This is a genomic window from Christiangramia marina (assembly GCF_048285865.1).
Classification (GTDB): domain Bacteria; phylum Bacteroidota; class Bacteroidia; order Flavobacteriales; family Flavobacteriaceae; genus Christiangramia; species Christiangramia marina.
On sequence record NZ_JBLVTK010000001.1, the window covers coordinates 1,220,008 to 1,263,385 of the forward strand.

Annotated in this window: 36 protein-coding genes, 1 tRNA gene and 1 pseudogene; 25 read left to right on the forward strand and 13 right to left on the reverse strand. The window is 39.9% G+C overall.

Annotated elements, in window-relative coordinates; genetic code table 11:
- Positions 1 to 218: pseudogene (locus ACNKXS_RS05705) on the forward strand (hypothetical protein); the annotation flags it as partial.
- Positions 219 to 533: 315 nt separating this feature from the next.
- Entirely contained in the window at positions 534 to 1,892 is a 1,359-nt protein-coding gene (locus tag ACNKXS_RS05710; RefSeq protein WP_417920008.1) for a sigma-54-dependent transcriptional regulator, read from the forward strand.
- On the opposite strand, the gene ACNKXS_RS05715 is transcribed toward ACNKXS_RS05710, so the two are convergent.
- On the reverse strand, positions 1,882 to 4,317 hold the full coding sequence (locus ACNKXS_RS05715; protein ID WP_417920009.1) for a hybrid sensor histidine kinase/response regulator: 2,436 nt from the start codon (positions 4,315 to 4,317) through the stop codon (positions 1,882 to 1,884). The two genes, ACNKXS_RS05710 and ACNKXS_RS05715, sit on opposite strands and share 11 nt — an antisense overlap.
- 280 nt (positions 4,318 to 4,597) lie before the next feature.
- Here ACNKXS_RS05715 and ACNKXS_RS05720 point away from each other — a divergent pair, with 280 nt between their 5' ends.
- Positions 4,598 to 6,979: a TonB-dependent receptor gene (locus ACNKXS_RS05720; protein ID WP_417920010.1), complete on the forward strand. Its 2,382-nt coding sequence runs from the start codon at positions 4,598 to 4,600 to the stop codon at positions 6,977 to 6,979.
- Positions 6,980 to 7,046: 67 nt separating this feature from the next.
- Here the strand turns inward: ACNKXS_RS05720 and ACNKXS_RS05725 are convergent, their stop codons facing one another.
- Positions 7,047 to 7,475: a Rieske (2Fe-2S) protein gene (locus tag ACNKXS_RS05725; protein WP_295178685.1), complete on the reverse strand. Its 429-nt coding sequence runs from the start codon at positions 7,473 to 7,475 to the stop codon at positions 7,047 to 7,049.
- Positions 7,476 to 7,724: 249 nt separating this feature from the next.
- Here ACNKXS_RS05725 and greA point away from each other — a divergent pair, with 249 nt between their 5' ends.
- The 3 genes from greA to ACNKXS_RS05740 all read left to right on the forward strand — a co-directional run bounded on the left by greA (position 7,725) and on the right by ACNKXS_RS05740 (position 9,108).
- Positions 7,725 to 8,201 carry a transcription elongation factor GreA gene (gene greA / locus ACNKXS_RS05730; RefSeq protein ID WP_299152314.1) on the forward strand — a complete coding sequence of 159 codons (477 nt, stop codon included), beginning with the start codon at positions 7,725 to 7,727 and terminating at the stop codon, positions 8,199 to 8,201.
- A 101-nt stretch (positions 8,202 to 8,302) separates the two neighbouring features.
- Positions 8,303 to 8,698 carry an HIT family protein gene (locus tag ACNKXS_RS05735; protein ID WP_295178679.1) on the forward strand — a complete coding sequence of 132 codons (396 nt, stop codon included), beginning with the start codon at positions 8,303 to 8,305 and terminating at the stop codon, positions 8,696 to 8,698.
- On the forward strand, positions 8,695 to 9,108 hold the full coding sequence (locus ACNKXS_RS05740; RefSeq protein ID WP_417920011.1) for an acyl-CoA thioesterase: 414 nt from the start codon (positions 8,695 to 8,697) through the stop codon (positions 9,106 to 9,108). The genes ACNKXS_RS05735 and ACNKXS_RS05740 overlap by 4 nt, the downstream gene beginning before the upstream one ends.
- Here the strand turns inward: ACNKXS_RS05740 and ACNKXS_RS05745 are convergent.
- On the reverse strand, positions 9,105 to 10,253 hold the full coding sequence (locus tag ACNKXS_RS05745; RefSeq protein WP_298526619.1) for a sensor histidine kinase: 1,149 nt from the start codon (positions 10,251 to 10,253) through the stop codon (positions 9,105 to 9,107). The genes ACNKXS_RS05740 and ACNKXS_RS05745 overlap by 4 nt on opposite strands.
- Before the next feature lie 112 nt (positions 10,254 to 10,365).
- On the opposite strand from ACNKXS_RS05745, the gene ACNKXS_RS05750 reads away from it, so the two are divergent.
- The 3 genes from ACNKXS_RS05750 to aat all read left to right on the forward strand — a co-directional run bounded on the left by ACNKXS_RS05750 (position 10,366) and on the right by aat (position 12,334).
- A complete protein-coding gene (locus ACNKXS_RS05750) occupies positions 10,366 to 11,238 on the forward strand; it encodes a flavin reductase family protein (protein ID WP_417920012.1) in 873 nt (290 codons plus the stop codon).
- Between the two features lie 7 nt (positions 11,239 to 11,245).
- Positions 11,246 to 11,617, forward strand: a complete 372-nt coding sequence (locus ACNKXS_RS05755) for a DUF3127 domain-containing protein (RefSeq protein ID WP_295178663.1) — start codon at positions 11,246 to 11,248, stop codon at positions 11,615 to 11,617.
- A gap of 78 nt (positions 11,618 to 11,695) precedes the next feature.
- Entirely contained in the window at positions 11,696 to 12,334 is a 639-nt protein-coding gene (gene aat, locus ACNKXS_RS05760; protein ID WP_417920013.1) for a leucyl/phenylalanyl-tRNA--protein transferase, read from the forward strand.
- Between the two features lie 13 nt (positions 12,335 to 12,347).
- Here aat and ACNKXS_RS05765 read toward each other — a convergent pair whose 3' ends face one another.
- From ACNKXS_RS05765 to ACNKXS_RS05790, 6 genes are read right to left on the reverse strand one after another with little or no spacing between them, the layout of a single operon-like run.
- Positions 12,348 to 12,941, reverse strand: a complete 594-nt coding sequence (locus tag ACNKXS_RS05765; RefSeq protein WP_417920014.1) for a DNA-3-methyladenine glycosylase I — start codon at positions 12,939 to 12,941, stop codon at positions 12,348 to 12,350.
- 3 nt (positions 12,942 to 12,944) lie between these two features.
- A complete protein-coding gene (locus ACNKXS_RS05770; RefSeq protein WP_417920015.1) occupies positions 12,945 to 13,658 on the reverse strand; it encodes a hypothetical protein in 714 nt (237 codons plus the stop codon).
- Between the two features lie 21 nt (positions 13,659 to 13,679).
- Positions 13,680 to 14,396 (reverse strand): tRNA pseudouridine(55) synthase TruB, encoded by a 717-nt coding sequence (truB, locus tag ACNKXS_RS05775; protein WP_417920016.1) that lies wholly within the window; start codon positions 14,394 to 14,396, stop codon positions 13,680 to 13,682.
- Positions 14,386 to 15,180 carry an undecaprenyl-diphosphate phosphatase gene (locus ACNKXS_RS05780; RefSeq protein WP_417920017.1) on the reverse strand — a complete coding sequence of 265 codons (795 nt, stop codon included), beginning with the start codon at positions 15,178 to 15,180 and terminating at the stop codon, positions 14,386 to 14,388. Before ACNKXS_RS05780 ends, truB begins: the two co-directional genes overlap by 11 nt.
- A 6-nt stretch (positions 15,181 to 15,186) precedes the next feature.
- Positions 15,187 to 15,450, reverse strand: coding sequence for a DUF3098 domain-containing protein (locus tag ACNKXS_RS05785; RefSeq protein WP_026914657.1), 264 nt, complete (start codon positions 15,448 to 15,450; stop codon positions 15,187 to 15,189).
- Between the two features lie 3 nt (positions 15,451 to 15,453).
- Positions 15,454 to 16,332, reverse strand: a complete 879-nt coding sequence (locus tag ACNKXS_RS05790) for a cell division protein FtsX (protein ID WP_295178636.1) — start codon at positions 16,330 to 16,332, stop codon at positions 15,454 to 15,456.
- 167 nt (positions 16,333 to 16,499) lie between these two features.
- On the opposite strand from ACNKXS_RS05790, the gene ACNKXS_RS05795 reads away from it, so the two are divergent.
- The 3 genes from ACNKXS_RS05795 to ald all read left to right on the forward strand — a co-directional run bounded on the left by ACNKXS_RS05795 (position 16,500) and on the right by ald (position 21,590).
- The gene (locus ACNKXS_RS05795) at positions 16,500 to 17,429 is read left to right on the forward strand and encodes a ketopantoate reductase family protein (RefSeq protein WP_417920018.1); all 930 of its coding nucleotides are present in this window, start codon (positions 16,500 to 16,502) and stop codon (positions 17,427 to 17,429) included.
- Between the two features lie 144 nt (positions 17,430 to 17,573).
- Entirely contained in the window at positions 17,574 to 20,387 is a 2,814-nt protein-coding gene (gene leuS / locus ACNKXS_RS05800) for a leucine--tRNA ligase (protein WP_417920019.1), read from the forward strand.
- A gap of 102 nt (positions 20,388 to 20,489) precedes the next feature.
- Positions 20,490 to 21,590 (forward strand): alanine dehydrogenase, encoded by a 1,101-nt coding sequence (gene ald / locus ACNKXS_RS05805; RefSeq protein WP_417920020.1) that lies wholly within the window; start codon positions 20,490 to 20,492, stop codon positions 21,588 to 21,590.
- Here ald and rimM read toward each other — a convergent pair.
- Positions 21,587 to 22,114, reverse strand: a complete 528-nt coding sequence (gene rimM, locus ACNKXS_RS05810; protein WP_417920021.1) for a ribosome maturation factor RimM — start codon at positions 22,112 to 22,114, stop codon at positions 21,587 to 21,589. The genes ald and rimM overlap by 4 nt on opposite strands.
- An 11-nt stretch (positions 22,115 to 22,125) precedes the next feature.
- On the reverse strand, positions 22,126 to 22,722 hold the full coding sequence (locus ACNKXS_RS05815; protein WP_295178626.1) for a 30S ribosomal protein S16: 597 nt from the start codon (positions 22,720 to 22,722) through the stop codon (positions 22,126 to 22,128).
- Positions 22,723 to 22,983: 261 nt separating this feature from the next.
- Here ACNKXS_RS05815 and ACNKXS_RS05820 point away from each other — a divergent pair, with 261 nt between their 5' ends.
- The 7 genes from ACNKXS_RS05820 (at position 22,984) to ACNKXS_RS05850 (ending at position 33,525) form a co-directional block, all read left to right on the forward strand.
- Positions 22,984 to 23,430, forward strand: coding sequence for a ferritin-like domain-containing protein (locus ACNKXS_RS05820; RefSeq protein WP_295178735.1), 447 nt, complete (start codon positions 22,984 to 22,986; stop codon positions 23,428 to 23,430).
- A 269-nt stretch (positions 23,431 to 23,699) separates the two neighbouring features.
- Positions 23,700 to 28,085: a DNA polymerase III subunit alpha gene (gene dnaE, locus ACNKXS_RS05825; RefSeq protein WP_417920022.1), complete on the forward strand. Its 4,386-nt coding sequence runs from the start codon at positions 23,700 to 23,702 to the stop codon at positions 28,083 to 28,085.
- Between the two features lie 206 nt (positions 28,086 to 28,291).
- Positions 28,292 to 28,609 carry a thioredoxin gene (gene trxA, locus ACNKXS_RS05830; RefSeq protein WP_026914648.1) on the forward strand — a complete coding sequence of 106 codons (318 nt, stop codon included), beginning with the start codon at positions 28,292 to 28,294 and terminating at the stop codon, positions 28,607 to 28,609.
- A 79-nt stretch (positions 28,610 to 28,688) separates the two neighbouring features.
- Positions 28,689 to 29,618, forward strand: coding sequence for a DUF58 domain-containing protein (locus tag ACNKXS_RS05835; protein ID WP_417920023.1), 930 nt, complete (start codon positions 28,689 to 28,691; stop codon positions 29,616 to 29,618).
- Positions 29,619 to 29,704: 86 nt separating this feature from the next.
- Positions 29,705 to 29,778: transfer RNA gene (locus ACNKXS_RS05840), tRNA-Asp, on the forward strand.
- A 268-nt stretch (positions 29,779 to 30,046) separates the two neighbouring features.
- A complete protein-coding gene (locus tag ACNKXS_RS05845) occupies positions 30,047 to 31,243 on the forward strand; it encodes a GAF domain-containing sensor histidine kinase (RefSeq protein ID WP_417920024.1) in 1,197 nt (398 codons plus the stop codon).
- A 281-nt stretch (positions 31,244 to 31,524) separates the two neighbouring features.
- Entirely contained in the window at positions 31,525 to 33,525 is a 2,001-nt protein-coding gene (locus ACNKXS_RS05850; protein WP_417920025.1) for a protein-disulfide reductase DsbD family protein, read from the forward strand.
- A gap of 282 nt (positions 33,526 to 33,807) precedes the next feature.
- Here the strand turns inward: ACNKXS_RS05850 and ACNKXS_RS05855 are convergent, their stop codons facing one another.
- On the reverse strand, positions 33,808 to 34,044 hold the full coding sequence (locus tag ACNKXS_RS05855) for a hypothetical protein (RefSeq protein WP_417920026.1): 237 nt from the start codon (positions 34,042 to 34,044) through the stop codon (positions 33,808 to 33,810).
- A gap of 28 nt (positions 34,045 to 34,072) precedes the next feature.
- Positions 34,073 to 34,804 carry an SDR family oxidoreductase gene (locus ACNKXS_RS05860; protein WP_417920027.1) on the reverse strand — a complete coding sequence of 244 codons (732 nt, stop codon included), beginning with the start codon at positions 34,802 to 34,804 and terminating at the stop codon, positions 34,073 to 34,075.
- Positions 34,805 to 34,936: 132 nt separating this feature from the next.
- Here ACNKXS_RS05860 and ACNKXS_RS05865 point away from each other — a divergent pair, with 132 nt between their 5' ends.
- From ACNKXS_RS05865 to porM, 6 genes are all read left to right on the forward strand, one after another.
- Positions 34,937 to 35,947, forward strand: coding sequence for a hypothetical protein (locus ACNKXS_RS05865; RefSeq protein WP_417920028.1), 1,011 nt, complete (start codon positions 34,937 to 34,939; stop codon positions 35,945 to 35,947).
- Between the two features lie 150 nt (positions 35,948 to 36,097).
- Positions 36,098 to 38,662, forward strand: a complete 2,565-nt coding sequence (topA, locus tag ACNKXS_RS05870) for a type I DNA topoisomerase (RefSeq protein ID WP_417920029.1) — start codon at positions 36,098 to 36,100, stop codon at positions 38,660 to 38,662.
- Positions 38,663 to 38,665: 3 nt separating this feature from the next.
- A complete protein-coding gene (locus tag ACNKXS_RS05875) occupies positions 38,666 to 39,826 on the forward strand; it encodes a formimidoylglutamase (protein WP_417920030.1) in 1,161 nt (386 codons plus the stop codon).
- A gap of 117 nt (positions 39,827 to 39,943) precedes the next feature.
- The gene (gene porK / locus ACNKXS_RS05880) at positions 39,944 to 41,308 is read left to right on the forward strand and encodes a T9SS ring complex lipoprotein PorK/GldK (RefSeq protein ID WP_417920031.1); all 1,365 of its coding nucleotides are present in this window, start codon (positions 39,944 to 39,946) and stop codon (positions 41,306 to 41,308) included.
- 54 nt (positions 41,309 to 41,362) lie between these two features.
- On the forward strand, positions 41,363 to 42,010 hold the full coding sequence (gene porL / locus ACNKXS_RS05885) for a type IX secretion system motor protein PorL/GldL (RefSeq protein ID WP_295180752.1): 648 nt from the start codon (positions 41,363 to 41,365) through the stop codon (positions 42,008 to 42,010).
- A gap of 47 nt (positions 42,011 to 42,057) precedes the next feature.
- Positions 42,058 to 43,378 (forward strand): type IX secretion system motor protein PorM/GldM (gene porM, locus ACNKXS_RS05890; protein WP_417920032.1); only part of this gene is annotated, 1,321 nt, incomplete at its 3' end.

Consider the following 43,378-nt stretch of genomic DNA (forward strand, 5'->3'; position numbering starts at 1 on the left):
CAAATGAATTTGAGTCTATCGATGTGATTTCTTTACCACAAAATATCAAAGATGCGGTCATGACAGATTATATTGACGCAGTAGCCAGCGAAGCATGGGTAATGACCAAAGATGATGAAACTAAGGTTTACAAACTGAACCTGGATGTAAAAGGCGAGCAAAAGCAAGTTTTTATAGATTCTGATGGAAACTGGCTAAAAGAAGAAGATATTGATTAAAAAGTTCTGTCTGTTATATGAGATCCCAACTCGAGACAGATTGGATCACCTATGAAGATTGAAAACTTAAAGTTTACAGAATTGGTAGCAGTCGGCTCCATCCGGATGCAACAACCATAACAACTAACACTAGATCCATTTCTGTAAATTTGAAAGTTCACGATGAAGATCTGATCAAATGGAAACCAGTTACTTGCAAAGTTGAAATTTTGCAGGCTACCTAAAGAGGCTTTTTCAAAGCCTCTTTTTTTATGCTTTCTTTTAAAACCATATGAGTTAAAGATTCTTACCTTTGCAGCTCACTAAAGTTATTCTATGTCTAAAGTTCTGGTCGTTGAAGACGATGTTGCCTTCGGTACTATGCTTAAAACCTTTCTTGAGAAAAGAGAGTATAAAGTTGAGCTGGTATTTTCTGCTTCAGAAGCATTCAATAAAATTGAAAAAAGCAATTTTGAACTTGTACTTACCGATGTTCGCCTACCAGATCATGATGGTCTTGAAATCCTGAAAAAAGTTAAGACGAAGGATGCCGCGACCCAGGTTATTGTGATGACCAGTTATGCTGAAATAAGTATGGCGGTAAATGCCATGAAAGAAGGAGCCTTCGATTATGTTTCAAAGCCATTTCGACCAGAATCCATCTTACAGACTATAGAAAATGCACTACGAACCAAGGTGGTAGCGCCAAAAGAAGTTGCTTCGAAACCAGTGAAGAAAGCCAGCAAAGCCAGTTCAACAACACAAAGACTTGATCTTGTTGAGGGCGTTAGTGAACCTTCCCGAAGACTTGCCGATTATGTCGAACTGGTATCCCCAACAAATATGTCGGTTTTGATCACTGGTGAAAGTGGTACAGGAAAAGAGCAGGTCGCGAAAAGCATTCACCTGGAAAGTAAAAGACGAGATGCGCCTTTTATCGCCGTAGATTGTGGGGCAATCCCTAAAGAGATCGCTTCCAGTGAATTCTTTGGTCATATTAAAGGTTCCTTTACTGGCGCGATAAACGATAAAACTGGTCATTTTGAAGCCGCTAACGGAGGAACTTTGTTTCTTGATGAGATCGGAAATCTTAGTTATGAACTTCAGGTACAATTATTACGTGCGCTTCAGGAAAGACGTGTAAAGCCTGTTGGTAGTAATAATGAGATAGAAGTAGACATTCGTGTGGTAACAGCAACTAATGAAGATCTCTCGAATGCAGTAAAAGAAGGTGATTTTCGTGAAGATCTTTACCATAGACTTAATGAATTTTCTATAAAGATCCCGGCACTTCGCGAGCGTAAAGAAGATTTGATGCTATTTGCGAATCATTTTCTTGATGAAGCTAACAAAGACCTGGAGAAAAATGTGCTTGGCTTTACAGATAAAGCGATAGATGCATTTAAGAATTATAACTGGCCTGGTAATCTTCGTGAACTTCGGAACATGGTGAAAAGAGCCGTACTGCTAACCCAGGAAGATCTAATTCCGCTAAAAGTTTTACCTCATGAGATCGCAACTTCCAGTCGTTCTACGGAAAATGATTACGGCTTGTTTAAGAATAAGAATGAGGAACAATTAATTCTTGATGCTCTTGAGAAAACCGACGGTAATAAAAGTAAAGCCGCCAGAATGCTTTCTATAGATAGAAAGACGCTTTATAATAAGCTGAAGCAGTACGGGATCAAGCTATAATTTTCCCTTCGATCTCTTTTACTAGCCGTTCAAGCTGTGCCTGAAGGCTTATGAATTCAGTTTCATTTATATTTTTCCTTTCTTCAAGTTTTAGTAGATCTGGCGTGATAGTAAGTGCCTGCATTTGTTTAAGCATTGGTAGCATTCTATGAGCAGTTTTGCCCAACTCATCCTCGTTCTGAGTCTCCCATGCCGATTTTAACTGAACCATACTTTCTCTGGTTCCCTCAATAAAGGCCCGAAGTATTTCTTTAAAGGCATGATCATCTTTACCAGCAAATTCATAAATCTCAGAAAGATCGTAAAGTCCTGTTTGTAGCTCTTTAGATCCTTCCTGTACATTACTGGAAACTGTTTCTTTGTGTTCCAAGTCCAGCACTTCAGCAATGGTATCTTTTAAAGTTGAAGATTTATAGGGTTTAAGTAATTTTTCATCGAAACCGGCATCCATATAGACTTGTTTCTCAAGATCTGTACGACCCGATAAAGCGATAACAGGCAGATGCATGATCTCATCGGTACCGCGAATAGTCTTAATTAGTTCAAAACCATCCAGCACTGGCATTTGAATATCGGTAAGAATAAGATCATATTCTTTCCCATTTATCTTTTCCAGCGCGATCTTACCATTTGCCGCCGTATCAATTTCGAATCCCATAGCTCTGGATAGTTCTACGGTAAGGGATAATTGTCCAGGTTCGTCATCTACTACCAGCGCCTTTAATCCTGAAGCAGCATAATTTTTTTCTGCAATAATATCAGCAGATTCTTCGAGCACTTCATTGGTAGACTGGTATTTTTCTACAGGAATGTTAATGATAAATTCACTTCCTTCTCCGGGTTCACTTTCTACTCTTATATCACCTTCTAACAAATGTGCCAGTCTTCTGGTTATGGCCAGGCCTAGACCGGTGCCGCCAAATTTCTTTTCAATGCTATTATCTTCCTGGGAGAATTCCTCGAAAATACTATCCTGTTTTTCTTTAGAAATTCCGATACCTGAATCCCTGACTCTTAGTTCAAGAATTTCCTGATTCTTCTTTGGTTTTACGAGACTTGCAGCGATGACAATGCTTCCTTCTTCAGTGAATTTCCAGGCATTGGAGATCAGGTTTGCCAGGATCTGTTTTATCCGGAATGGATCGCTTACCAGCTGTACCTGCGCTTCCGGAGCAACATTCATCTCAATGGAAACATTCTTGGTTCTTTCCGCAGGAATGATATTATTTACAGTATCCTCGATGAGTTTTTCGGGCAGAAATGCGAGTTTTTCTATCAGCATTTTTCCCGCTTCAAGCTTAGAGAGATCCAGTAGATCATTGACCAGTCTGAGAATAAATTCTGAAGATTTTTTGATCTGCTTTAAGTAATATGCCTGCTTTTCATCAAGATCAGTTTTTTGTATAAGATCTGTATATCCCATCACGGTGGTCAATGGGCTACGCAGATCGTGAGTGATCGCGGCCATGAACTGTTCCCTGCTGGCCAGTAATGATTCTGCAAAATTCTTGGCTTCTTCCAGCTGCACCCTGTAACGCTGACTTCTGGTGATATCACCAATAATATTGATGATAAAATAGAGAATGATCAGGATGATTATACAGCTCCCAATTAGAATGATCGTGGAAGTTTTGTCCAGCATATTCTGGAATGTCTCTGCACGTTCTAGGGAATTTTCCCGTTCCGTTTTCTCTAAATTAGATAGCAATTCCTGTAATTGCTGATTCAGAATCATGTCATTATTAAGCAACTCATTTTCCTTCTGAACCACCTCATTTTGAAACTGTCGGTTAGCGAATTCAAGGTCGGTTAGTACTCTCTTTACAGATCTAACCAGCGAATCCAAACGTTGAGTAGTAATATTTTCGGCATTATCTTCTCTTGAATATTCCAGCCACTTTACCAGCACATCCTTCTGGTAAGATTTTAAATTTCTGAATCTGTTCTCGTAATTGTAATCCTGAAAAGACTGGTCAATATTCCGAAGTTCTCCAAGTGCTTTCCGGTAATAATTGGTATTCCTGTCGGTATCTCGTAAAGCAACCAGTTCCTTCAGGTTTTCTGTTTTTTGTTCCAGAAGTTGGTAGATACTGTCGGCTTCATCTTCAAAATCAAGCTCAGTATAACTTTTCTCCAGTTCATCGATCTTGGATTTAATACTAGCAATTTGAGTATTGTAAAGCTGTAGCTCTTCCTCATTCCCGGTTTGTATCAAACGCCGGCTTGTATTTTCAGATTCATTGAGGTTGGTGGAAATCTCGGATACCAGGATGAGCTGTTGTGTATTTTCAGTATTTGTCTGGGCAATTTCAGAATAGGTGAGCACCTGGTTATAAATATACCAGACGGCAAGCCCGGCGAGAATGGAAACAATCACATATCCTGCAACAACCTTTACTGTTAAAGAGCGTTTCGTATTTAGCATAAATTTCCTGTGTGCTTAAAAATCTTTATTCCCAATTTTCTTCAAATGTATTGCATTTCTAAAAAAGCATATTACATTTGCGGCATAATCTCATAAGGGGTGCCTTTACGGGCTGAGATCATACCCAATGAACCTGGGCAGGTAATGCTGCCAAGGGATACGCATGAAAGTGCGATGTATGTACTCCTGTTATTACCATGTTGGTGATCTCAGGATTTTTTATTTTATAACTAAATCAAGAAAGAATAATTGCCCCTTTTATTCGTAGAAAATTTTGCGAATGAAACATTTATTATCTTTTGTGGCGCTGCTGGCAATTTCTCTTCAGGCCTATGCACAGGATTACAAACTTAGTGGTATCGTAACTGAAAATGGAAATCCTATCGATGGAGCTTCAGTTTATCTGCAAAGCACAGGCTCTGGAACTTTAACCAACGAAAATGGTTATTATGAGCTTCAACTTTCAGAAGGAAATTATACGCTTATCTTCTCCTTCGGAAATCAGAGAAATAGAACTGTAAATCTAACCGGAGACACAACTTTAAATATTGATCTTGCCGGAGCGCAGGAATCTCTGGATGAAGTATTTTTATCCTCTGTAAGGGTGACCGATGAATCTCCAATTACCTATAGCAATTTAAGCAACGAAGAAATTGCCGACAGGAATCTTGGACAGGATATCCCAGTACTTATGAGCTATATGCCCAATGTGGTTACCACAACCGATGCCGGGAATGGGGTTGGTTACACGGGAATTCGTGTTCGTGGTAGTGATGCTACCAGGGTGAATGTAACCATTAACGGCGTGCCATATAACGATTCTGAAAGTCAGGGAACTTTCTGGGTGAACCTGGGAGATTTTGCTTCTTCCGTAGAAAATTTACAGCTACAGCGTGGTGTGGGAACATCCACCAATGGAGCCGGAGCCTTTGGTGCTAGTCTTAACATCCTTACAGATGCTTACAAAGAAGAAGCTCAGGGTGAGATCGCGAACAGTATCGGCTCTTACAATACATTTAAGCATACTGTCAAATTTAGCACTGGTCTTATTAATGATCATTTCAGTTTTACGGGACGTGCTTCAAAAATTAGAAGTGATGGTTATATAGACCGTGCAAGTAGCGATTTGAAATCATACTTTCTTCAAGGATCTTTTGTAGATGATAACACACTTATTAAAGCACTTACATTTGGTGGTAGCGAAAGAACATATCAGGCCTGGTATGGTATCGATGCTGAAACACTAGAAAATGACCGCACTTTCAATCCGGCAGGAATCTATACCGATGAGGATGGGAATACGAAGTTCTATGACGGGCAGACAGATAATTATAAACAGGATCATTACCAGTTACTATGGAACCAGGATTTTGGATCTAACTGGTCTACAAACCTTGCCCTGCACTATACCTATGGTCGTGGATATTATGAGGAATATGAAGAAGATGCCGATCTTCAGGAATTTGGTCTTCCCTTATTCATGTCTAATGGAGAGGAAATTTCATCTTCAGATCTTGTAGGAACCAAATGGCTGGATAATAATTTCTACGGAACTGTTTTTAGCGTGAATTATGAGAATACAAATTGGGATCTTACTCTTGGTGGAGGATGGAACAAATATGAAGGTGATCATTATGGCGAGGTGATCTATACCAGATTTGCGAGAAATAATGACCCTTACGCACCATACTATTTCAACCAGGCAGATAAAACCGACTTCAATATCTACGGAAAAGCAAACTTTGCAATTACTGAAAAACTTGGAGGTTATTTAGATCTTCAGTTAAGAACCGTGAACTATGAAACCGATGGACTTCTGGATGACCAGACCCGATTTTTAAACGATGATAACTTTAGTTTCTTTAATCCGAAGGCTGGGTTAACCTATCAACTAAATGAAGGTGACCAGTTCTACCTATCTTACGCGCGTGCTCATCGTGAGCCAAGTCGTGGCGATTACGAAAATGGAGATCCGGAACCTGAGGAATTGAATGATTTTGAACTTGGATGGAGACATCAAAGTACCAATTTCGTTTTGAACACTAACCTTTATTATATGGATTATCAAAATCAGCTGGTGCTTACCGGTGGTCTTGATGATGTTGGGGCGTTTATTCGCCAGAATAGCGGAAATTCTTACCGACTGGGACTAGAGTTAGATGCAACAGTTAGAGTGACAGACAATTTTAATATTCGACCAAATGTTGCCTTAAGCCGGAATAAGAATGTGGACTTTGTTTCTCCTTTCGATGGAGAACTGGTAGTCTATGGAGATACAGATATTTCTTATTCACCAGAAATCGTTGCCGCGAATATGCTGGAATATTCACCGGTTAACGGGCTGGAACTTAAATTTCTCTCTAAATATGTTGGGGAGCAGTTTATGAGTAACGTGGAAGCAGAAAATTCTAAACTGGAGAGCTATTTTGTGAACGATTTTAATGTTCAATACACCTGGGATAAGGCCTGGATGTTCCGTGAGATCGTGCTTACAGGATTGGTAAATAATATATTTGGAGAAGAATATGTGTCTAACGGGTATTATTACACCTATGATATTTCCAGCGATACTAATCCATCTGGAGTGCAAACCTTTGACGGAGCCGGATATTATCCACAGGCAACAACAAACTTCTTACTTGGCCTTACATTGAAGTTCTAAATCAACTTTAATGCATTTTTGCAGCCTTCTTTTCAAATTGTAGGGGTTTGAAGAGAAGGCTTTTTTTTTAGTTGAAGATCTGCAGTACGTTGCCAGACCGCTCAACTCTATATGGTTTCATACCATATTCACCTTCTCCTTCTGAAAGTTGTCCTGTGATCACATTATAAGAATTATCATCACAGTTACAATTTGCGATCACTCCATTCAGGGTCATGGCAGAACAGGATCTTGGCGGGTGATTTGGATCACTTAGTTCAAAAGCGACAAATTGATCGTTGTTGATATTGTATATAACCACACCTTTCACTCCATAATTGTAGGTTGCGTAAGCGTTTCCTGGAAACTGCAGATTGTTATATTCAGGTAAAGATAAATTCACCTGAAACCTGAAATTTAGATCGGCAAGATTTGGGTTGTTATTAAAGGAATCATCAGACCCGGAACAGGCTGTAAGTAGTACATAAACAGTCAATAGACTTAGTAGTTTCTTCATGTAAATTGTATTGAGGCGAAAATAATATAATTGCTCCAAAAGATTAAATTTCTTACATTTGTTCAAAGAAATCCCGTTATTCATGGGATTTTTTTAATTAATAATGTAATAGTTTGAACCCGGAGCACTAAAAATTTGTAGATCCGGGCTTTTCCACGTCGTGGAACCATAAAAATTACCAGATCATTAAGCTATTAATTCCGCAATCTAACCATGGTTATTTCCGCGGAATTTTAAAACGATAAAGTTATGAGTAAAGTATCTTATTACACCCCTGAAGGCTTGAAAAAACTCAGAGATGAGCTCAACCACTTAAAAGATGTAGAAAGACCAAAGGCATCAAATGCAATTGGTGAAGCGAGAGATAAGGGAGACCTTAGTGAAAACGCTGAATATGATGCTGCCAAGGAAGCCCAGGGATTATTGGAATTGAAAATTTCCAAACTGGAAGAAGTTATGGCTAACGCACGAGTGATCGATGAATCTCAACTGGATACTTCCAAAGTGCTGGTGCACTCGCATGTAAAGATTAAAAACCAGACCAACGGAGCAGAAATGACTTATAAGCTGGTCGCACAAAGCGAAGCCGATCTTAAATCTGGAAAGATCTCTGTAGATTCTCCAATTGGTAAAGGTTTACTTGGTAAAAAAGTAGGTGATACTGCTGAAATTCAGGTGCCTAACGGTACAGTTACCTTTGATGTAATCGAGATCTGGAGAGAGTAATAGTTCACTACAGTTAAAATATAGTCCTTTTCTTTCATCTTATTTTTAAGATTTAAGAAAAGGATTTTTTAATTTTAAGGCAAATCAACCATTCTAATATTATGTCAACCTTATTTACAAAGATCGTTAGAGGAGAAGTGCCAGCTTATAAAGTAGCAGAGAACAGTCAGTTTCTTGCATTTCTCGATGTGAATCCTAATGGAAAGGGGCATACCCTCTGCATTCCGAAGAAGGAAGTGGATAAGATCTGGGATCTTGAGGAAGAGATCTACCAGGAATTAATGCGTTTCTCCAGAAGTGTTGCTCTTGCACTTGAAAAAACCGTTCCCTGCAAAAGAGTGGGAATGGCCGTTATTGGACTTGAGGTACCACATACCCATGTTCATCTTATTCCTTTAAATACCATGGATGAAATGAACTTTTCCAACAAAGTGAAAATGACTGAAGAGGAATTTCAGGAACTTGCAGATAAAATTCATGCGAACGTAGAGCTTTGAAAGAAATCGCAGATTATAAACTGAGTCTTGAACTTAGGATTGACTGGAGCGATCTGGATATGTATCAGCATGTGAATAACATCACGTTCATGCGCTTTCTGCAAAGCGGAAGAGTCAATTTCTGGGAGTCTACCGGTATCCACGAGTTCTATCAGAAAACAAATAAGGGAACCATGCTGGTGTCTACGAATTGCGATTTCAAGCGACCTTTACATTATCCGGGAGTTGCCCGAGTTCTAACCAAACTTGATAAGGTAGGGAATAGCAGTTTCTCTCTAAGCCACTTGATAATGAACAATGAGGATCAGATCTGTGCTGAAGGTCTGGACACAGTAGTCTGTTATGATTTCGATAAGAACTGCACTTTCCCGGTTCCAGTTTGGTTAAGAGAAAATATAAGCCAGTATTAGATCTTTTTGAGACTTATCTGGAAAGTCGTGCCTTTCCCAAGCTCACTTTTAGCAACCTTGATCTTACCCTGGTGATATTCCTCTATAATTCTTCTGGCTAAGGATAAACCGAGTCCCCAACCGCGTTTTTTGGTGGTTTGTCCAGGCTCGAAGATCACTTTAAATTTGTTCTTGTCTATTCCTTTTCCGGTATCTGTAATATAGATATGTGCCTGCTTCATATCCTGCTTGATCTCGATCAAGAGTTCTCCTTTTCCACGCATGGCATCTATCGCATTCTTGACCAGGTTTTCTATGGTCCAGCTATACAATTGTTCGTTGAGCATAACCCAGATTGGTTGCCTTGGAGTTTGTATGCTGAAATCAATAAGATTGGAACTTCTCAATTTCAGGTAGTCAAAACTTTCGCGGGTAGCTTCTACAATGTTTATCTCCTTTAAGTTTGGTGCAGAGCCAATTTTTGAAAATCTCTCAGTAATTGTTTGTAAGCGGTCAATATCCTTTTCCATCTCCTTGATATAAGAAGGATCCACATCTTCAGATTTTAAAATTTCAGTCCAGCCAATTAATGAGCTAAGCGGAGTACCGATTTGATGGGCGGTTTCCTTGGCCATACCCGCCCACAACTTATTCTGTTCACTATTCTTTGTAGTGGTATAAAAGAAGTAAACGACCCCAATAAATAGAAAGCCTATAAGCGTAAGCCCAATAGGGTAGTATTTGAGTTTATTAAGTGCGGGTGAATTTCCGTAGTATAAATTCTGGATCTGCCCTTCTCCAAGATCTACGGCGATTGGTTCATTCTCTTCTTTTAACTCAATTAGATATCCCTCCAATCTTTCACGATCTTCCAGGATCACCGGGTCAATATTCGTGGTGTATGCGATCGCTCCATCCTCATTGGTGTGTATGATGGGTATCGTGGTATTATTGTTCAGGATCTCAAGGATGAGGCTAAGATCAGCATCTTCAGGAGCGGCACTTAGTTCTTCCTGCGCCTGGGCCCAGATATTCATTTTAGCTCTTTCGTCTTCCTTAAGCCGTTGAAAAAAGATGCTGGTGTTCCAAAGGACCAACGCGGTAACCACAAGACAGGAAAGAATGATAAACCAGCGATTAAAGCTGCGTTCGTCGGGTAGATTCATGTATTACTACGGCTTTATAGAATAAATATAAGCGTTTTAAAATGATTTTTATTGTAATGCTTTGGCTTTTCATTCCCTCTACATTTCTTTATCTTTGGCGAAAATAAAGTATATGTTCAGTATAGAGCCAAAAGATATAGGAACAGGTAAATTACATCAGTATTTACTTGGGTCTATTGGACCAAGACCTATTGCTTTTGCAAGTACCATAGACGAGGAGGGGAAACCAAATTTATCTCCTTTTAGTTTTTTCAATGTTTTTGGCGCAAATCCTCCGGTTCTTATTTTTTCTCCTGCAAGACGGGGACGGGACAATACGACCAAGCATACTTTTGAGAATGCAAAAAAAGTAGATGAGGTGGTCATCAATGTGGTAAATTACGACATTGTTCAGCAAATGTCACTTTCCAGTACGGAGTATGGGGAAGGTGTAAATGAGTTCGAGAAAGCCGGGCTTACAATGCTAAAATCTGATCTGGTGAAGCCATTTCGTGTTGCAGAATCTCCGGTCCAAATGGAATGTAAGATCGTTGATATCATAGAAACCGGGACTGAAGGTGGAGCGGGAAATCTTGTGATCTGTCACGTGGTCAAGATCCATGTGAAGGAAGAAGTTCTGGATGAAAACGGTTATATTGATCAGTATAAGATAGACCAGGTAGCCCGTATGGGTGGCAATTGGTATTCAAGAGCCAGAACGGGAATGTTCGAAGTTCCAAAACCGCTTTCAACTTTAGGAATTGGTGTCGATGCAATGCCGGAAGAGATCAGAAACAGTAAAGTTCTAACTGGTAACGATCTTGGGAAACTTGGAAATGTAGAATCCTTGCCAGATGAAGCCGAAATTCAGAATTTTAAGAAGCACGAAGCTGGAGTAGCTGAATTAGTTGAAAAAAAGGATCAGGATAAAATTCATAAACAGGCGCAGCGCTATCTTGACCAGGATGAGCCAATGAAAGCCTGGAAAATATTATTAGCAAAATAGAGATAAAATGGAAGTACAGGGAAAAATCAAGTTAATAGGAGATACAAAGACCTTCGGAAATAATGGATTTCAGAAGAGAGAAATGGTTGTGACGACAGAGGAGCAATATCCTCAGCATATCATGATCGAATTCGTTCAGGATAAATGTAGTCTTCTGGATGCTTTTAAGGTAGGTCAGCCAGTAAAGGTTGGTATCAACCTTAGAGGTAGAGAATGGGTGAGTCCACAAGGGGAAACTAAATACTTTAATTCTGTACAGGGTTGGAGAATTGAGAACCTTGCCGCGCAACAGCCATCTGGAGGTAATGTGCCGCCACCAGACCAGTTCGAGCCAGCAAGTGATTTGAACGAAGAGGATTACGACGATCTACCTTTCTAAGGAGAAGTCTTATAAAAATTAAAAGTCCGGTGATTATTTCATCGGACTTTTTTAATTTCATCAAACAATTTTGAGTAGGTGTATTTTATAGGTCCGGGACAAAAATTTCCTCCAGTAGAGCTGGCAGATGAAGATGGTTTTCTTGCAGTCACGCGGGAACTCAGTATTGATCGAATACTGGAGGCCTATCACTTAGGGATCTTTCCATGGTATAGTGAAGGGCAGCCTGTTTTATGGTGGTCACCAGATCCCAGAATGGTGCTGTTTCCTGAAGAGCTGAAGATTTCCAAAAGTATGCGTCCTTACCTGAATAAAAACAAATTTCAGGTCACTTTCAATCAGGATTTTGAGGCGGTCATTGATCACTGCGGAAAAGTTTTCAGAAAAGATCAGGATGGTACCTGGATCACTCCTGAAATCAAGAGATCTTACTTGCAGTTACACCGAATGGGAATAGCCATTTCAGCTGAAGTATGGGATGAGAATAATCTGGTTGGAGGTTTATACGGAATTTATCTTCGGGAGAAAAAATTATTCTGCGGTGAAAGTATGTTTGCCAATGTGAGCAATGCTTCCAAGTTTGGGTTTATAAAAATGGTTCAAAAACTTCAGGAAGAAGGCGTACGTCTAATAGACTGCCAGGTGTATACAGATCATCTTGCCAGCCTGGGAGCACAGGAGATCCCGAGAGAAGAGTTTCTTAGTTATCTAAAGTAGCAACTAATAGTTTCTAAGTTTTCATCTTTTCACCAAGTTTCCTGATCTCATCATAACGAAAACAATCGATTTCATGATCATTCACCATTCCGGTTGCTTGCATATGTGCATAGATTACCGTGGAGCCGGTAAACTTAAAACCGCGTTTCTTCAGGTCTTTTGATAACTTGTCGCTGATAGTCGTGGTCGCAGGTACTTCCCTATAATTAATCACTTTATTCTGTATTGGAGTACCATCCACGAAGTTCCAGATATACCTACTAAAACTGCCAAAATCATCATGAATTTTGATGAATTGTTGTGCATTATTCACGGTGGCTCTAATTTTCAATTGGTTCCTGATGATTCCGGTATTTTCCATTAGTTCCATGATCTTAGGTTCTTTATACAAAGCGATCTTTCTATAATCGAAAGCATCAAACGCTTCCCTGAAATTCTGCCTTTTTCTTAATACTGTGATCCAGCTCAATCCCGCCTGAAAGGTTTCAAGGCTAAGAAATTCAAATAAATTTTGGTCATCAAGAACCGGAACTCCCCATTCCTGGTCATGATAAGCTTCATAGAGCGCATCTCCTTCACACCAGCCACATCGTTTTGGTTCTGCCATTTTCTAAGATCTAAAATAATAGGTGATGGTCCCTGGCTGCTCGTTCCTGCCGGCAAGCTTACTAAACCTTGCGCCTGCCGCATATTCCATCGCTCTTTCAACAAGACACTCATTGCCTGATGTAGAACTACCTTTATTCAGGCTGGTGTCAATAACATATCCGTTCGCATCCACACTAATGTTGATCACGATCTTACCTGCGACGTCACAGGTATAAACAGGATTCGGAATCTTAACTGCACGGCGGCCCTGTAAGGAGAATGATATACTGCTATAATCATACACTGCCGATTTTTGTGAGCTCTCTTCAGAGGAATCATCACCGTTCGAAGCATCTTTCTTCCTCTCAGCAGTTTTCTTATTAACCTGGTAGTTTCCGTCGCCCTGGGTGTCTTCGCTTTCCTCGGCTTCCTGGCTGGCACTATTCTTCTTGAAAATTTCGTCCAGCTTGTTCTTCATGTCTGCATCCCGGGCTTCCTTATCTTCATTGTAAGCCTTATTGGTCTGGATGTTTCTTCGTTGTTGCTGAGGTTGTGTTTCCTGTTCTTCAGGTTCCTCTTCCGGAGCCTTTTCCTTCTGAAATTGTTCAAGATCCACGAGCATTTCTCCGGCTGCTTTTTTCTTGTTGGCCATGTTGAGATTGTACAGCGCCAGGAATAGCACAGCAAATAGCAGCGAAGTAATAATAAGAGCTTTGTGTTTGTCGAAAAAATCCATGGGATTAGAGTTCCCTCTATCTTAAATGTTCTCCCGTGAAGGTAAGAATTTTTCGAAAGATTCAATATCCATCGCATTTTCTACGGAATACTCCCCAATACCGGTTCTTCTTAAAGCTGAAAGATGTGCTCCACTGTCTAAAGCCATCCCGAATTCGTGAGCCAGGCTGCGAATGTATGTTCCTTTACTACAAACTACTCTGAAATCTATATCTGGAAATTTACCAGAGTCGATATCAAAAGCGTTTATTTCGATCTCTCGTTTTTTGACTTCAACATGCTCACCTTCCCGGGCGTATTCGTAAAGTCGCTTTCCATCCTTTTTCAAAGCTGAAAAAACCGGTGGTGTCTGTTCGATCTTTCCAATAAATTTTTTACAGGTTTCCAGCAACTTTGCTTCAGTAATATGGGAAGTTTCAAAAGTAGCATCAAATTCGGTTTCGAGATCAAAAGAAGGTGTCGTTGCACCGAGACTAATGGTTCCAGTATATTCTTTGATCTGTCCCTGTAGATCGGGAATGGTTTTGGTAAACTTTCCTGTACAAATAATCAATAGTCCAGTAGCTAGCGGATCTAAAGTTCCAGCATGACCAACTTTGATTTTCTTGATATTACAACTTCTTCTAATGAGCCATCTTACTTTGTTCACCAGCTGGAAAGAGGTCCAGTTCAAAGGTTTGTCAAAAAGCAGTACCTGTCCGGCTTTGAATTCTTCCGCAGTAATTTGTTTATTGAGCATAGGCAAAAATAATCGCTGCGATTCCCACTACAAAACAATAGATGGCAAACCAGGAGAGCTTGCTTTTTCTAACGAGCGTGATCATCCAGGTGCAGGCAACCAAACCGGCGATAAAAGCCGCTATGAAACCTACTGCAAGGGCCGTCAGGTCTGTGGAACTGGAAGTTAATTCTCCTCCTAAAAGATCCTTTGCGATCTTTCCGAAGATAAGAGGTACTACCATTAGGAATGAAAATCTTGCAGCTTTCGTTTTGTCGTTTCCAAGCAAAACAGAAGTGGAAATGGTTGCACCACTTCTTGAAATTCCTGGGAGCATAGCGATCGCCTGGGCTACTCCAATTACGAACGCATTAGAATAGCTTACTTTTTTCCCGGTATCTTTAGCTTTATCTGCAAGCCATAAAAGCAATGCAGTCACAAGAAGCATAAATCCAACGAACAATATATTTCCTCCAAAAAGAGCTTCAAGCTGTTCTTCAAATAGTAATCCTACAATTACAGCAGGAAGCATAGAAATAATGATCTTTAATGAAAACTGGGTTTCTTCGTTCCATTTAAAACTGAATAGACCTGTGAATATTTCAAGAACATCTTTTCTGAAAATTACAAGGGTGCTTAATGCGGTAGCAAAATGGAGTACCACGGTAAATAATAGTGATTCTTCAGGTACACTGGTATCCCCAAGAATTGCTTTTCCTAATTCTAAATGTCCGCTTGAGGAAACTGGTAAAAATTCAGTAAGTCCCTGGATGATCCCTAGGATCACCGCATCTAATAGATCCAAATTCGATTATTTTTTATGTGGGTTCAACAGGATGGCATAGACTTCGATCGCAAAGCCAATTAGAACGAGGGTTGGTGCAAGTCTTATGCGTTGAAAGTTGTAAATAGCATCATTAAATTCGTTCGGATCTTCGCTACCACCACCAGACATGAGTATAAAGCCAAGTGCGATCACAGCAAGACCAATGAACATGAACATATAGTTTCTTTTCCCGAAAACGAATCCGGTATTAAAACTTCCTCCCTGGTGAATTTCTTTCTCTTTTTTCATGGTCTAATAATAAAGTTCATCTGTTTTAAGATTCAGAAAACGAGATGTCGCAAAATATGTGCTTATCCAGGTAATGACTATACCCATAAGGAAAATTCCAGAGAATAGTATTACAAGCATTTTTACATCTCCCAGAAGATTCAATTCCTGAAAACTGTTGTTGAGATAGAATAGCACTGCGGCCATTCCAATAAGAGCTAGAATCGCCCCGATAAGACCCAATTTTACACTTTGCCAGATAAAAGGTCTGCGTATAAAACCTTTGGTAGCGCCTACCATTTGCATGGTCTTGATGATAAATCTTTTTGAATACACAGCGAGCCTGATACTAGAGTTTATGAGCAGGACTGCGATAAATGTGAAAACCGTACTGGCAATCAATACCCAAAGACTTATTTTCTTGACATTATCATTCAATAAGGCGATTAGCGGTTTATCATATACGACCTCATCTACAAAATTTTTGGAAGTAAGATCTGCTGCGATTTCATCAACCTGTTCCGAAGAAACGAAATCGGCATTCATATAGACATCAATAGAATTCTGCAGTGGATTATAGCCAAGGAATTCCATGAAGTCTTCCCCTATTTCTTCGCTATGGGCAGCAGCTGCATCTTCCTTGCTTACATAGGTGGTAGTCTTAGTATAATCTGCCATCGCCAGGCTCTTCTTCAATTGTTCGATCTCTACTTCCTTGGCGGTATCTTTTAAATATACGGTAAGCGCTATCTGTTCTTTGAAATGATCTGCCACTTTCTTGGTGTTCAAAACCAAAAGTCCCAGCATTCCCAAGAGAAATAAAACCAGTGCAATACTAATCACAACAGAGAAATAGGAGGATATGAGTCGGCGTTTTTGATACCTTTCAAAAGATGTGGTCATATAGAGACTTCAGATTTTTTGTAAAAATAAGAAAGTTCAGCTTTCTCAATATTTAAAACGTTTAAACTTTTGAAAATATTGGATGTATAAAGTTGTCAAGTTTTCTTGTTTGAACCTGCTGATTTTCAGGTTAAACCGAAATAAGTACATTTGGGCAAAAGACGTTTATGAAAATCTTAGTTTATGGAGCAGGTGGAGTTGGCGGCTACTTCGGAGCGAGACTTGCAGAATCAGGTAACAAAGTGAGTTTTATTGCTCGTGGAGAACACATGCGGGCGATGAAGGAATCTGGCTTGCAGCTGGAAAGTATCAATGGAGATATTACTGTGCATCCCGAGTTGGTAACCAATGATATTAATAAAGTTGGTACTCCAGATCTTATATTATTAGGAGTGAAAAGCTGGCAACTTTCAGAGGTCGCCTCAGAATTAAAAAAGATTATTTCCAAAGATACGATCGTGCTGCCATTACAGAATGGAGCTGATAATTATGAAAAACTCACCGAAATACTTCCGAAGGAAAATGTGCTGGCGGGTTTATGTTTTATCGTGAGTTATATTGAAAAACCCGGGAAGATCAAACACGCCTCTTTCGAGCCAAGAATCGTTTTTGGGGAAGCAGATAATAGCCAATCTGAAAGGATTTCGATAATCAGTAATTTATTTTCAGAAGCCAGGATCGATTTTCTTAATCCGGAAAATATTCAGCTGGAGATCTGGAAAAAGTTTCTTTTTATCTGCACCATCAGTGGAATTGGTGGTCTTACCCGCGTAAGTATCGATAAGATTAGAAATAGTGCATACCTGTTCGATCTTATGAAACAAACTTCCGCAGAAATTAGATCAGTTGCTAATGCCAAAGATATTCCCTTGAATAATGAGCATATTGAAAAGGCCTTTCAGATCATCGAAAATCAGCCACAAGGAACTACAGCTTCCACTCAAAGAGATATTATGGAGGGAAAACCTTCAGAAATCGAGAACTTTAATGGCTATATCGTTCGGGAAGGTGAGCGACTGGGAATTAAAACACCGGTGAATAAAATGATCTATGAATGCCTGAAGCTTATGGAAGAGCAGGCGAGAAAAACCCTTTAAGTGTTCTTTGTTAGCCTCAAAAAAGTCCTTTAAAATTGTATTTTTGCATCCGTATAAAAATGGCAGGAGAGATCCTGTTACCTGTGCTTCGGGGGTTTGAACTTTCCCGGGCTGTTCATAAGAATTTAGTTAAGCATATATCACATGAGTTACCACTTTAATAAGATCGAGGAGAAATGGCAGAAATACTGGGCGCAAAACCAGACTTTCAAGGCTACCAACAACACAGATAAACCAAAATATTATGTGCTGGATATGTTTCCTTATCCCTCTGGAGCGGGTTTGCATGTAGGGCATCCATTAGGGTATATTGCCAGTGATATCTATGCCCGATACAAGCGCCATAAGGGGTTCAATGTATTGCATCCACAGGGATATGATAGTTTTGGGCTTCCGGCAGAGCAGTACGCAATCCAGACGGGTCAGCATCCTGCGTTGACAACTCAAAATAACATTGCCCGTTACCGGGAGCAACTTGATAAGATCGGCTTTTCATTCGACTGGAGTCGCGAAGTGCGTACCAGTGAGCCAGATTATTATAAATGGACACAGTGGATCTTTATCCAGTTATTCGAGAGCTGGTATGATCTGGAAGCTGAAAAGTCAAGACCGGTTTCTGAACTGGTGGATATTTTTTCTTCGGAAGGAAATACACGGGTTAATGCTGCCTGTGATGCTGATATTGCTGAATTCTCTGCAGAAGAATGGAATCGTTATTCTGAAGATGAAAAAGAACGAATTTTATTAAAATACAGGCTTACCTACCTCGCTGAAACAGAAGTCAACTGGTGTCCGCAGCTGGGAACCGTTCTTGCTAACGATGAGATCGTAAATGGTGTTTCTGAAAGAGGAGGCTACCCGGTAGTTCGTAAAAAAATGACTCAATGGAGCATGAGAATTTCAGCTTTTGCTGAAAGATTGCTGCAGGACCTCAATAAACTTGACTGGACTGAAAGTCTGAAGGAGAGCCAGCGTAACTGGATCGGGAAATCTGTAGGTGCTCAGGTTGCTTTTAAAGTAATGAACAGCGATACAGAGTTTGAAGTTTTCACCACCAGACCCGATACCATTTTTGGAGTCAATTTTATGACACTTGCTCCAGAGCATGAGCTCGTTTCCAGGATCACTACTGAAGATCACAAGGAAGAAGTTGAAGCTTATATTGTAGCGACGGCAAAAAGGAGTGAGCGTGAGCGAATGGCCGATGTAAAGACCATTAGCGGTGCTTTTACCGGAGCGTATGCTGAACATCCATTTACGAAAGAGCCAATTCCAATCTGGATCGGTGATTACGTGCTGGCAGGATATGGAACCGGGGCGGTAATGGCCGTTCCTTGTGGAGACCAAAGAGATCATGATTTTGCGAGACATTTTGATCTCCCTATCACTAATATTTTCGAAGATGTAGATGTTTCCCAGGAAGCTTATGCGGGGAAAGAAGGAACAGTGATCGCAAACTCAGATTTTCTTAGCGGGCTGGAATATAAAGAAGCACTGAACCGTGTAATTCTTGAGCTTGAAAAAACAGGTCAGGGTTATGGTAAGACAAATTACAGGCTTAGAGATGCCGTCTTTAGCCGACAGAGATACTGGGGAGAACCATTTCCTGTTTACTACGTGAATGGCCTGCCAAAAATGATAGATCTGGAGCACCTTCCATTAAGGTTGCCAGAAGTAGAGAAGTATCTTCCTACTGAAACAGGTGAACCACCTTTGGGAAATGCTACCAACTGGGCATGGGATGCTGAAAAAAACGAGGTAGTTTCTAATGATAAGATTAACAACTCCACAGTATTTCAGTTGGAATTGAATACCATGCCGGGATGGGCTGGAAGTAGCTGGTATCTTTTCAGATATATGGATGCCGGCAATCCTGATACTTTTGTTTCCGAAGAGGCACAGCAGTACTGGGAAAATGTGGATCTTTATATTGGTGGTAGCGAGCATGCTACGGGTCATTTATTATATTCCAGATTCTGGACCAAATTTCTAAGCGATCGCGGAAAGCTTACCGTAGAAGAACCATTCAAGAAATTGATCAACCAGGGAATGATCCTGGGAACCAGTGCGTTTGTTTACAGGCTGGAAGGAGAGAATGTATTCATTTCAAGCACCCAGATCAAGGGAAACAACGTGCAGCCAATTCATGTAGATGTTTCGTTGGTAAATTCCTCAGATGAACTTGATGTAGAAGGTTTCAAAAAGTGGAGACCTGAATTTGCAGATGCTAAATTCGTGCTGGAAGATGGACGATACATTGTTGGAAGGGAAGTGGAGAAAATGTCGAAGTCTAAATACAATGTGGTGAATCCAGATTCGATCTGTGAGCGATATGGCGCAGATACTTTGAGAATGTATGAAATGTTCCTGGGGCCGCTCGAACAGGCGAAACCATGGAATACAGCGGGAATTACCGGTGTACATAATTTTCTGAAGAAATTCTGGAAGCTTTTCCATAATGAAGAGCAGTTCGTGGTTACTAACGACAAAGCTTCAGCCGACTCTTTAAAAACACTACATAAAACCATTAAAAAAGTAACAGAGGATATTGAAGACTTCAGCTTCAATACTTCGGTTTCTACATTTATGATATGTGTAAATGAGCTTACTGCTCAAAAGTGTAACCAAAGGGAGGTACTTGAGCCTTTAACTGTGCTTATTGCACCATACGCACCTCACATTGCCGAAGAACTCTGGGAAAAACTTGGGAATGCTGAATCTATTACTACCGCGGAATACCCGGAGTTTGAAGAGAAGTTTCTTGTGGAGAGTACGAAGAACTACCCGGTTTCCTTTAATGGTAAGATGAGATTTACGATGGAATTACCTATGGATATGTCCAGAGAGGAAATTGAAAAGAATGTTCTCAACGATGACCGGACTAAAAATCAATTAGACGGATCTACCCCTAAAAAAGTTATAGTCGTTCCTGGTAAAATTGTAAATATCGTAATATAATCCCCTTTAAATTATTAGATAGGGGTGTAAAATGTTATTTATAATTTTTTATACCCCTATTTTTATTTTCTTTCATATTTTTCGGAAATAAAATTATCTACCATGAAAATTGGAATTCCGAAGGAGATCAAAAACAATGAAAACAGGGTGGGCATGACTCCTGCCGGAGTACTCGAACTTTCGAAAAAAGGTCATGAGGTTTATGTACAATCAACTGCTGGAGATTTCAGTGGTTTTGATGATAAAGACTACCATGCTGCAGGGGCTACGATACTTCCTTCCATAGACCGGGTTTACGAGGTTAGCGATATGATCGTAAAGGTCAAAGAACCGATCGAACAGGAATATGGTTTAATTAAAGAAAATCAGATAGTATTTACGTATTTTCATTTTGCTTCCAACCAGAATCTTACGGAAGCCATGATGCGTAGTAAATCTGTGTGTATAGCTTATGAAACGGTAGAAGATAAGGATGGTACATTGCCATTATTAACTCCCATGAGTGAGGTAGCAGGAAGGATGGCTATTCAGCAGGGAGCCAAATATCTTGAAAAGCCTGTGAAGGGTAAAGGTTTGTTGCTTGGAGGTGTGCCGGGTGTTCCGCCGGGAAAGGTGCTAGTGCTGGGTGCAGGTGTGGTTGGAATTCAAGCGGCGAAAATGGCAGCTGGATTAGGTGCACAGGTGACCGTTCTTGATGTGAACATGAATAGATTAAGACATGTGAACGATATCATGCCTAGTCACGTGGTGACCGAATTCTCGAACGAATATAATATTAGGAAACACTTGAAAACCACAGATCTTGTAGTTGGTGGTGTGCTAATCACAGGTGCAAAAGCTCCAAAACTTGTTACCAGAGATATGCTGAAGACGATGCAGCCGGGTGCGGTGATCGTGGATGTAGCGGTGGATCAGGGAGGTTGCATCGAAACCACGAGGCCTACTACGCATGAAGACCCTGCTTATATCATTGATGATATCGTACATTATTGTGTGGCAAACATGCCTGGAGCGGTGCCATATACTTCTACGCTTGCTTTAACGAATGTCACACTACCTTATATTCTCAAACTGGCAGATGCAGGTTGGGAAAAAGCATGTGATCATGATCCATTGCTTGCTAAGGGACTTAATATTGTAAAGGGAGCTATTGTCTATGATCCAATACTGGAGGCGTTTGGATGGGATGAAACCTATGCTTAGCTAAGGTAAAGGTCAACCAGACCTTCAGGAGTGATAACTTTGATCTGCTTGTTCTTTTTGTCCACCTTTTCAATAAACTCATCGTTCATTGGAATCAGGATCTGTTTGCCATCCTTATCAATTTCGAATAGCGCCTGTGCTGTAGTATCGTTGATGGAGACGATCTTTCCAATATTCCCGTGTTGTTGGTCGATAACGTCAAAACCTATGATCTCATGGAAATAGAATTTATCGTCGGGAAGTTGAGGTAGTTGTTCAAGAGGCAGGTAAAGTTCTGCACCAATCATGTCTTCTGCATCCTGCTCGGTATCAATATCTTCGATCTTGGCTCTTAGAAGAGTACTTTTGTGAAGGTAAGATCTTTCAATAAAAAATGGAACCAGGTTTTCGTTGTATTCAACGAAAACCGATTCCATTTCTGTGTAAAGTTCAGGTTCGTCGGTGTCTAATTTAATAAGCACTTCGCCCTTAAAACTAAATTTTGCGACGATGCGCCCCAGGTAGAAACAATCTTCCTTAGTCATCGTCTACTGTTTTAAGCGTCTTTTTTGTCTTCAGTATTAGCTTCTTCTGCAGTTGCAGCGCCCACTTCTTCTTCAGCAGCTTCGACAGTTGCGTCATCTGTAGCTTCTGCAGTTGCAGCAGCTTCAGCCTCAGCAGCCGCTTTCGTTTCAGCTTCAGCAGCTTCTCTTGCTTCAGCGTCACGTTTAGCGTTTACTTCTTTTTCAGCTTCTAAAGCTTTCGCTTTTTCAGCTTCCTGAGCTTTCGTCAAAGATTCTTTCTTTGCGTCAACTTTTCCTTCTTTCTCTTCCAGCCAGGCGTTGAACTTCTCTTCAGCCTGTTCTTCAGTTAAAGCACCTTTCTTAACTCCACCTGCAAGGTGTTTTTTAAGTAAAGCTCCTTTGTAAGAAAGAATTGCACGAGCAGTGTCAGTTGGCTGAGCACCGTTCTGTAACCATTTTACAGCTCCATCAACATCTAATTCGATAGTTGCAGGATTTGTGTTTGGATTGTAGATCCCTAATTTGTCAAGGAATTTACCATCTCTTTTAGCGCGGGTATCCGCTGCTACGATCCAGAAAAAAGGTTTTCCTTTTTTACCGTGTCTTTGTAATCTTATTTTTACTGGCATAAAAATTAAATTTTGGGGTTCTCGACCCCGATTATTAATAAGGCTGCAAAGATACTACATTTTTCTAATTCTGAATACTTTAGCTCTAGAATTTAAAATTGCTGATTCGGTGTGAGAAAAGTCTCGATTTGGGAGTAATTTTCGTTAAAAAATGGGTTTGCTGTTAAAAGAGGTTAATTAGTGCTAAACCCTGTTAAATAGGTTGTTATCGCGGTTTGCTCAACATATCTTTGGGTAACTAATATGAAAAAAAATAAAGCAATGAGTTATTCAGAAAATGTATCTAAGAAACTTAATGAGTTACTAGAAAAGAATTATGACGCTGAGAAAGGATATAAACTGGCAGCTGAAAAAGTAAATAATCAACGATTAAAAAGTTTTTTCTCTGCTCGTGCACAGGAACGTTACGATTTTGGACATGAATTAAAATCTGAGATCAGCAATTTCGGAGAAGCTCCGGATAAAGGAACAAGTATCGCAGGGGATCTTCACCGTGGATGGATGAATTTAAAAGCTAGCTTATCTGGAGATAAAGATGAAGCAGTTCTTGAAGAAGCTATTCGTGGAGAAAAAGCAGCTGTAGAGGAATACGAAGAGATCCTTAAGGATTCTGAAATTCCTGCAAGTACTGGGAATGTTTTAATGAAGCAAAAGAATGCTATTGTAGCATCTCTTAATGAAGTGAAAGCTTTAGAAGATATCGCCTAATTAAAAATTAGATCAGAAATTAACCAATTTGATCTTTTAATATAATCAATGATGCGAACCATGTTTGATTGAAGTAGTAGTAGTTTTTTGTGTTCGTATCAGGCCTCACAGAATTTCTGAATTATCAGGATTTTGTGAGGCTTTTTTAATGGTTAATAATTCCTTAAAACAAAGTTTTTTATCAGGCCTAAAGTTCATTAATTTAGCGCGGAAGGTTGGCAAAAACTAACCGCTTGAATATCTTCTTTTAAGGCTTTAAATACCAAGGAATGTACCTGATTTTTGACACTGAAACCACCGGTTTACCTAAGCGATGGGATGCCCCTTTAACCGATTCTGATAACTGGCCACGCTGTATACAGATCGCCTGGCAGTTGCATGATGAGATGGGTAACCTTATCGAAAATCAGGATTATCTCATTCAGCCGGAAGATTTTGATATTCCGTATGATTCTGAAAGAATTCATGGTATATCTACCGATCTGGCCCGGGAACAGGGAATTTCTTTGGATGAGGTGCTGGAGAAGTTCAATATTGCAATTCAGAAATCAAAGTTTATTGTTGGTCAGAATGTTGGTTTTGACCTGAATATCATGGGGGCGGAATTCATTAGAAGAAACTTTGATAATTCCCTTCAGGAAATGCCAGTTCTGGATACCTGTACAGAGAAGACCGCAGCGCTTTGTGAAATCCCTGGAGGTCGTGGAGGTAAATTCAAACTACCTACTCTTACCGAGCTTCACGAATTTCTTTTCAACGAACCTTTTGCTGAAGCGCATAATGCTACTGCAGATGTTGAAGCTACTACCCGTTGTTTTCTGGAACTTATCAGGCAAAGGATCTATACACTGGATGAGCTCGATGTACCTGCAGGCTATTTCGAAAAATTTTCCGAAGAGAATCCGGCGAGTATAGAGCTTATAGGTCTAAAGCATATCAACTTAAAGAAAGCTTCAGATAGGATAAGAAAAAGGCTGGAAAAACAACAGCCCACAGATGATATTTCCAGTGAAGAAATTCAGGAGAACCTAGAGAAGCTGGATGAGATACGCTTTGCACATCTTCATAATCATTCACAGTTTTCGGTTTTACAATCGACTATAAGTATACCTGACCTCGTTGCTGCGGCTGCTGAAGAAGATATGAGTGCAGTTGCACTAACAGATCATGCAAACATGATGGGCGCCTTTCACTTCGTAAAGGAAGTTGGATCTTATAATAAAGGTGTAGCAGAACATAACGCCACGGCAGAAGAGAATGGCGAGGAACTGAGAAAGCCATTAAAAGCCATATTAGGATGTGAATTCTTCGTTTGTGAAAATCATTTAGATAAGAGTAGAAAGGATAACGGGTATCAGGTGGTAATCCTTGCAAAGAACAAGAAGGGATACCATAACCTGGCAAAAATGTCTTCCAAAGCCTATACCGATGGTTTTTATTATGTACCTCGTATAGACAAGGAAGTAATTAAGGAATACAAAGAGGATCTGATCGTGCTTACTGGTAATCTATACGGTGAAGTTCCCAGTAAGATCCTGAATGTTGGGGAAAAACAGGCTGAAGAAGCTTTGTTATGGTGGAAGGAAGAATTCGGAGAGGATCTTTATATCGAATTGATGCGTCATGACCAGGAAGATGAGAACAGGGTGAATCCTGTACTCGTGGAATTTTCCAGAAAACATGAGGTTAAACTAATTGCTACTAACAATACCTATTACTGGAAACAGGAAGATGCCAATGCGCACGATATCTTGTTGTGTGTAAAGGATGGTGAAAAGCAGGCTACGCCAATTGGCCGCGGAAGGGGTTATCGTTATGGCTTACCTAATACCGAATATTATTTCAAGTCTGGAAATGAAATGAAGCGGCTTTTCAAAGATCTTCCAGATGCCATTAGTAATATCCAGGAAATTGTAGATAAAATTGAGCCTTTTGAGCTGGCCAGAGACGTCTTACTTCCGGCATTTGAAATTCCTGAAGAATTTAAAAGCGAAGAGGATCTTGTAGATGGAGGGAAAAGAGGTGAAAACGCTTTTCTAAAGCATATTACTTTTGAAGGAGCTCGAAAGAGATATCCAGAGATCACCCCTGAGATTGAAGAACGACTTAACTTTGAGCTGTCGGTAATTGAAAATACCGGTTATCCAGGTTACTTCCTTATTGTAGAAGATTTTATCAGGGCTGCAAGGGCTATGGGAGTTTCGGTTGGGCCTGGTCGTGGATCTGCCGCGGGATCTGTAGTAGCATATTGTCTGTGGATCACCAACATCGATCCTATAAAGTATGATCTGCTTTTTGAGAGATTCCTGAATCCTGATCGTGTGAGTATGCCCGATATAGATATCGATTTTGATGATGAAGGCCGAAGTCAAGTTATGGATTATGTGATCGAAAAATATGGTGCGAACCAGGTGGCGCAGATCATTACCTACGGAACTATGGCAGCAAAATCTTCCATAAGAGATACTGCAAGGGTGCTGGATCTTCCTCTTATGGATTCAGACAGGATCGCGAAACTTATTCCAAATACCAAGCTGGGGAAACTGTTTGCCATGGATGAAAAGACCATCCGGTCTAAATTTCGTGGAGATGAAATTGAAAAAATTAACGAGCTTCTAAATATTGCCGAAGGGGATGATCTGGAGGCAGAAACGGTAAACCAGGCTAGAATCCTGGAAGGCTCAGTTAGGAATACAGGAATACACGCCTGCGGGGTGATCATTACTCCCGGCGATATTACCAATTATGTGCCAGTTTCGGTGGCTAAAGATTCAAATCTTTATGTTACCCAGTTTGATAACTCGGTCGTTGAAAGTGCCGGACTGCTAAAAATGGACTTTTTGGGTCTGAAGACCCTTACTTTGATCAAGGATACGGTGAAGATCGTTAAGGGCAGGCATGATATAGATCTCGACCCGGATAGTTTTCCGCTTGATGATGAAGAAACCTATAAATTATTCCAGCGAGGAGAAACAGTCGGAATTTTCCAATATGAATCACCGGGTATGCAAAAACACATGCAAGCCTTAAAGCCAACGGTGTTTGATGACCTTATCGCCATGAACGCTTTGTACCGACCGGGACCTATGGAATATATTCCAAGTTTCATTGCAAGGAAGCATGGTGATGAAGAGATCTCCTATGACCTTCCGGAAATGGAAGAATACCTGGAGGAAACTTACGGGATCACAGTGTACCAGGAGCAGGTGATGTTGCTTTCGCAAAAGCTGGCAGGATTTAGTAAAGGTGAAGCCGATATGCTGCGTAAAGCGATGGGTAAAAAACTCGTTGCTTTACTGGCGCAACTAAAGCCAAAATTCATAGATGGCGGAAATGCAAAAGGTCATCCTGCAGAGGTGTTGGAAAAGATATGGAAAGACTGGGAAGCCTTCGCTTCTTATGCTTTTAATAAATCTCACTCCACCTGTTATGCCTGGATCGCCTATCAAACCGCATATTTAAAAGCGCATTATCCTGCGGAATATATGGCAGCGGTACTCTCCAACAATATGAATGATATCAAACAGGTAACATTCTTTATGGAAGAGTGTAAAAGAATGAAACTGAATGTTCTTGGACCAGATGTAAATGAATCCTATTATAAATTCTCTGTAAATAAGGAAAATGCAGTGAGATTTGGAATGGGTGCGATCAAAGGAGTTGGTTCCGGTGCTGTAGCAACCATTGTTGAAAACAGGAAGTCTAAAGAAGGTCCTTACAGATCTATTTTCGACATGGCTAAAAGGATAGATCTACGATCTGCAAATAAAAAGGCTTTTGAGAATCTTGCCCTTGCAGGAGGATTTGATGGATTTGGTGGCACGCACCGGGCGCAGTATTTTCATGACGATGGTAACGGAATGAGCTTCCTGGAAAAGGTGGTGAAGTATGCGCAGAAATTCCAGGAAAGTCAGAATTCCTCTCAGGTAAGTCTGTTTGGGGAAGCAAGTGATGTTCAGATTCCCGAGCCGGAAGTTCCACCTTGTAGCGAATGGGGAACTATGGAGAAGCTACGAAGAGAAAAGGAAGTGGTAGGAATTTATATTTCCGGACATCCATTGGATGATTTTAGAATAGAAATGAGTTATTTCTGTAATGGAAAATTGTCAGATTGCAGGGAACTGGAAAGCATAGTAAATAGGGAACTCACTATTGGATGTGTGGTAGTTGATGTGCAGCACAGGGTTTCGAAGAATGGGAAAGGCTGGGCGATCTTTACGGTAGAAGATTACGAGGAGTCTTACGAGTTCAAAATATTTGGAGAAGAATACCTGCGAATGAAACATTTCTTTGTTCCTAATAACTTTATTCATCTAAAGATCTTTGTGAAAGAAGGCTGGACTAATAAAGATACCGGGAAAAAAGGAGAACCAAGAATACAGTTCAGGGATATTAGTTTGTTACATGATATCATGGATAAGAATGCAAAGAAACTAACTATTCAGTTGAATGTTCAAGATCTAAAAGCTGAAAAGATCGATTGGTTAAACGACACATTTAATACGCATAAAGGCGAATGTCAGCTACAATTCATAGTTTATGACATGGCAGAGCAGGTGAAACTAAAAATGCCAAGCCGTAAACGTAAAGTGCAAATTTCGCAGGAACTTATCGAGGAGCTGGAAAAGGAACAGTTCATGTATAAGTTGAATTAGATTTGTAATTTGTGAATTATTTGAGCCAGCGATAGAGGCAAGCTACCATGTAGCGCCGAAAGCGCGGTCACGCGACAAGCGTGAGGCTCCCTTATAAAACCAAACAATATACTTATAGTCAAATGCAATATAGAGGCTGTAAGGATTCTTTATATTATTGACTACTTTTACGAATCTAATGTTAAACAAATAAAATTAAAGATATTATGGCTATTGAAATAACCGACGCGAATTTTGAAGAACAAGTACTAAAGAGTGATAAGCCGGTAATGGTGGACTTCTGGGCTGCATGGTGTGGACCTTGTAGAATGGTAGGACCAATCATTGACGAGATAAGCTCTGAATATGACGGAAAAGCAGTTGTTGGTAAGCTTGATGTAGATGCAAACCAGGAATTTGCTGCAAAATATGGTGTCCGTAACATCCCAACTGTTCTTGTATTTCAAAATGGAGAAGTTGTAGGTCGCCAGGTAGGTGTTGCTCCAAAGCAAACTTATGCTGATGCTATCGACCAGTTGTTGTAATAAACAATGATCAATATATTCAAGCCTCGCAATAGCGGGGCTTTTTTTATTGAAAAAAACTACCTAATTTCAGTCTGAAATGAAAATAGAGAAGGAGCTGCATAATAGTGGAGGTTTTATGAATCTCGACCTTTTAGCCAAACAAGTGGTTGAAGGTTATATCTCAGGGATGCATAAAAGTCCGTTTCATGGTTTTTCTGCAGAGTTTGCAGAACATAAGATCTATAATAACGGGGAGAGTACCCGGCATATTGACTGGAAGTTGTTTGCGAAGTCTGAGAAACTGTATACGCGGCGATATGAAGAGGAGACAAACCTGCGTTGTCATCTTATTATTGACAATAGTGCCTCCATGCATTATCCTAAGATCGAAAAGCAGGATAGGGAACACTTAAATAAAATTGGATTCTCTGTACTTGCTTCGGCCTGTCTTATGGAGATTCTGAAAAGACAGCGAGATGCTGTTGGTGTGAGTATTTACAGCGATGAATTTGAATTCTATGCTCCGGAAAGATCTGGGGAGCGACATCATCATATGTTGTTAGACAAGTTTGATGAGGTTCTTAGATCTGATAAGGTTCGAAGATCAACTGATACCTATACTTATTTACATCAAATTGCGGAGAAGCTGAAGCGTAGAAGTCTTGTTTTTCTATTTACAGATATGTTTCAGGAAGATACTGATGAGGAGAAGCTGTTCGAAGCACTAAGGCATTTAAAATACAACAGGCATGAGATCGTTCTTTTCCATGTGATGGATCAAAAAAAGGAACTCGAATTCGATTTTGAGAACAGTCCGCGTAGATTTACCGATGTAGAAACGGGAGCTGAAATAGATCTCTATTCTGAAAATATTAGAAATACCTACCGCGAAGCGGTTAAAAAATACCTCGAAAACTTAAAATCACAATGTGCCAAGTACCGGATTACCTATGTGGCTGCAGATATCAATAAAAATTTTAAAAATATTTTGACGACCTATTTGCTTGAGAAACAAAAGTTTGGATAGGACTCGAAATATTATTTTCAAAAAACTTAAAAAAACGTTTGCTCAATCTAAAAAGGGACGTATATTTGCCCTCGCAATAACGCAACGGTCTGGTAGTTCAGTTGGTTAGAATACCTGCCTGTCACGCAGGGGGTCGCGAGTTCGAGTCTCGTCCAGACCGCAAAGTTGCAAAAAAGCTCCTCTATACGGGGGGCTTTTTTTGGCGCTAAAGATTAGTTGTGTTGTTTTTGTTCCCTGAGAGGGGAATGTGTAGTTAACCGCCCTATAATCCTTGTTGTGTGGATTTGCGGTTAACCAATGAAAAGCTTTTTTCCACTTGGTGGGAGAAGGCTTTTTTGTTTTTAGGAATGTTCGTACTTCATCTTGTTTAGTAATTCTAATTATTTGGTCTGTAAGATTCATCTATCTTTGCTGCCGAAAATCTGGCTATGAGAATAACGAAAGCAGAGAGTCTTCAGCAGGAATACCTCAGGATAAAAAAATTAAGTGAGTTCGATCTTGATCTTTACGAATTACGAGACCAATTCAAAAGCTTGATGGAACTGGCTGGGCATATCGCCGGTACTGAAGTTTCTGTAGTAAACCTTATAGATAATTATTCGCAATGGACGCTCTCAGCTGTTGAGGACGAGCCTAAGCGTATTGCAAAAGAAGACTCTATTTGCGCCTATACGATAAGATCTAGCAGCTTTATGGAAGTGGAAAGGCTGGATCTTGATGATAGGTTTAAGAACAAAGCTTATGTTGTTGGAGAGGAGGCTTACCGCTATTACCTGGGAATGCCTCTTACGTTAAGTTCAGGGGAGAATGTAGGTTCGTTATGTATGCTAGACACCCGGCAGCAGGATATTGGATTAGAGAAGAAACAGGCACTTGCCGTCATAGCACGTGAAATTGTGTACAAGCTGGAACATAGAAAGAAGTTGAACGAAACTTTGCATACACTTTCAGAAACTGTTCGAATCAAGAACCAGGTTGCGCACGATGTAAGAGGACCGATTCATGGTATCGCAGGTCTTGCAGAATCTGTGGAAGAAGAAGATCTTTCCGCAGATGAAATGAGGGAATACTTTTCTCTTATAAAAAAATCAGGATATAGCATCATTGAAATGACCGATGAGATTTTGAATAGCGGGAGGGAAAATGAAGTGCAATCGAGCAGGAGAATTAATATGGCAGATCTCCAGGAGCGGTTGATTCAGCTTTATGAATTGCCAGCAAAATCCAAGAATCTTGGTTTCAACGTATTTGTTAATCGCGAAAAGGGTCAGTTAAAGTTTAGTCGAAGACGTGTTCTTTCCATTTTTGGTAACCTAATCTCCAACTCGATCAAATTTACTCCATCTGGAGGAAGTATTGAGGTTCATATAAATATTATAAATACCGAAATCGGGAAACAACTGAATGTGGTTGTGCAGGACAACGGAGTTGGAATGAGCAGTGCGGCGCTGGAGAATTACTTCGAAGATGTTTCAGAATTATCTATCGGAACTGGTGGGGAGAAAGGCTTCGGACTTGGTTTAAAACTGGTCAATGAACTGGTGCACGAACTTGGAGGTACTATGAAAATCTCTTCAGAAATAGATAAAGGTACAAAAACAAGTATTCTGATTCCTATAAATTAGCTTGGTGACTTGCAAGGTCTTTTTGATCGCAGCACTGGATATCAAAATTTCAAATAATTCACTTCTTCCCTTAATTATCGTTTGTTTTTATCCATTGCTTTAAACTGCAATTATATTTTATGATTGGTTAGTCCTAACTAATTTTTACGACTCATTATATTGTTCAGCATAGATTGAAATGGTTATTTTGATCATTGAGAATGCTGATTTTCCACAGGCTTAAATCAGGTTAAATTCCTTATTTTTGATGCCATTCAAATTCATTTAAAGGCGCAGTTTATATGCATATTTCTTTAGGACATTTCAAAAAAGGTCTGTTTCTATTCTGTTTGTTATTTACCATGGGCGCGAGCGCTCAAATCCAGGATCCGGTCAAATGGACTTCTGAAGTTGAAAAAGTTTCAGAGAACGTATATGATCTCATATTTGAAGCCAGCATTCAGAATAAATGGCATTTATATTCACAAACTCAGCCTGAAGGAGCTGTAAATTCTACAGTTTTTACTTTTGAAGATCAAAATACCGGGTATGAATTGGTAAACGAAACCAGGGAAAGTGAATCTATTACTGAATTTGATAAGGTTTTTGAGACAGATTTGAGTTATTTTCTGGGCGAGGCAACATTTACTCAGCGTGTACGAGTTACCGATACCACGTTATCCACTATAATTGCCAAGATCGAATACCAGGCCTGTGATGATAAAGCCTGTATATTTGACTCAAAAAAATTTACTTTTCAGTTAAAGGAAGACGCTACTCCAGCAAAGCTAGACCCTGAAAATACAGGAAATCTTGAAACAGAAGATCAGCGTTCTTTCTGGGGTATCTTTATTATTGCTTTTTTATCTGGATTCGCAGCCCTGCTCACGCCTTGCGTTTTCCCAATGATTCCTATGACGGTAAGCTTTTTCACTAAGCAATCGAAATCACGTGCAGCGGGCATCAGGAATGCTATTTTCTACGGAATTTCCATTGTTGTGATCTATGTGCTTCTAGGCTCATTGGTCACCCTGATTTTTGGAGCTGATAGTCTGAATGCTTTATCCACCAATGTGTGGTTCAATCTCATATTCTTTATACTTTTAGTAGTTTTCGCAATGTCCTTTATGGGGGCTTTTGAGATCGTACTGCCAAGTAGCTGGGGAACGAGGATCGATTCTAAAGCCGACAGAGGCGGGCTCATTGGAATATTTTTTATGGCGCTGGCCTTAGCGATCGTTTCATTCTCATGTACGGGACCAATCGTTGGAACTTTACTGGTGGAAGCGGCTTCAAAAGGAGGTATTGCACCAATTATAGGAATGCTTGGATTCTCACTGGCAATCGCTCTTCCATTTGCCTTGTTCGCGGCCTTCCCGGGTTGGATGAATAGTTTACCAAAATCTGGTGGCTGGTTAAATACGGTCAAGGTAGTTTTAGGATTTCTCGAACTGGCCCTGGCATTTAAATTTCTTTCGAATGCAGATTTGGTCTTGCAGCTACATTTCCTCGAGAGAGAGGTTTTCCTGGCGATCTGGATAGCGATCTTTGCTGTTCTTGCCATGTATCTCTTCGGAAAAATACGTTTACCACATGATTCTCCTCTCGAATATATATCTGTGGGAAGATTGTTATTAGGAATTATAGTTCTCACATTTACAATTTATTTGATCCCTGGCTTATGGGGAGCCCCTTTAAAAATTATTAGTGGTTTTCCTCCGCCATTACAGTACAGTGAATCACCAGATGGTTTAGGAAGTTCTGGAGGATTGAATACGAACATTAACTCTAACCTTCCTGAAGGAGCCGATTATGGACCTCATGATCTGGTTAGCTTTCATGATTATGAACAGGGAATGGCGTATGCAGCAGAGCAGAATTTACCAGTCCTGCTAGATTTTACGGGGCATGCTTGTGTGAATTGTAGAAAGATGGAAGAAAGAGTGTGGAGTGAAGATGAGGTGTTGAATTTACTTCAGAACGACATTGTATTAATCTCCCTTTACGTAGATGATCAACGAGATCTTCCTGAGGATGAACAATATGTATCTGAAGCTACTGGTAAGGAAATAGAAACTATTGGAAACAAATGGAGTGATTTCCAGATAACGAACTACAAGGCAAATGCACAACCATATTATGTATTACTTGACAATGCAGGTAAGAAGTTAAATGATCCCATTGCTTACGAACCAGATGCTAAGAAATATTTGCAGTGGCTACAGGACGGGATACATAATTTCAACAATGATGATGAGTCCTTGGATACTTTTAATGAAAACTCTCCATCCATTTTTCAGTAAGTGCTAGCTCGCTCGAATTTTACGAATGTTCTGGAAAACATGACCTATCAACTGTCAATTCCTTTCAGGACTATTTGAATTTTAATCTGAAGGATTCTAAACCTGAAAATGATTTCGGGTTCTTCCGCAGCGAAACCAACAGGCTACTTCTTACCAGGACTTAAAATAGAGTTCTATATAGTAGTAAATAGAAAATTTCAATATTCAACTTTATATGCACAAAATTGAATACTGAAATTTCTAAAATTGATCTGCGTATAGTTTAAAAGATGTGGTTTAAACCTAGTTTTTTTCTACCGTTTTACGATCCCAACCTCTGTCTACACCTAATTGTTTTTGTTCTTCTATACTTTCTTTTCGAAGGTTATGAAGTGTGTAGGCGAGGTAACCTGCATAAAGAACAGAAAATACTCCTATTCCTAATTTCCCGCCTTTGATCGCGGCTTTCTTACCAGATTTGTAAATAATTCCTCTTACTAAAAATTTAGTTCCTAATTTCATTATATGTCCAATACCCATAATTTTGATTTTAATTGATTTATTAATTCTATGCTTTTCCGGTTGGTTTTACTAAAAGCTCATTCACATTTACAGAAGCTGGTTGTGAAACCGCATAATATACTGCATCTGCTATACTAGAAGGATCCAACATAGGTTCATCACCTCCGTATTCCTTGTCCTCCAGTAATTCAGTATCTGTTATACCATCTCTCAGGTTGGTGTCCACAGTACCCGGTTCGACTGCAGTAACTCGAATATTAAATTCAGGTGAAAGTTCCATTCTCATCGCCTTGCTAAGCTCGATGATCGCTGCTTTGGATGCTCCATATATAGCACCACCAGCAAAAATCTCCTTTCCATCCACACTAGCGATATTTATTATATGACCATCCTGCTGTCTTTTCATAAGTGGTAGAACGGAGTAGATACATCTAAGTGTACCCTGAACGTTCACTTCTATAGTAGACAACCATTCATCCAGGTGTCGGTTCTTTAAGTAGGTGAGTGGCATGATCCCTGCCGAATTCACTAGAATGTCTATTCGGCCGTACTTTTCGTCAATTTTACCAAATGCCTTAGTGACACTCTCGGTGCTGGTGACATCCAGTTCCACAACCATAGATTCTCCTGGAAGTTCCTGCTGAATTTTTTCCATTTCAGGAACACTTCTGCTCGCCAGCACTACGGTGAAATTTTGATTAGACAATTTTATCGCGATCGCTTTGCCAATTCCGCTACTGGCTCCCGTGATAACCGCTACTCGATCCTTTTCATTCATTCTTTTCATTTTAAGTAAGATGATTCTTTAAGAGCGTTTTCTGCGTTAAAATAGGTTCAAATAACACATATTTAACGAATTCGAACTTTCCTGAATTAAGATTCATTCTATCTTCGTAGAAATTTTCCGGATTTGACGAAGCACCTTTACCTATTATTTATTTTGATTTTTCTACATACAGCATGTAGCAGTGATGATGATGGCAACCAGAGCGTGCAGACCTCTGCAACCGCATGGGTGTTGGCGACGAACCATAACGGGGAAGTTAAAAAGTTTGATATCAATAATGCCACTTCCAGTACTTTCAAGCTAAATTCTTCAGATGCTGAAGGGATTTATTACAATTCTGCCGACAATGGTTTTACAATCGTATCCAGAATTCCTGGCAGACTGGAATCTTACCATAATATAACCGACTATGCCAATAGTGTCGAGGTTGAACTTGATGCAGATATTCTTGGGAATATTCATTACCAGAGCGGAAGGGATCTTGCCGTTCAGGGTGATATTTATGTGGTTTCAGATAATACAGATCTGGATCTTGATGAAACTACACCAGAAGGTCGACTGTTCATTTATGTACGGGAAGAAAACTCCTTTAAACTTCGGAATGTTGTAACCACTAAATTCAAGCTCTGGGGTCTGGAGTTCATAGGAAATGATCTTTATGCAGCGGTGGATGAAACCAACAAGATCGCAGTGTACAGGGATTTTGCAGATACTTATACTACGAATGTTCTGGCGACCGCGAATAAGCAGGTGGCATTCCAGGGGCTGCTTAGAACTCATGGTCTGGACTTCGATAATGGTATTATGGTGCTTTCAGATATAGGTGAAGCTGAATCTGCGACAGATGGAGGATTACATATTATTCAGAATTTTGAAGAAAAATTTAATGCTGCTCAAAATGGTTTTGTGGCCCTTGAAGAGCAATTCCGGATCTCTGGCGATAATACCTTACTTGGTAATCCTGTGAATGTTGTGTACAACAGCGCTTACAATGTAATATTTGTAGCTGAAGCTGCGAATAATGGTGGTAAGATCCTTGCTTTCAACGATGCGACTTCAGTTTCAGGAAATATATCACCAGACCTGCAATACGATATTCCAGGTGTTTCTTCTGTATTTTTCCATACAGAATAACCTTTGCTGAAGATCCCTTCAGAAAAAAAATAAGTATTTCAATTGCCCTTTATCGCTGGTGGTTTCCGCAGGCTTGCTGCCCGTTTTAATTGAAGTTTGATGGCAAATTAAAAAATTGATATACTTTTGCAACTACAAACCAACAGATTTATGGCTAAGAATTTAGTGATTGTTGAGTCTCCTGCTAAGGCTAAAACCATTGAAAAGTTTCTGGGAAGCGATTATAAAGTTGCCTCCAGTTTTGGGCATATCGCTGATTTGCCTACTAAAGAGATAGGGGTTGATACCGAAGGAGATTTTACACCTAAATATATTGTATCCAAAGACAAAAAGGATGTTGTAAAAAAGCTTAAGAGTCTTGCTAAAACTGCTGAAATGGTATGGTTAGCAAGTGATGAGGATCGGGAAGGAGAGGCAATTGCCTGGCACCTTGCAGAGGAGCTTAAGCTGGAAGACGATAAAACTAAAAGGATCGTATTTCATGAGATCACCAAGTCGGCGATCCTGAAGGCGATCGATAATCCCAGGAAAATCGATTATAACCTAGTAAACGCTCAGCAGGCTCGTAGAGTTCTGGACAGGCTGGTAGGTTATGAACTTTCGCCAGTACTCTGGAGGAAAGTGAAAGGTGGTCTTTCGGCTGGTCGAGTACAATCTGTAGCAGTAAGACTCATCGTAGAGCGCGAAAGAGAAATTCAGGATTTTACCGCACAGGCATCTTATAGAATTGATGCTGAATTTTCTACGGAAGAAGGAAAGTCTTTTAAGGCTAAGATTCCGAAGAACTTTGATACAAAAGAAGAGGCAGAACAATTTCTGAAGGATAATCTTGGTGCAAGTTTTAAGGTTTCAGATCTTACTACGAAACCAGCGAAGAAAACTCCTGCACCTCCATTTACAACATCAACATTGCAACAGGAGGCTGCAAGAAAACTATATTTTTCAGTAAGTAAGACCATGACCATGGCACAACGACTATACGAAGCCGGTCATATTACTTATATGAGAACAGATTCTGTAAACCTTTCCGAAGAAGCCAGAAAGGGAGCTAAAGAAGAAATTGAAAAGGCTTACGGAGATAAGTACGCCAAAGCAAGACAGTTTAAGGGGAAATCCAAGGGAGCTCAGGAAGCTCACGAAGCGATTCGTCCTACAAGCTTTAAAAAACATACAATTTCCGGGGATCGCGATCAGCAAAGATTATACGAACTGATCTGGAAAAGAGCGATAGCGTCACAAATGAGCGACGCACAGCTGGAGAGAACCAATGTGAAGATTGAGACAGATAAGCACGATAATCAATTTTCTGCCAATGGAGAAGTTTTGAAATTCGACGGATTCCTGAAAGTTTACCTGGAAGGTAGCGATGATGAGGATGAAGAACAAAGCGGAATGTTACCGGCTTTAAAGGTTTCACAAGCCTTAAACAACGAATATATCACTGCAACCGAAAGATTTACCAGGCCTCCTTATCGTTATACGGAAGCTTCGCTGGTTAAAAAACTGGAAGAACTTGGTATTGGTAGACCTTCCACGTATGCACCAACGATTTCAACCGTTCAATCCAGAAATTATATTGAAAAAGGATCTGTAGACGGAACCGAAAGAGAATATTTGCAATTCACTCTGAAGGATCAAAAGATTAGAGAAGAGAAATTATCCGAAACCGTAGGTAGTGATAAGGGGAAACTTGTTCCTACAGCAACCGGAATGGTTGTAAATGACTTTTTAGTGAATCATTTTTCCAATATTCTGGATTATAATTTCACCGCTAGAGTAGAAGAGAGTTTTGATAATATAGCTGAAGGAAATGAAGAGTGGAAGTCTATGATGAAGAACTTCTACAAAGATTTTCATCCTCATGTTCAGGATGTTGCACAAAATGCGGAAAGAGAAGTTGGGGAGAGAATTCTGGGTGAAGACCCGGAAAGCGGTAAACCTGTGAGTGTACGCTTAGGTAAATTCGGACCTATGGTGCAGATTGGTAGTGTGGAAGATGAGGAAAAGCCTCGTTTCGCCAGCTTGAGCCCGGACCAGAGCATGGAGACTCTAACTTATGAGCAGGCGATGGATCTGTTTCAACTACCAAAAACACTTGGTGAATATAAAGGGGAAAGTGTAGAGGTGAATAATGGGCGTTATGGCCCTTATGTACGCTTCGGGAAAACCTTTGTTTCTCTTGAAAAAGGAGAAGATCCTTTAAATGTTGAGTTTGACAGAGCCATGGAACTTATCAAAGAGAAAGAAAAGGCAGATGCTCCTATTTACGAATATAAGGATCATCCGGTTCAAAAAGGAGTTGGTAGATTCGGACCCTATTTGAAGTGGAATGGAATGTTCATAAATGTGAACAAGAAATATGACTTTGATAACCTTTCAGATAAAGATATCGAACAATTGATCGATGATAAGATTCAGAAGGAAAAAGATAAGTTGATTCACCACTGGGAAGATGAAGGAATTCGCGTGGAAAAAGCTCGTTGGGGAAGGTTTAATGTTATCAAAGGCAAAGCGAAGGTTGAGCTGCCTAAAACTACCAATGCTCAGGAGCTGACCCTGGAAGAGGTGCAGGATATTCTGGAGAAAAGCGGTAAGACCAAGAAAAAGGCTGTTAAGAAAAAGCCGGCCAAGAAGAAAGCTGCGACCGGGAAGACGACTGCTAAAAAAACCACGGCCAAAAAGACTACTAAAAAGACATCACCCAAAAAGAAATAAAATATGGAGTTCGATTTTCTTAGTCCTGTATCAGATAACATACTGGATGAAGTCACTCACCTGAATGCGCAAACCATTGGTGCGCAATTAAAACTCCATACATCTGAACATGGTTTACCAGACCTTGATAAGGTTAATGTAGCGATATTCGGAGTAAGAGAGAATCGCCGGGCTGTTAGAGAAGATTCAACGCCCGATTTTGAGAGTTTACGCAGGCAGTTATATAGTCTGTATCCAGGAAACTGGCGTTTGAACTTGGCAGATCTGGGAGATATTCAAGAAGGAGATGCAGTTGAAGATACCTATTATGCAGTTTCGAAACTATGTGCAGATCTAATTAAACAGGATATCATTCCTGTAATTCTAGGTGGAAGTCAGGATCTGATCTATGCGCAGTATCGTGCATATGATCATCTTGATCAAATGGTGAATCTGGTAAATATCGATAGCAAATTTGATCTTGGTGATGCAGATAAACCTATTAGTAATCAGTCATTTGTAGGAAAAATCGTCGTAGATAAGCCATATAATTTATTTAATTATTCTACGATTGGATATCAAACTTATTTTAACTCCCAGGAGGAGATAGAATTGATGGAGCGTTTGTTCTTTGAAGCTTATAGACTGGGGGAAGTTACCTCGAATATTGGTCACATGGAACCTATTATGCGGAATGCAAATCTTGTGGGTCTCGATATAAGATCTATAGACTCAGCATCTGCAAATTCAGATTATTTCAGTAGTCCAAATGGCTTTAATGGCAGGGAAATTTGTGCTTTATCAAGGTATGCAGGAATTAGTGATAAAGTGAGTTCATTTGGTGTTTATGAATATCAGAATGAGATGAATAAGCTCACTGATACACTGGTAGCACAGATCATCTGGTATTTCATAGAAGGGGTGAATTACCGCACAAATGAGAATACAATTTCGGCTAAAAAAGATTTTATAAAATATCAGGTTCCAATAGATGACGATATCCTGGTATTCTTTAAGAGTCCTGTAAGTGGGCGTTGGTGGATCGAGATTCCTTTTTTAAATTCAGTCAATAATAAATTAAAAAGGCATACGTTATTACCTTGCAGTGAAGAAGATTATCTGGAGGCTTGCAACCAGGTGATCCCTGAACGGTGGTATAAGGCCAAAAGAAAAAACGAAGTATAAAATAATAAAGTCAGGCATTATCGGTAATTGCTGTATTTTTATCGGAAATATTGTTTTTTAAAAAATATTTAGATAGGTTTACTGCCTTAAATCAAAATGTCTTAACCTAAGATAATTATGAAGAAGTATATTTCGCTCATTGCTGTTCTGGCCTTGCTTTCAAGCTGTGGCGGAGGCGATCGTGGACAGCTAGTAGGTGCGGAGGGAAAGAAGTGGAATCCGGAGAAACCTTATGGTATGACATTAATTCCTGGTGGTTCGTTCGTCATGGGTAAATCTGATGATGATATTGCCGGACAGAAGAATGCTCCTCCAAAGACCGTTACCGTACGTTCATTTTATATGGATGAGACAGAGATCACTAACTCTGAATATCGACAATTTGTGGATTGGGTAAAGGATTCTGTAGTAAGGGTGGAACTTGCTAAAATGGCTGAGTTGCAAGGTGCTACTGCGGGTGATGATGGGATTGGTGAATTTGCCTTTGCAGACGCTGAAGAAGGAAATATGACTCCTTACGAAGAGTACATGTTAAATACTTATGGTCAGGGTGGTCCTTCAGAAGATTATTCGAATAGAAGACTGAATAAAGATATCGACATTTACTGGGACACTGAAGATTATCCGGATGTATACTATGCCGAGGTAATGGATTCGATGTATATCCCAATGGATGAAGTATACAACGGTCAGAGAACTATCGATGTAAAAAAATTAAAATTCCAGTATTCTTATATGGACATTCAGTCTGCTGCTAAAAAGCAGGGTGACCGTAGTAACTATATCAAGAATGAACAAGTTTCTGTTTATCCAGATACGACAGTTTGGATTAGAGACTTTAATTACTCATACAATGAGCCTATGCACAATGACTATTTCTGGCATAGTGCATTTGATGATTACCCTGTGGTAGGTGTTTCCTGGAAGCAGGCAAGAGCATTTACTCAATGGAGAACAAAATATCATAATGACTTCCGAAGAGAAAAAGGAGATGCAAACGTACCTTCTTACAGGCTCCCAACCGAAGGTGAGTGGGAATATGCTGCTCGTGGAGGTCTGGAAGGTGGAACTTACCCATGGGGTGGTCCTTATACGCTGAATGACCGAGGTTGTTTTATGGCCAACTTTAAACCACTTCGAGGTGATTATGCGGCAGATCAGGCTCTTTATACAGTAGAAGCTAAGTCTTATGATCCTAATGATTACGGACTGTATAATATGGCTGGTAATGTAGGGGAATGGGTGGACTCAAGTTACGATCCAGGGTCATACGAGTATATGTCTACAATGAACCCGACCGTGAACAATCCACAGGATATGCGGAAAGTAGTAAGAGGTGGTTCGTGGAAGGATGTGGCTTACTTCTTACAGGTAAGCTCAAGGGATTACGAATATATGGATTCAGCAAGAAGCTATATTGGCTTTAGAACTGTTCAGGATTATCTTGGAACAGATGTTACGCTGAATCAATCCAGCAAATAATATTAGAACTTCAACCTATCAATAAACCAACAAAAAAATTTAAAGCTTAAAGTTATGGCAAAATCAAGAGGAGCAAAACGGGTGACCAATATGGTATATGGTCTTGGTGCATCTGTAGTTATATTAGGAGCGCTATTTAAAATTATGCACTGGCCGGGTGGTAATGAAATGCTTATTGCCGGTCTAATCGTGGAAGCATTGGTATTTGCCTACTCAGCTTTCGAACCAATTGATGATGAACTTGACTGGTCATTAGTGTATCCAGAATTAGCTGGAGGTACAGGAGCAAGAAGAGATGCAGTTGTAGTGGAGCAGAAAGAAGCTGAAGCATCTTTGTCTAAGAAACTTGATGCGATGTTGAAAGAAGCAAAATTGGATGCAGATCTAATGTCTTCTTTAGGAAATAGTATTAGAAATTTTGAAGGAGCTGCAAAAGGAATTGCCCCAACAGTTGACTCAATGGCTTCTCAAAAGAAATACAGTGAAGAATTAACTGTAGCTGCTGCTCAAATGGAAACATTGAACAGTATCTATAAAGTACAGGTTGAATCTGCTTCTAAACAGGCAGAGGTTAATCAGGCTGTTGCAGAAAATGCGGGTAAACTTAAAGCACAAATGGATTCGTTAGCAAATAATATGGCTTCTCTAAACAATGTTTACGGAGGAATGCTAACAGCTATGAATGGAAAACCAAGAGTCTAATTGAATATTCAATTAAGCGAATTATTAATTAAAATATCTAATTAGACATGGCATCCGGAAAACAATCGCCAAGGCAGAAGATGATAAACCTAATGTATTTGGTTTTCATCGCTATGATGGCACTAAATATGTCCAAAGAGGTTCTTACCGCATTTGGAATGATGAATGAAAAATTGAGTACGGCTAACGCTACTGCAGAGAATCGAAATGCTGCTTATATGGCTGGTCTTGCTGAAAAAGTAGATGAACAACCTGCAAAGTACACCTCAATTAAAGAGAACGCAGATAAGATCGACCAATTATCAACACAACTTAACGATTACATTGAAGGGGTAAAGAATAATCTTACTGCCGATATGGAAAAAGAGGATAACGGTAAGTGGAATTATGAGGAAATGGACAAGGCTGATCAACTTGATGAAATGTTCTTCCAGAGTGGTAGAGTTTCTCCAACGGGTCAGGAATTTGTAGATCAGATTGATAATTATCGTGAGCAGGTTTCTGCAATCCTTGAAAATAAATACCCTCAACTTGCTGCAAATGTAAGAAGAGAATTCGCTACAGAAGAAGTTACAGATGGTGACGGGGTTACCAAGCCATGGCTATATTATAACTACCAAGGATTCCCTTTAATCGCTTCATTGACTAAGATGACTCAGATTCAAGCGGATGTGAAGAGTACAGAAAGTGAGATCTTGTCTCAAATGTTATCTGGACAATTACAGAGCGATGTTTCTTTAAGTAATTACCAGGCAATCGTAATTCCAGACAAACCGGCATTTTTTAGCGGTGAGGAATTCAGTGGTAAAGTAGTTTTAGGACGTTTTGATAATACTTTACAGTTCGAGAAAGTAACTATCAACGGTAAGGAAGTTGAAAATACTCAGGCGGGACAGGTGGTATTAAAATTCCCTGCTGGAAATGTAGGTGAGCAAAAAATTACTGGTGAGCTGCAGTATCTTGAGAATGATTCTTTGAAAAGTATTGAGATCTCAGATTCTTATAATGTAATTCCATTACCTAATTCAGCAGTCATCTCTGCAGATAAAATGAATGTGGTATATCGTGGAGTTCAGAATCCAATGACGATTTCCATTCCTGGTGTAAGCAGTGTTAGTGCAAATGCTCCAGGGCTTAGAGCTTCTGGTGGTGCTGGAAGTTATATGATGGATGTTACTACTCTACAGGCTAGAGAAGTTACTATTAGCGTAAGCGGTGAACTTCCAGGAGGTAAGACTGTTTCAGACAGAAAAACTTTCCGAGTAAAGGATATTCCTCGACCAGTTGGAACGATTCGTGGAGAAGATGGATCTGTATCTATGCAGAGAAATTCCTTGGAAATCGCTACAGTTGGAGCTAACCTTCCAG

What these genes read in the sequence shown, in the direction of transcription:
- trxA (WP_026914648.1), top strand. Translation starts at nt 28,292, where the DNA reads ATGGCTATTGAAATAACCGACGCGAATTTTGAAGAACAAGTACTAAAG.
- ACNKXS_RS05750 (WP_417920012.1), top strand. Translation starts at nt 10,366, where the DNA reads ATGTTCAGTATAGAGCCAAAAGATATAGGAACAGGTAAATTACATCAG.
- ACNKXS_RS05785 (WP_026914657.1), bottom strand. Translation starts at nt 15,450, where the DNA reads ATGAAAAAAGAGAAAGAAATTCACCAGGGAGGAAGTTTTAATACCGGA.
- ACNKXS_RS05755 (WP_295178663.1), top strand. Translation starts at nt 11,246, where the DNA reads ATGGAAGTACAGGGAAAAATCAAGTTAATAGGAGATACAAAGACCTTC.
- ACNKXS_RS05720 (WP_417920010.1), top strand. Translation starts at nt 4,598, where the DNA reads ATGAAACATTTATTATCTTTTGTGGCGCTGCTGGCAATTTCTCTTCAG.
- ACNKXS_RS05850 (WP_417920025.1), top strand. Translation starts at nt 31,525, where the DNA reads ATGCATATTTCTTTAGGACATTTCAAAAAAGGTCTGTTTCTATTCTGT.
- ACNKXS_RS05855 (WP_417920026.1), bottom strand. Translation starts at nt 34,044, where the DNA reads ATGGGTATTGGACATATAATGAAATTAGGAACTAAATTTTTAGTAAGA.
- dnaE (WP_417920022.1), top strand. Translation starts at nt 23,700, where the DNA reads ATGTACCTGATTTTTGACACTGAAACCACCGGTTTACCTAAGCGATGG.
- topA (WP_417920029.1), top strand. Translation starts at nt 36,098, where the DNA reads ATGGCTAAGAATTTAGTGATTGTTGAGTCTCCTGCTAAGGCTAAAACC.
- ACNKXS_RS05860 (WP_417920027.1), bottom strand. Translation starts at nt 34,804, where the DNA reads ATGAATGAAAAGGATCGAGTAGCGGTTATCACGGGAGCCAGTAGCGGA.
- porK (WP_417920031.1), top strand. Translation starts at nt 39,944, where the DNA reads ATGAAGAAGTATATTTCGCTCATTGCTGTTCTGGCCTTGCTTTCAAGC.
- ACNKXS_RS05820 (WP_295178735.1), top strand. Translation starts at nt 22,984, where the DNA reads ATGAGTTATTCAGAAAATGTATCTAAGAAACTTAATGAGTTACTAGAA.
- ACNKXS_RS05715 (WP_417920009.1), bottom strand. Translation starts at nt 4,317, where the DNA reads ATGCTAAATACGAAACGCTCTTTAACAGTAAAGGTTGTTGCAGGATAT.
- ACNKXS_RS05845 (WP_417920024.1), top strand. Translation starts at nt 30,047, where the DNA reads ATGAGAATAACGAAAGCAGAGAGTCTTCAGCAGGAATACCTCAGGATA.
- ACNKXS_RS05710 (WP_417920008.1), top strand. Translation starts at nt 534, where the DNA reads ATGTCTAAAGTTCTGGTCGTTGAAGACGATGTTGCCTTCGGTACTATG.
- ACNKXS_RS05725 (WP_295178685.1), bottom strand. Translation starts at nt 7,475, where the DNA reads ATGAAGAAACTACTAAGTCTATTGACTGTTTATGTACTACTTACAGCC.
- truB (WP_417920016.1), bottom strand. Translation starts at nt 14,396, where the DNA reads ATGCTCAATAAACAAATTACTGCGGAAGAATTCAAAGCCGGACAGGTA.
- ACNKXS_RS05815 (WP_295178626.1), bottom strand. Translation starts at nt 22,722, where the DNA reads ATGCCAGTAAAAATAAGATTACAAAGACACGGTAAAAAAGGAAAACCT.
- ACNKXS_RS05745 (WP_298526619.1), bottom strand. Translation starts at nt 10,253, where the DNA reads ATGAATCTACCCGACGAACGCAGCTTTAATCGCTGGTTTATCATTCTT.
- ACNKXS_RS05735 (WP_295178679.1), top strand. Translation starts at nt 8,303, where the DNA reads ATGTCAACCTTATTTACAAAGATCGTTAGAGGAGAAGTGCCAGCTTAT.
- rimM (WP_417920021.1), bottom strand. Translation starts at nt 22,114, where the DNA reads ATGACTAAGGAAGATTGTTTCTACCTGGGGCGCATCGTCGCAAAATTT.
- greA (WP_299152314.1), top strand. Translation starts at nt 7,725, where the DNA reads ATGAGTAAAGTATCTTATTACACCCCTGAAGGCTTGAAAAAACTCAGA.
- leuS (WP_417920019.1), top strand. Translation starts at nt 17,574, where the DNA reads ATGAGTTACCACTTTAATAAGATCGAGGAGAAATGGCAGAAATACTGG.
- ald (WP_417920020.1), top strand. Translation starts at nt 20,490, where the DNA reads ATGAAAATTGGAATTCCGAAGGAGATCAAAAACAATGAAAACAGGGTG.
- ACNKXS_RS05795 (WP_417920018.1), top strand. Translation starts at nt 16,500, where the DNA reads ATGAAAATCTTAGTTTATGGAGCAGGTGGAGTTGGCGGCTACTTCGGA.
- porL (WP_295180752.1), top strand. Translation starts at nt 41,363, where the DNA reads ATGGCAAAATCAAGAGGAGCAAAACGGGTGACCAATATGGTATATGGT.
- ACNKXS_RS05875 (WP_417920030.1), top strand. Translation starts at nt 38,666, where the DNA reads ATGGAGTTCGATTTTCTTAGTCCTGTATCAGATAACATACTGGATGAA.
- ACNKXS_RS05790 (WP_295178636.1), bottom strand. Translation starts at nt 16,332, where the DNA reads ATGACCACATCTTTTGAAAGGTATCAAAAACGCCGACTCATATCCTCC.
- ACNKXS_RS05835 (WP_417920023.1), top strand. Translation starts at nt 28,689, where the DNA reads ATGAAAATAGAGAAGGAGCTGCATAATAGTGGAGGTTTTATGAATCTC.
- ACNKXS_RS05770 (WP_417920015.1), bottom strand. Translation starts at nt 13,658, where the DNA reads ATGGATTTTTTCGACAAACACAAAGCTCTTATTATTACTTCGCTGCTA.
- ACNKXS_RS05765 (WP_417920014.1), bottom strand. Translation starts at nt 12,941, where the DNA reads ATGGCAGAACCAAAACGATGTGGCTGGTGTGAAGGAGATGCGCTCTAT.